General features: G+C 39.2%; 60 protein-coding genes and 5 pseudogenes (1 of these 65 only partly in view). 39 read left to right on the top strand and 26 right to left on the bottom strand.

Annotated elements, in window-relative coordinates:
- Positions 1 to 170: the 5' portion of a sigma-70 family RNA polymerase sigma factor gene (locus M1R56_RS07830; protein WP_000804885.1), read on the bottom strand. It extends 253 nt beyond the left edge of the window; 170 of the gene's 423 nt are visible here — the first part of the coding sequence; the start codon lies at positions 168 to 170; its stop codon lies off the left edge, out of view.
- A 504-nt stretch (positions 171 to 674) separates the two neighbouring features.
- Here M1R56_RS07830 and M1R56_RS07825 point away from each other — a divergent pair.
- Positions 675 to 896, top strand: a pseudogene (locus tag M1R56_RS07825) (helix-turn-helix transcriptional regulator); the annotation flags it as partial.
- A gap of 73 nt (positions 897 to 969) precedes the next feature.
- Here the strand turns inward: M1R56_RS07825 and M1R56_RS07820 are convergent.
- The 5 genes and pseudogenes from M1R56_RS07820 to M1R56_RS10065 all read right to left on the bottom strand — a co-directional run.
- Positions 970 to 3,888, bottom strand: coding sequence for a Tn3 family transposase (locus M1R56_RS07820; RefSeq protein ID WP_001240982.1), 2,919 nt, complete (start codon positions 3,886 to 3,888; stop codon positions 970 to 972).
- Between the two features lie 3 nt (positions 3,889 to 3,891).
- On the bottom strand, positions 3,892 to 4,446 hold the full coding sequence (locus M1R56_RS07815) for a recombinase family protein (RefSeq protein WP_000576156.1): 555 nt from the start codon (positions 4,444 to 4,446) through the stop codon (positions 3,892 to 3,894).
- A 354-nt stretch (positions 4,447 to 4,800) separates the two neighbouring features.
- Positions 4,801 to 5,538, bottom strand: a complete 738-nt coding sequence (erm(B), locus tag M1R56_RS07810; RefSeq protein ID WP_216730757.1) for a 23S rRNA (adenine(2058)-N(6))-methyltransferase Erm(B) — start codon at positions 5,536 to 5,538, stop codon at positions 4,801 to 4,803.
- A gap of 124 nt (positions 5,539 to 5,662) precedes the next feature.
- Complete coding sequence (locus tag M1R56_RS07805; RefSeq protein ID WP_001865637.1) at positions 5,663 to 5,746, bottom strand: 23S rRNA methyltransferase attenuation leader peptide; 84 nt, start codon at positions 5,744 to 5,746, stop codon at positions 5,663 to 5,665.
- A gap of 48 nt (positions 5,747 to 5,794) precedes the next feature.
- Positions 5,795 to 5,878, bottom strand: a pseudogene (locus M1R56_RS10065) (MLS leader peptide); the annotation flags it as partial.
- Positions 5,879 to 6,161: 283 nt separating this feature from the next.
- Between M1R56_RS10065 and M1R56_RS07800 the strand changes: the two are divergent.
- Positions 6,162 to 6,299: pseudogene (locus tag M1R56_RS07800) on the top strand (XRE family transcriptional regulator); the annotation flags it as partial.
- 59 nt (positions 6,300 to 6,358) lie between these two features.
- On the opposite strand, the gene M1R56_RS07795 reads toward M1R56_RS07800, so the two are convergent.
- The 15 genes from M1R56_RS07795 to M1R56_RS07725 form a co-directional block, all read right to left on the bottom strand.
- On the bottom strand, positions 6,359 to 6,526 hold the full coding sequence (locus M1R56_RS07795; protein ID WP_000336323.1) for a cysteine-rich KTR domain-containing protein: 168 nt from the start codon (positions 6,524 to 6,526) through the stop codon (positions 6,359 to 6,361).
- 118 nt (positions 6,527 to 6,644) lie between these two features.
- Positions 6,645 to 8,564, bottom strand: a complete 1,920-nt coding sequence (gene tet(M) / locus M1R56_RS07790; protein ID WP_248035505.1) for a tetracycline resistance ribosomal protection protein Tet(M) — start codon at positions 8,562 to 8,564, stop codon at positions 6,645 to 6,647.
- A gap of 15 nt (positions 8,565 to 8,579) precedes the next feature.
- Complete coding sequence (locus M1R56_RS07785; RefSeq protein ID WP_001791010.1) at positions 8,580 to 8,696, bottom strand: tetracycline resistance determinant leader peptide; 117 nt, start codon at positions 8,694 to 8,696, stop codon at positions 8,580 to 8,582.
- A 244-nt stretch (positions 8,697 to 8,940) separates the two neighbouring features.
- Positions 8,941 to 9,876: a conjugal transfer protein gene (locus tag M1R56_RS07780; RefSeq protein WP_001863540.1), complete on the bottom strand. Its 936-nt coding sequence runs from the start codon at positions 9,874 to 9,876 to the stop codon at positions 8,941 to 8,943.
- Positions 9,873 to 10,874, bottom strand: a complete 1,002-nt coding sequence (locus M1R56_RS07775; protein WP_000769868.1) for a bifunctional lysozyme/C40 family peptidase — start codon at positions 10,872 to 10,874, stop codon at positions 9,873 to 9,875. The genes M1R56_RS07780 and M1R56_RS07775 overlap by 4 nt, the downstream gene beginning before the upstream one ends.
- On the bottom strand, positions 10,871 to 13,048 hold the full coding sequence (locus tag M1R56_RS07770; RefSeq protein WP_248035503.1) for a YtxH domain-containing protein: 2,178 nt from the start codon (positions 13,046 to 13,048) through the stop codon (positions 10,871 to 10,873). The genes M1R56_RS07775 and M1R56_RS07770 overlap by 4 nt, the downstream gene beginning before the upstream one ends.
- A 2-nt stretch (positions 13,049 to 13,050) precedes the next feature.
- Positions 13,051 to 15,498: an ATP-binding protein gene (locus tag M1R56_RS07765; RefSeq protein ID WP_000331160.1), complete on the bottom strand. Its 2,448-nt coding sequence runs from the start codon at positions 15,496 to 15,498 to the stop codon at positions 13,051 to 13,053.
- Complete coding sequence (locus M1R56_RS07760; RefSeq protein ID WP_000723888.1) at positions 15,482 to 15,874, bottom strand: conjugal transfer protein; 393 nt, start codon at positions 15,872 to 15,874, stop codon at positions 15,482 to 15,484. Before M1R56_RS07760 ends, M1R56_RS07765 begins: the two co-directional genes overlap by 17 nt.
- An 88-nt stretch (positions 15,875 to 15,962) precedes the next feature.
- A complete protein-coding gene (locus tag M1R56_RS07755; protein ID WP_000342539.1) occupies positions 15,963 to 16,460 on the bottom strand; it encodes an antirestriction protein ArdA in 498 nt (165 codons plus the stop codon).
- A 116-nt stretch (positions 16,461 to 16,576) separates the two neighbouring features.
- A complete protein-coding gene (locus M1R56_RS07750) occupies positions 16,577 to 16,798 on the bottom strand; it encodes a hypothetical protein (RefSeq protein ID WP_001009056.1) in 222 nt (73 codons plus the stop codon).
- A gap of 42 nt (positions 16,799 to 16,840) precedes the next feature.
- A complete protein-coding gene (gene mobT / locus M1R56_RS07745; protein ID WP_000398284.1) occupies positions 16,841 to 18,046 on the bottom strand; it encodes a MobT family relaxase in 1,206 nt (401 codons plus the stop codon).
- Between the two features lie 22 nt (positions 18,047 to 18,068).
- On the bottom strand, positions 18,069 to 18,221 hold the full coding sequence (locus M1R56_RS07740) for a hypothetical protein (protein ID WP_000879507.1): 153 nt from the start codon (positions 18,219 to 18,221) through the stop codon (positions 18,069 to 18,071).
- Between the two features lie 2 nt (positions 18,222 to 18,223).
- On the bottom strand, positions 18,224 to 19,609 hold the full coding sequence (locus tag M1R56_RS07735; protein ID WP_000813488.1) for an FtsK/SpoIIIE domain-containing protein: 1,386 nt from the start codon (positions 19,607 to 19,609) through the stop codon (positions 18,224 to 18,226).
- 28 nt (positions 19,610 to 19,637) lie between these two features.
- The gene (locus M1R56_RS07730) at positions 19,638 to 20,024 is read right to left on the bottom strand and encodes a YdcP family protein (RefSeq protein ID WP_000985015.1); all 387 of its coding nucleotides are present in this window, start codon (positions 20,022 to 20,024) and stop codon (positions 19,638 to 19,640) included.
- Positions 20,025 to 20,039: 15 nt separating this feature from the next.
- Entirely contained in the window at positions 20,040 to 20,354 is a 315-nt protein-coding gene (locus tag M1R56_RS07725) for a YdcP family protein (RefSeq protein ID WP_000420682.1), read from the bottom strand.
- Between the two features lie 440 nt (positions 20,355 to 20,794).
- Here M1R56_RS07725 and M1R56_RS07720 point away from each other — a divergent pair, with 440 nt between their 5' ends.
- From M1R56_RS07720 to M1R56_RS07660, 13 genes and pseudogenes are all read left to right on the top strand, one after another.
- Positions 20,795 to 21,829: a DNA/RNA non-specific endonuclease gene (locus M1R56_RS07720; RefSeq protein ID WP_248035501.1), complete on the top strand. Its 1,035-nt coding sequence runs from the start codon at positions 20,795 to 20,797 to the stop codon at positions 21,827 to 21,829.
- Between the two features lie 109 nt (positions 21,830 to 21,938).
- Positions 21,939 to 22,175, top strand: coding sequence for a DUF2829 domain-containing protein (locus tag M1R56_RS07715; RefSeq protein WP_000141913.1), 237 nt, complete (start codon positions 21,939 to 21,941; stop codon positions 22,173 to 22,175).
- Positions 22,168 to 22,866, top strand: coding sequence for a 3-oxoacyl-ACP reductase (locus tag M1R56_RS07710; protein WP_248035499.1), 699 nt, complete (start codon positions 22,168 to 22,170; stop codon positions 22,864 to 22,866). The genes M1R56_RS07715 and M1R56_RS07710 overlap by 8 nt, the downstream gene beginning before the upstream one ends.
- A gap of 36 nt (positions 22,867 to 22,902) precedes the next feature.
- Positions 22,903 to 23,261, top strand: a pseudogene (locus tag M1R56_RS07705) (hypothetical protein).
- A 59-nt stretch (positions 23,262 to 23,320) separates the two neighbouring features.
- Positions 23,321 to 23,692, top strand: a complete 372-nt coding sequence (locus tag M1R56_RS07700; RefSeq protein ID WP_248035496.1) for an Imm51 family immunity protein — start codon at positions 23,321 to 23,323, stop codon at positions 23,690 to 23,692.
- Positions 23,693 to 23,742: 50 nt separating this feature from the next.
- A complete protein-coding gene (locus M1R56_RS07695; RefSeq protein WP_248035494.1) occupies positions 23,743 to 24,348 on the top strand; it encodes a DUF6707 family protein in 606 nt (201 codons plus the stop codon).
- Between the two features lie 39 nt (positions 24,349 to 24,387).
- Positions 24,388 to 24,867: an NUDIX hydrolase gene (locus M1R56_RS07690; RefSeq protein WP_248035490.1), complete on the top strand. Its 480-nt coding sequence runs from the start codon at positions 24,388 to 24,390 to the stop codon at positions 24,865 to 24,867.
- Positions 24,868 to 24,874: 7 nt separating this feature from the next.
- Positions 24,875 to 25,603, top strand: a complete 729-nt coding sequence (locus M1R56_RS07685; protein WP_248035489.1) for a GNAT family N-acetyltransferase — start codon at positions 24,875 to 24,877, stop codon at positions 25,601 to 25,603.
- 41 nt (positions 25,604 to 25,644) lie between these two features.
- On the top strand, positions 25,645 to 26,493 hold the full coding sequence (locus M1R56_RS07680; RefSeq protein ID WP_248035487.1) for a putative PEP-binding protein: 849 nt from the start codon (positions 25,645 to 25,647) through the stop codon (positions 26,491 to 26,493).
- On the top strand, positions 26,490 to 26,930 hold the full coding sequence (locus M1R56_RS07675) for an ASCH domain-containing protein (protein WP_248035484.1): 441 nt from the start codon (positions 26,490 to 26,492) through the stop codon (positions 26,928 to 26,930). Before M1R56_RS07680 ends, M1R56_RS07675 begins: the two co-directional genes overlap by 4 nt.
- A 122-nt stretch (positions 26,931 to 27,052) precedes the next feature.
- Entirely contained in the window at positions 27,053 to 29,599 is a 2,547-nt protein-coding gene (locus M1R56_RS07670; protein WP_248035481.1) for a M1 family metallopeptidase, read from the top strand.
- A gap of 114 nt (positions 29,600 to 29,713) precedes the next feature.
- The gene (locus M1R56_RS07665; protein ID WP_000590624.1) at positions 29,714 to 30,385 is read left to right on the top strand and encodes a response regulator transcription factor; all 672 of its coding nucleotides are present in this window, start codon (positions 29,714 to 29,716) and stop codon (positions 30,383 to 30,385) included.
- Positions 30,378 to 31,712: a HAMP domain-containing sensor histidine kinase gene (locus M1R56_RS07660; RefSeq protein ID WP_248035479.1), complete on the top strand. Its 1,335-nt coding sequence runs from the start codon at positions 30,378 to 30,380 to the stop codon at positions 31,710 to 31,712. The genes M1R56_RS07665 and M1R56_RS07660 overlap by 8 nt, the downstream gene beginning before the upstream one ends.
- A 109-nt stretch (positions 31,713 to 31,821) precedes the next feature.
- On the opposite strand, the gene M1R56_RS07655 is transcribed toward M1R56_RS07660, so the two are convergent.
- On the bottom strand, positions 31,822 to 32,097 hold the full coding sequence (locus M1R56_RS07655) for a DUF3270 family protein (RefSeq protein ID WP_001145235.1): 276 nt from the start codon (positions 32,095 to 32,097) through the stop codon (positions 31,822 to 31,824).
- 445 nt (positions 32,098 to 32,542) lie between these two features.
- On the opposite strand from M1R56_RS07655, the pseudogene tnpA reads away from it, so the two are divergent.
- The 12 genes and pseudogenes from tnpA (at position 32,543) to M1R56_RS07595 (ending at position 43,413) form a co-directional block, all read left to right on the top strand.
- A pseudogene (gene tnpA, locus M1R56_RS07650) lies at positions 32,543 to 33,058 on the top strand (IS200/IS605 family transposase).
- A gap of 196 nt (positions 33,059 to 33,254) precedes the next feature.
- Positions 33,255 to 34,310, top strand: a complete 1,056-nt coding sequence (locus tag M1R56_RS07645; protein WP_248035478.1) for an ABC transporter permease — start codon at positions 33,255 to 33,257, stop codon at positions 34,308 to 34,310.
- A 13-nt stretch (positions 34,311 to 34,323) separates the two neighbouring features.
- Positions 34,324 to 35,004: an ABC transporter ATP-binding protein gene (locus tag M1R56_RS07640; RefSeq protein WP_248035475.1), complete on the top strand. Its 681-nt coding sequence runs from the start codon at positions 34,324 to 34,326 to the stop codon at positions 35,002 to 35,004.
- 126 nt (positions 35,005 to 35,130) lie between these two features.
- The gene (locus tag M1R56_RS07635; protein ID WP_248035474.1) at positions 35,131 to 36,060 is read left to right on the top strand and encodes a peptidase U32 family protein; all 930 of its coding nucleotides are present in this window, start codon (positions 35,131 to 35,133) and stop codon (positions 36,058 to 36,060) included.
- Positions 36,061 to 36,165: 105 nt separating this feature from the next.
- Entirely contained in the window at positions 36,166 to 36,849 is a 684-nt protein-coding gene (gene rpiA, locus M1R56_RS07630) for a ribose-5-phosphate isomerase RpiA (protein ID WP_248035472.1), read from the top strand.
- Between the two features lie 12 nt (positions 36,850 to 36,861).
- Positions 36,862 to 38,073: a phosphopentomutase gene (locus M1R56_RS07625; RefSeq protein WP_248035470.1), complete on the top strand. Its 1,212-nt coding sequence runs from the start codon at positions 36,862 to 36,864 to the stop codon at positions 38,071 to 38,073.
- Position 38,074: 1 nt separating this feature from the next.
- On the top strand, positions 38,075 to 38,632 hold the full coding sequence (locus M1R56_RS07620) for a DUF1697 domain-containing protein (protein ID WP_248035468.1): 558 nt from the start codon (positions 38,075 to 38,077) through the stop codon (positions 38,630 to 38,632).
- On the top strand, positions 38,632 to 39,441 hold the full coding sequence (locus M1R56_RS07615) for a purine-nucleoside phosphorylase (RefSeq protein WP_248035466.1): 810 nt from the start codon (positions 38,632 to 38,634) through the stop codon (positions 39,439 to 39,441). The genes M1R56_RS07620 and M1R56_RS07615 overlap by 1 nt, the downstream gene beginning before the upstream one ends.
- Positions 39,442 to 39,445: 4 nt before the next feature.
- Positions 39,446 to 40,681, top strand: coding sequence for a chloride channel protein (locus M1R56_RS07610; protein ID WP_248035464.1), 1,236 nt, complete (start codon positions 39,446 to 39,448; stop codon positions 40,679 to 40,681).
- Complete coding sequence (locus tag M1R56_RS07605; RefSeq protein ID WP_248035462.1) at positions 40,678 to 41,388, top strand: type 1 glutamine amidotransferase; 711 nt, start codon at positions 40,678 to 40,680, stop codon at positions 41,386 to 41,388. The genes M1R56_RS07610 and M1R56_RS07605 overlap by 4 nt, the downstream gene beginning before the upstream one ends.
- Positions 41,389 to 41,740: 352 nt before the next feature.
- Positions 41,741 to 42,451: a purine-nucleoside phosphorylase gene (gene deoD, locus M1R56_RS07600; protein ID WP_045763751.1), complete on the top strand. Its 711-nt coding sequence runs from the start codon at positions 41,741 to 41,743 to the stop codon at positions 42,449 to 42,451.
- A gap of 230 nt (positions 42,452 to 42,681) precedes the next feature.
- Positions 42,682 to 43,413, top strand: coding sequence for an NAD-dependent protein deacylase (locus tag M1R56_RS07595; RefSeq protein WP_248035460.1), 732 nt, complete (start codon positions 42,682 to 42,684; stop codon positions 43,411 to 43,413).
- A gap of 229 nt (positions 43,414 to 43,642) precedes the next feature.
- Here M1R56_RS07595 and M1R56_RS07590 read toward each other — a convergent pair whose 3' ends face one another.
- The 3 genes from M1R56_RS07590 to coaA all read right to left on the bottom strand — a co-directional run bounded on the left by M1R56_RS07590 (position 43,643) and on the right by coaA (position 45,441).
- Positions 43,643 to 44,155: a DNA topology modulation protein gene (locus M1R56_RS07590; RefSeq protein WP_248035458.1), complete on the bottom strand. Its 513-nt coding sequence runs from the start codon at positions 44,153 to 44,155 to the stop codon at positions 43,643 to 43,645.
- A gap of 64 nt (positions 44,156 to 44,219) precedes the next feature.
- On the bottom strand, positions 44,220 to 44,468 hold the full coding sequence (gene rpsT, locus M1R56_RS07585) for a 30S ribosomal protein S20 (RefSeq protein ID WP_029689628.1): 249 nt from the start codon (positions 44,466 to 44,468) through the stop codon (positions 44,220 to 44,222).
- A gap of 52 nt (positions 44,469 to 44,520) precedes the next feature.
- The gene (gene coaA / locus M1R56_RS07580) at positions 44,521 to 45,441 is read right to left on the bottom strand and encodes a type I pantothenate kinase (protein WP_248035456.1); all 921 of its coding nucleotides are present in this window, start codon (positions 45,439 to 45,441) and stop codon (positions 44,521 to 44,523) included.
- Positions 45,442 to 45,564: 123 nt separating this feature from the next.
- On the opposite strand from coaA, the gene M1R56_RS07575 reads away from it, so the two are divergent.
- The 9 genes from M1R56_RS07575 to M1R56_RS07535 all read left to right on the top strand — a co-directional run bounded on the left by M1R56_RS07575 (position 45,565) and on the right by M1R56_RS07535 (position 53,718).
- Positions 45,565 to 45,843, top strand: coding sequence for a 1,4-dihydroxy-2-naphthoate prenyltransferase (locus M1R56_RS07575; protein ID WP_248035454.1), 279 nt, complete (start codon positions 45,565 to 45,567; stop codon positions 45,841 to 45,843).
- A 107-nt stretch (positions 45,844 to 45,950) separates the two neighbouring features.
- Positions 45,951 to 46,541, top strand: coding sequence for a class I SAM-dependent methyltransferase (locus M1R56_RS07570; protein WP_248035453.1), 591 nt, complete (start codon positions 45,951 to 45,953; stop codon positions 46,539 to 46,541).
- Positions 46,538 to 47,821 (top strand): pyrimidine-nucleoside phosphorylase, encoded by a 1,284-nt coding sequence (locus M1R56_RS07565; protein ID WP_248035451.1) that lies wholly within the window; start codon positions 46,538 to 46,540, stop codon positions 47,819 to 47,821. Before M1R56_RS07570 ends, M1R56_RS07565 begins: the two co-directional genes overlap by 4 nt.
- 17 nt (positions 47,822 to 47,838) lie before the next feature.
- Positions 47,839 to 48,501 (top strand): deoxyribose-phosphate aldolase, encoded by a 663-nt coding sequence (gene deoC / locus M1R56_RS07560; RefSeq protein ID WP_248035449.1) that lies wholly within the window; start codon positions 47,839 to 47,841, stop codon positions 48,499 to 48,501.
- The gene (locus M1R56_RS07555; RefSeq protein WP_248035447.1) at positions 48,488 to 48,877 is read left to right on the top strand and encodes a cytidine deaminase; all 390 of its coding nucleotides are present in this window, start codon (positions 48,488 to 48,490) and stop codon (positions 48,875 to 48,877) included. The genes deoC and M1R56_RS07555 overlap by 14 nt, the downstream gene beginning before the upstream one ends.
- 94 nt (positions 48,878 to 48,971) lie before the next feature.
- On the top strand, positions 48,972 to 50,027 hold the full coding sequence (locus M1R56_RS07550; protein ID WP_248035445.1) for a BMP family protein: 1,056 nt from the start codon (positions 48,972 to 48,974) through the stop codon (positions 50,025 to 50,027).
- Between the two features lie 144 nt (positions 50,028 to 50,171).
- Positions 50,172 to 51,701: an ABC transporter ATP-binding protein gene (locus M1R56_RS07545; protein WP_248035442.1), complete on the top strand. Its 1,530-nt coding sequence runs from the start codon at positions 50,172 to 50,174 to the stop codon at positions 51,699 to 51,701.
- Positions 51,701 to 52,759 (top strand): ABC transporter permease, encoded by a 1,059-nt coding sequence (locus M1R56_RS07540; RefSeq protein WP_000038693.1) that lies wholly within the window; start codon positions 51,701 to 51,703, stop codon positions 52,757 to 52,759. Before M1R56_RS07545 ends, M1R56_RS07540 begins: the two co-directional genes overlap by 1 nt.
- A gap of 2 nt (positions 52,760 to 52,761) precedes the next feature.
- Complete coding sequence (locus M1R56_RS07535) at positions 52,762 to 53,718, top strand: ABC transporter permease (RefSeq protein WP_049509105.1); 957 nt, start codon at positions 52,762 to 52,764, stop codon at positions 53,716 to 53,718.
- A gap of 29 nt (positions 53,719 to 53,747) precedes the next feature.
- Here M1R56_RS07535 and plsY read toward each other — a convergent pair whose 3' ends face one another.
- Complete coding sequence (gene plsY / locus M1R56_RS07530) at positions 53,748 to 54,389, bottom strand: glycerol-3-phosphate 1-O-acyltransferase PlsY (RefSeq protein ID WP_248035440.1); 642 nt, start codon at positions 54,387 to 54,389, stop codon at positions 53,748 to 53,750.
- 215 nt (positions 54,390 to 54,604) lie between these two features.
- Between plsY and M1R56_RS07525 the strand changes: the two genes are divergently transcribed.
- Genes M1R56_RS07525 through M1R56_RS07515 form a run of 3 tightly spaced genes read left to right on the top strand, consistent with a single transcriptional unit; the run spans position 54,605 to position 56,738 of the window.
- Complete coding sequence (locus M1R56_RS07525; RefSeq protein WP_248035438.1) at positions 54,605 to 55,246, top strand: amino acid ABC transporter permease; 642 nt, start codon at positions 54,605 to 54,607, stop codon at positions 55,244 to 55,246.
- 10 nt (positions 55,247 to 55,256) lie between these two features.
- A complete protein-coding gene (locus M1R56_RS07520; protein WP_049504388.1) occupies positions 55,257 to 55,886 on the top strand; it encodes an amino acid ABC transporter ATP-binding protein in 630 nt (209 codons plus the stop codon).
- A 9-nt stretch (positions 55,887 to 55,895) separates the two neighbouring features.
- Positions 55,896 to 56,738, top strand: a complete 843-nt coding sequence (locus M1R56_RS07515; RefSeq protein ID WP_248035436.1) for an amino acid ABC transporter substrate-binding protein — start codon at positions 55,896 to 55,898, stop codon at positions 56,736 to 56,738.
- Positions 56,739 to 56,862: the final 124 nt, after the last annotated feature.

Raw genomic sequence — 56,862 nt, 5'->3', positions numbered from 1 at the left:
GTTGTCGCAAACTGGCTAACAAGATAATCGCCAACATCCGAAAAGGACACCTCACGCTTTGCAATCCTTGAAAGATAAAGCATATAATTCTTTCGCTCGTCTTCCATAGCACGTTTACAGATATAGTCAAACTGATTTTCTATTGTGGTCTGAAAAGAAGATGGTTTCATGTTTCTCACCCCCTTTCTGTCTAGGAAAGGAAGTGAGCCTTGCTCGTTTATCTCCTTTCACTCTTAGTCCCAATGTGAAAGGGGGATTTGTTGCATTACTGATAAATAAACTTTGTAAAAAAGTTCTGAATAGCCAAAAAAGCATATAAACAGATTTATTTCTCTGTTTACATGCTTCTGTTATTCTATCTATATGATTTATAAAACCACATTGGTGGACGTACTTATCTATTGCAGATAGACGACTTTTTTTGACAAGAACCCAATGTAAGGAAATTTATTGTATATGATGTACTTCATGGCGACGTTGACCTCCAACAAACCGCCATTTGGAAGTAATATACAATATTTTAACAGCGTAAATAGCACTACCATATAACGGTTTTTTTTATTGGCGTTTAGTAGTGCTTTTTATTAAATATAAACCTATAAACCATATAACACGTTTTTCTATACCTGTTTTTAATTCAGTAGGAACAATAAAATGTATAGAGGTGGTCTACTATGCGTAAAAAAGAAGATAAATATGATTTTAGAGCCTTTGGTTTAGCCATTAAAGAAGCTCGATTGAAACGAGGTTTAACTCGTGAACAAGTGGGAGCATTGATTGAAATTGACCCACGGTACTTAACTAATATTGAAAATAAAGGGCAACACCCCAGCATACAAGTTCTTTATGACCTTGTATCGTTACTTCATGTTTCCGTTGATGAATTTTTCTTACCTGGGGTCCCGAGCGCTTAGTGGGAATTTGTATCGATAAGGGGTACAAATTCCCACTAAACCAATGTTTCAAGGCCTATTTATTTTTTATATTCAATTCTCTTAAGTGTTTAGGAATAGATAACAAGTCAAATTTATACTCTCCAAGAAAAGTGATATGCTCCCAATTAATAGGAGATACATGCTTCATATACTTAGTTACTTCGGGATCTATTTTGACGAGATAATTATAAGCTGCTTGTAAGTAGACGGCGTTCCATATACTTATTGCATTTATTAACACATTAAGCGCACTAGCACTTTGAAGTTGTCGGCGAATATCGCGCTCCATAAATTTTCCGCGTCGCCCAAAAAATAGTTCTCTAGCTAAAGCATTAATCGCTTCTGTCTTATTTAGTCCATGAGTGATCCTTCGCCGTAGCTCACTATCTGTAATATAATCTATCATAAAAATGCTCTTTTCAATGCGACCTAGTTCTCTCAGTGCAAGAGCTACTCTATTCTTACGTGCGTATGAGCCTAGCTTTCCTAATAGTAAAGAACTAGATACTTTTCCTGTTTGAATCGAATAGGCGATTCGTTTAATTTCATCATAGTTTTCTTCAATAATTTTTACATTGATTTTTCCGCTTATATCTTCTGATAAGTTAGGGTAGTAGGAAGGTGATTTGATAGAAAATAATTGTGATTTTTTTATATTTCTGATGCGAGGTTCAAAATCAAAGCCTAGTAATGCGGTCATTCCAAACACCTGATCAGAATACCCATTTGTATCAGTAAAATGTTCCTCAATATCTAGATCTGTTTCATGATAAAGTAGGCCATCAAGGGTATGAGTAGCTTCCCTTGTATTAGTTGAAGCAACCTCGATATGATGAGTCGTATGCCTATCATTTATTGATCGAATCATTGTAGCTCCTTTTTCCATACTTTTGTAATGTGGATTAACATCGGATTTTAGAGCTGAGACGCCCACTGGGACGCGCATTCCGTCTGAAGCAGTGGTTTTTCCTTCACCCCAAAAGTCTGCAACAGGAAGCTTTAACTGATAATTAACCAAAACAGATTGAGCACGAGTCAGAGCTTCTTTATAAAAGCGCCATTGTTTGGCATTGGCTAACTGAGAATAAGAAATTCCAGGAGTTGATTGGGCCATTTTTTCAAGACCAATATTCATCCCTAAACCCAGCAAAGCAGCAAAAATAATTTTTCTTTCTTGTTCACTCGGCGGTTTCCCTGTAGAATCATGACTAAATTCTTGTGAAAAGTTGGTCCAACTGTCCACCTCAATTAAAAGATCACTAAGCCTTATCTTAGGAATTATTGAATAAAGTTTTTTTCTATATATTTCTGCTTCGCTAGGTGTAACTTTTTCCAACTTTTTAAGGTTTGCTCTTGAAATTCTCTTATCAACTGTCGAATAAAATTGAAGCTGTAAATCTAAAATTATTTCCCGATCCTTTAAATAGTCCTCAAACGTGTCTGGAATAGTTTCTGAATCAATACAAGCAGATAAATCAACTAAGTAATCATCAATATTTCGATGGATCATACTTCCTTCAACTGAAATATCTCCTGATCGAATATTGTTCTTTAGCTCGGTGAAAGCTACTAACTCATAGTAAGACCGATCTATTTTCCCCTCTTCTGGCCGAACAAGGCTTTTCCATTTTTTACTCACAAAATCAGTAGAAGTATCTGCCGGTATTTTTCTTTTACCACTATTGTGTAAATCAGTTAGTTGAGTTAGGGCCATGAGGACTGGATTTGCTGCCGGAGTTGCTTTGAACGAAAGGGTCCTCAATAACATTGGCGTGTATCTTCGGAGGTAATTAGCTTTATTTCGAACCATTTCTAAATAGCCATGATTTTTATTACCTGTAATTTTTTTAGCTTCTTCTCCATCTTGTACTAAATCTTCCCAAGGCATGATTCGTTCAATTTCGTCAAAAGGATTACTATCATTATCTTTTGCAAAGTGAAGAGCATCAATTAAAGAAGCATAATGTTCCAATTTTTTAGTAGCCAATTTTCCTTTTTCTTTTAACTGTTCTTGTGAATCACGTGTCCCTTTGCGTTTAATACTTGCTAAAATGCGGTCATTAATCTCAATCAGTTGATCGATCAGATATTGATGATGATTGACTAAAAAAGCAATAAGTAAAGAGTATCTTTTTTCAAGCTCAAAACGGGAGAAGTCATATGCATCATAATTTTCCCCTAGTCTAGCTAGCTGAAGAAACCTGTTCCGATTAATATGGGAGACATTAATTGTCCCGAGTCCCATGGAAGCAATCACTTCCACTTTTTTACAAATACTCATAAAGCTTTCTGGATTTGCCTTACCTGGAATGTCTTTTAGCCAAGCGAGTTTAGTTATTTTCGTCTCTTCATAAATTTGAAACAAACTCTCTAGTTTTTCAATTTGTATATCTGTTAATGAACAGAGTAATATTGAAAATAAGTTGTTTTCTGCTTTATCTCGACAGCGGCTTATAATGTCTTCAAGTGTAGCTATAGATGGAAAAATAATTCTTTTTCGAGTTAAGAAATCAATTGTTTTTTTCATTAGATAGATAGAGTCATCATTTTCTAAAGCTAGTTCAATTAAATATTCTATTAACTGTTTTTGTGTATTAGCACTACCGAATCGATGATAGTTGAATACTTCTAAGATCTCGTTGAAGTGATTTGCACGTGTATTTCTATGATCATATGAATTTAAATCAATTGCATCAAGATGGAGCTGTCGACTCACATAAGAAGTTAGTCTGGTTGATTTAATCGGCCAATTACTTAAAGAACACCCAGGATACCGGGCCAAACAAAGTTGTATCGCAAATCCTAGTTTATTGACCTTTCCACGGTGTTGATTAATAACCTCCAGATCATAATCAGAAAAACTAAAATACGCTTTAAAATCCTCTTCTGATAAGTGGTCTACAGAAAGAAGTTGTTCACGCTGTGAAGTAGTTAAAATTCTTTTCATAGCCATATCTTAAGCATTCCTTTTATTGAGGTAACGGTAAAAGGTTGTTTTGCTTAATTTAGAGGCATCAAGAATTTGACGAATAGAATACTCTTTGCTGTCATACATTTTTAAAGCTAAATCAATTGATAGCTTACCTTTACTTGGACGGCCCCCTTTTTTTCCTCGGACTCTGGCTGCCTTAAGACCAGAGTTAGTTCGTTCAATAATAATATCCCGTTCCAGTTCTGCTAAACTAGCCATAACTCGGAAAAAGAATCTTCCCATAGACGTTGAAGTATCTACGTTATCTTGAATAGATATAAAATTGACACTAAGTTCTTCAAATAATTCAGAAAGTTCAATCAAATGTTTAGTTGATCGTGAAATTCGATCTAACTTGTAAATGACAACAGAATCTCCTTCACGTAGTAGGTTGATCATTTCTTCTAATTGCGGTCGGTCTTTTTTCGCACCAGTTACTTTTTCTTGAAATAATTTATCAATTCCATAATGAGTAAGTGCATCAATTTGTAAACTAAGATTTTGATCATCCGTACTCACTCGAGCATAGCCAAAAATCATAAAAAAACCTCCTTAATTTTATAATTTAAATGTACCATAACTCATTAAGTATAACTATATAGGAACTATGAAAAAGGAACGGATTTTGGTACTTGATTTACTTAAAAAACATTTAGAAAAAGCAGGAAAATGAAAAGGTACCATAAACGGTCGTTTATGGTACCATTCAAATTTATCCTTATTGTACAAAATAACAGCGAAATTTTTAAATCTATTCCTTATCGATACAAATTCCCCGTAGGCGCTAGGGACCTCTTTAGCTCCTTGGAAGCTGTCAGTAGTATACCTAATAATTTATCTACATTCCCTTTAGTAACGTGTAACTTTCCAAATTTACAAAAGCGACTCATAGAATTATTTCCTCCCGTTAAATAATAGATAACTATTAAAAATAGACAATACTTGCTCATAAGTAACGGTACTTAAATTGTTTACTTTGGCGTGTTTCATTGCTTGATGAAACTGATTTTTAGTAAACAGTTGACGATATTCTCGATTGACCCATTTTGAAACAAAGTACGTATATAGCTTCCAATATTTATCTGGAACATCTGTGGTATGGCGGGTAAGTTTTATTAAGACACTGTTTACTTTTGGTTTAGGATGAAAGCATTCCGCTGGCAGCTTAAGCAATTGCTGAATCGAGACTTGAGTGTGCAAGAGCAACCCTAGTGTTCGGTGAATATCCAAGGTACGCTTGTAGAATCCTTCTTCAACAATCAGATAGATGTCAGACGCACGGCTTTCAAAAACCACTTTTTTAATAATTTGTGTGCTTAAATGGTAAGGAATATTCCCAACAATTTTATACCTCTGTTTGTTAGGGAATTGAAACTGTAGAATATCTTGGTGAATTAAAGTGACACGAGTATTCAGTTTTAATTTTTCTGACGATAAGTTGAATAGATGACTGTCTAATTCAATAGACGTTACCTGTTTACTTATTTTAGCCAGTTTCGTCGTTAAATGCCCTTTACCTGTTCCAATTTCGTAAACGGTATCGGTTTCTTTTAAATTCAATTGTTTTATTATTTGGTTGAGTACTTTTTCACTCGTTAAAAAGTTTTGAGAATATTTTATATTTTTTTTCATGTAATCACTCCTGAAGTGATTACATCTATAAACAAATACAGAAGTTAAACGATTTGTTTGTAATTTTAGTTATCTGTTTAAAAAGTCATAAGATTAGTCACTGGTAGGAATTAATCTAACGTATTTATTTATCTGTGTAATCACTGTTTTTAGTCTGTTTCAAAACAGTAGATGTTTTATCTACATTACGCATTTGGAATACCAACATGACGAATCCCTCCTTCTTAATTACAAATTTTTAGCATCTAATTTAACTTCAATTCCTATTATACAAAATTTTAAGATAATGCACAATCAACACACTCTTAAGTTTGCTTCTAAGTCTTATTTCCATAACTTTAGGGTTAACCATACGCAAGACCAATCACTCTCGGACAATACTCATGATTTTAATGATAAAATCCATGTTAAACCCATAGATAAGAAATACACCTGCAATAACCGTTACCTGTTTGTGCCAATTTAAAAATGCACCACTTTTTTATAATTAAAACGGTTGAAAACTGTACCACTAATAACTCACAATAGAGAGATGTCACCGTCAAGTTAAATGTACAAAATAACAGCGAAATTTTTAAATCTATTTCTTATCGATACAAATTCCTCGTAGGCGCTCGGGACCCCTACCTGCTAATAACTTGGTAAAAAGCACCCGACGATTACAGATAGAGAAATACATGGATAGCTTTACAGACAAAGAACTATCCTTAATGGAATCTTTAGCCAGCGGTATCAACGAAGCAAGAAACATCGAAGACTAATTAAAAGAATCCATACATAACGGAAAGAGCCGATAAAATGAGATTGTATTAATCTCATTTTATCGGCTCTGCGTCTTTGCGTCTGGCTCTGTAATCACAGTTACTTTGAACTGCTTTATTTCAATTAAATTTTCTTGTCTGCATTTCGGACAATAGAGGGGGAATTTTTTTAATTCAGTATCTTCCCTTATCTTTAATCGTGTTTTATTTCCACATACAGGACACAATATCCACTTGTAGTTTATAATAACTATCTCCTCCTTTACACTTTAATTCAAATCTTTATTAAAGAATATTTCATCTTATTTAACAAGAAACCATATTTATATAACAACATAAAATACACTAAGTTATTTTATTGAACATATATCGTACTTTATCTATCCGACTATTTGGACGACGGGGCTGGCAAACAGGTTCACCGGTAGTAACATGGTACCCTTTTAACTCTGTTAAACAAACACTACGTCCATTTGTAAAGAAAGTTAAATCACTACGATATTCTTGAATACACCGAGCAGGGATTTCTCCACTAAGAATGACCTCATTATTTTTCAATTGAGTGTCTACGATGTTCGCACAATATTTAGGAGCATCGTTGTATGCTCGTGAAAGATATTCCTTTGGCGCATAAATTTTAAAACTAAGATATGGCTCTAACAATTCTGTTCCAGCTTTTTTTAAGACTTGTTCCAATACAATAGGAGCAAGCATCCGAAAATCTGCTGGGGTACTAACAGGGCTATAGTATAAGCCATACTTAAAACAGATTTTACAGTCCGTCACATTCCAACCATACAATCCTTGTTCACAGCCATAGCGTATCCCCTCCATAACTGCATTTTGAAACGATTGATTTAAGTATCCAAGAGAAACCGAGCTCTCATACTGTACTCCGCTCCCTAATGGAAGCTGTGCTACAGATAGACCAATGGAAGCCCAGAAAGGATTCGGTGGAACTTCGATGTGAATGGTATACTCTGCTTTTTTTAACGGTCTTTCCATATAAATGACTGTAGGCTCTTTTATTTCTATCTCCACATGATACTTTTCTTGCAGCAGAGCACAAGTCACTTCCATTTGTACTTTCCCTAAGAAAGAAAGTATGATTTCATGTGTCGCAGAATCCACATAATATCGCAGAAGCGGGTCACTGTCGGAGATTTCTAAAAGTGCATCAAGTAACATTTCCCTTTGTTGAGGTTTGCTCGGTTCAACAGTCGTTTGCAGCAGAGGGAGGGGATTTTCAATTCTCTCTCTCTGTGGCAATAGCTTTGTATCTCCAAGAACACTATTTAACTTCAAAAACTCATTCTGCAAAATAACAATTTCCCCGGAATAAGCCTTATCGATTTTACATAATTCACCATTTATTGAAGTATACATTTCTGTAATTTTTATTTTTTCCTTTTCCGATATTCTAACCGAATCTCGCAAATGCAGTACGCCACTATAAAGACGTATATATGCAAGACGCTGTCTTTTTTCCGAATACTCAATTTTGAAAACTTTTCCGCAAAGTTCAGACTGACCTCGATGTGTTGATGAATAAAATTTATTCGTAATCACTTCTATAAGGTTATCAATCCCTATATTGTTTTTTGCACTTCCGTGATAAACAGGGAACAGGGAACAATTATGAAATCTTATGCTTTCCTCTTGTTCGAGTTCCAATGCTTCTAATGATTTACCGGACATATATTTCTCTAAAAGGTCATCGTTTCCCTCTATTACCGTATCCCATTGTTCAGATTCGGTAAAGTTCGTCACACACATATTAGGATACAGTTCTACCTTCTGTTTGATTACAATTTCGGCAGAAAGTTTCTCTTTAATATCCTGATAAACCGTTGATAAATCAATTCCATTTTGGTCAATCTTATTGATAAAAAAGATTGTGGGAATCCCCATTTTCCTAAGTGCATGAAATAATATACGAGTTTGTGCTTGTACGCCATCTTTTGCAGAAATCAGTAGAATTGCCCCATCTAAAACTGATAATGAACGATATACTTCTGCTAAGAAATCCATATGTCCTGGCGTGTCTATGATGTTCACCTTCGTATTTTCCCACTGAAAAGAGGTTATTCCTGTCTGAATTGTAATTCCTCTCTGACGTTCTAAAAGCGTATTATCCGTCCTCGTTGTACCTTTGTCCACGCTTCCTAATTCTGTAATCGCTCCACTGTTATATAATAAGCTTTCTGTTAAGGTAGTTTTTCCTGCATCAACATGAGCTAAAACTCCAATATTAATAATTTTCATGTGATTTTCCTCCATTCAAAAACCCAAAAGGGCATAAAAATCCCAGTGATAAATACTTTTATCACTGGGATTTTTATGCATAACCATAGGTATACAAAGCATACAGATATTCTCTGGATACTTTAGAATCACATGATAAAGGTATTCTTAAACTGGGTACAAAAAACTAAGCCCTCCTAAAAAAGGACATCTAATTATTTGTTCCCGCTATCAAATTGACAGTTTATTTAAGAATACCTTGCCGCATATTTATTAACTCCTTTTAAATAGTCACTTAAATTATAGCACGTAAGAGCATATTTGTAAAGGAATCTCCAATTTTTTATCAAAAAGAGTACATGATTACAAAGTATCTGTAATCATGTACCAATATTTGTTATTTTACAATCTTCCAATTACTCCCGTTCTTTTCAAGTACCAAATCAAATTGAGATACCTGCGTTGCTTTGGTCTGCTGGTCGATATACTCCACTGTCAGCGATACCGTGACTTGATTATCCTTACGATTGTGAATAGGATTTACCAGTTCTTGAAAGATGTACTCTTTTCCGATTGGTTTTAATATCCCGTCATTCACATAGTAGGAAAGTTCACTGGCTGTCGCTGTAGGATAGAGCTTGAAGAACGTCGTTAAAAACTCATTGATTTCATTGGTTGTAATGGAATCAACCGTCCCCTCACTTTCAATGGCTTTTGGTTTATAACTTGATTTCTTAGGTATGTTGGTAATGGTCGGATTCTTAACCAGTACCATATTTCCAGAACCATCTACATAGACACTCACTATATAAGCAGAGTGGACGGTCTTTGTATTTTCTCCCTCTGTAATGAGCTGGTCTACACTGTAGGTTACATTAAACTCATTGTCGCCAGTTGGCTCTACCGTCCATATCTGAAATCCTCTTACAGAAGACGATACAGGAATATCTTTGCGTACTGTATCAACATTGAGAGCTTGAAGTTCATCTGTCAGATAGCCTTTTAGACTTTCCATTCGATTATCAATGGACTTATCGGATTGCTCCCATGAATAGTAGACTTTCGCAAAGTTCTCTACAAAATTTTCTACATGATGAGTATCAACGTATTCCTTTTCTATGATAGTTGTTTCGTGAATAGTATGAGTATCTATAGCTGTAAAGTGCTTGAATATCGCAAAGCTGAAACTAAGCCCTAAAAGTACCCACAAGGCAATCACAACCTTTTTATGAGGATTGACCTTATAGTAGACACGAGGTTTCTTTTCCTTTGGTATCTGTTTTTCTTTATTCTGATTTTTTCTAAATTTCATCATTAAATCTTCCTTTCTCATTGTTTGATTCGTCCTGCTCCCACTAAATGCTGTTGCCAGTAGGGGCTTGTTAAGTCGGCATAACCGATTGGGTCGCCTGCATGAAACATACGGTTATTGCCAAGGTATATCCCAACATGAGTAATATAAGAGCCAGCGTTATAGGTAGAATGAAAGAAAACCAAATCGCCAGCTTGTGCTTCCGATAGTGGGATATGCTGGGTCACATCATATTGCTGTTGTGCGGTTCGTGGTAAGTTAATTCCAGCTTTTCCATACGTCCATTGTGTCAGTCCGCTACAATCAAAAGAAGTAGTCGGGGAAGCTCCACCGTAAACGTATCGCCAGCCCTCATATTTCAGTGCTTCGTCCATGATGGCTTGTACCGTATCATCATCAAACTCTGTTGTGACAAGATACTGCGTTACCAGTTGCACATAAAACATATTGCCATAGTTGTATCGCCAGCCCCCATTGATAGGTATGGCTATGGGATTGGGGTAAGACACTTTTTCGCCACCTGAATACTCTTTTGAGAAACTTTGAGCCAGTTCAAAGGTATATTTATTTCCACGATTAGCCACATACCCTAAGAAACCACCACCATAATTGTAGGACTGGATAACCGATTCTAAATCTACACTGAGCCTTTCGCTACTGGCTAATAATTCACTGAAATACTTCACACCTTGCTTAATGGATTCTTCTGTACTCAATGAATTAGGTGGAAGACCGAGGGATTCCGAGGACTGCATAACATCTTCCGCAGTACCGCCCGATTCCACCTGTATAATCGCAAGAAGTATGTTGACATATTCTTCAACGCCATATTCTTTGGCATATTTTTCTACCATAGGCTTATGAGCCAGCACTTCTGCGGAAACATTCACACCTCCATAATGAATATTGGAAATTCCGCTGTCCTGTTCATCTGAAAATAAAATGGCAACAAACAGAAGCAGTGAGAAGACCATCAAGAATAATCCAGAACCACCAATCACTAAAGTTTTCAACTTCATGGTTTCTTACCGACTTTCTTAATGGTGGCGGTTTTGATTGGTGGTCTACTTCTTGTATTTTGTAGTGGTACTCTTTGAACAGTAGACGGACGTTCTTTTGTGATTGGATGTTGTGAAGTTCTATCTGCTGTAGTGGTTGAAGTTGCTGGCTTTTGAACGGTTTTTTCTTGAACGGTATTGCCTTGGTGTTCCACTTTTGGACTTGAAAAATCGGACTTAACTGCTGGACGCTCTTGTTTGGCTTGTTGAGATTCCTTATATGAAGTCTGAATATTAGACTGTTTTGAGGTCTGTTCATCATGATATTGTTCTTGTCTTGTAGTCGGTCTTTCATGAACAGAAGAAGCAGGCTGTTTTTTCTGTTTGACCTGTTCCATTTCAGAGCGACGCTTCGCAATGGTTTTTCGCCTTTGTTCCTGCTGTTCCTTGCGTCCACTGGCTCTGTCCGCTTTGGTTTGAGAAATACTACTGGTTAAATCACGGACATTCTCTTTTACTTTGGATTTTCCTTGATATACTGCATATCTTGCATTGGTCGGCAAATCTTTAACCTGTTCTTTCAAACCACTAGCAGTGTCTACCATTCTGTCTTTGGTATCAGCTACTGTACCGATGGTTTGACCGATACGTTTTCCAAGTGTTGATTTTTCCTTTCCGTCTGGTCGGGAGTGATCTGCTTGTGTCCTTGCAGAACTCCCCGAACCCGACTGTCCTTTTTTACCTGTAACAATGGCAGACCCAGCCCCTAGAGTAGTCATGGAACGTCCAAGTTTCCGCTGTAGACGGTGCATGTGAGCGTGCATAAGCATACGAGGTTTTCTCATCACACGACTTCCCACACTTTGAGAATCGTTACTCTGTAGAGAAAACATACTCATTAAATCGCCCAGCTTGAAGTAGATTCCTGCAAAGGTCACAATCTGTAGAAAAGCAATCAAAAAGAACGGATAACCAGCCGATAAGGTATAGAGCATGGTTGAAATACTAAATGCTGTCGTAATAATCAATGTGATTCCAGCTCGTGTCAAAATGGTATTAAAGAGCTTTGTTATGGCTCGTTTTGACATACCATCAAATGATGGAATCATGCTTAAAATAAAGCTCACAGGCAGAAACATAGCATAGATGATAAAAAGTACCTGCGAGAAAATCATGATTCCTGTTAATAGGAATACAAATATGGAAATCCCAATATTGAAGACAAATAGGAAGAAGACTGTACCTAAACGGTTAATGGTCTTTGTAATGGTTAGATTGGTATTGCTTCTGTCTTCAATTTCTTCCGCAACAATTTTTTCTCTGTCTTCGCCATTGTTGGAATCTGGGCTGGTGGAGAGCAGGCTTTCCACACGGTCAATACCGATACTTTCAATGTCTGAACTGTTGTATTGAAGCAGTAGCCACGGTTGCTGAACCTGTATGGAAAACAGGCTATCTCTGATTAAGTCCACGCTGTCCTTGCCTTGACTATCGGAATGGGGCATGACAATCTTCGTGCCAAGTGATAAACTGGCATTACTGATGTCTGATGAAAAGTCATTGATTTTTTTAATGTAGTCGGGAGCGTAGGCAATAAAGGAAGCCGATAGGATAAACACCAGCACAAAATTCATAATGGCATGAATTGCCTTTGTGGTTTCTCTCTTTATCAGTCCCGTATAGGCAACATAAACCCCAAGAACCAAAATCAAGAGTAAGAGGAATCCGACATAGAAACCCTCTGTTGAAAATCCGTTTGCACTCACACCAGCTAAGGTCTGCATATTCTTACCAATGGAATCTGCTGTAGCGGAAATGAAGTCTAAGGAATAGGCTTCCTGTACTAAGTAACCTGTCGCATTGGAAACATACAAACTGATTGTCCAAATAAAATTGGTAATGGCATATAGTCCATACATGACCTGTTTTCCAATCCCGTCCGACCAGTTCCACGGAAGCCAGCCCCAGCTATTATCCACATAAAAATCCAGTTGATAGTTTTCAAGTGGGTATCGGCTGTATTCATTTGCCACATTGACCGTATCATCTACCAAGCCCGCAGCTTGAACCACCGTTCCCAGCATGGCTAAAAGAAAAATGGCAATCACAAGTGTGAAAGCCACTGTCATTGCCACTTTACCTAGACGTTTCAGCGTCCAGTTTGATTTTATTCTGTTTACTATTGATGGTTTCACATTTACACCTCTTTTCGCACAGGTGGTCTGGTATCAAAGGCATGGAGCAGTTCTTCAAATACAGGGTGGAACTGTATCACACCGACACGACCATATAAATCACTGATAAGGCATTGCCCGTTTTCCAAATCACGCAATCGCTTCTGATTGTTTTCGTCCTCTGGGTCTACACCAAAAAAGGCTAAGGTCTTTTTAATCTCGTTAAGGTCAGTGGAACGAAATGCAAATTTTAAGCCGAGGTTATTTTTCAGTTTTTCATCTAAGAGGTCGTCTGTATTTTGGGTCACGAAATATACCCCAGCGTTCATAGCACGACCAGCCCGAACCAGCTTCATAGATAGTGTTTTTCCTTGTGCTACCTGTAAAAAGCTCCATGCTTCGTCTAAATCTACAATCTTGAAAATGCTTCGGTCTGTATGGATAAAGTCTAAAGCAAAGGTACTAATGACAATCAGCATAGCAACGGATAAAAGCTCCATAGTGGTATATTCCTCAAAGGAAGTTTCCTTGTCGGGAAGTACCAAGTCCGCAACCTGTATAATGTTCAGTTGTTTTTCTAAGCTGATAGACTGCTCCACATAACCATTACTGAATAATAAATGTGCAAAGTCATAGTCTGTAAAACTTTCGATATGGTCGGCTATACTGGTACTTAGTGGCGTATTCTCAACCCGTAATTCCTCAATCACTTTCATCAACCCTCGTACTTCACTATTGGTTACTGCACGAATGGCTTTTCTAAGGATTGGGAAGCGTTCCCCATCACGAGAGGAAATCCCCGTAAGGAATGTCAGAATATCAATAGCCAGTGATTCAGAATCTTTGGGATTTTTCATAATCACATAAGGGTCAAGTAAGCCTTTGTTTTTCTCATCAGAAGTCAGAGTGACGATATTGATTTCATGGGAAATCTCTGGCAAGGTTTCTTTCCATCTGCCACGTTCTGCTTTTGGGTCTACAATCACTGCTTGTGCCCCATAAAGCACCGCATAATAGACGATAAGGTTATTCGCAAAGGATTTACCACCACCCAGCGAACCAACAAAAGCCGACGCTAACGCATTGGTTACTGAACCCTTAACCCCTTGACTGGCAAGAGCAGGTTTCAGATAGACATTGCGTCCAGTATCTAAGCTGTAGCCAACATAAATCCCCTCATTTTCCCCCAGCATTTGAGTAGCACCAAAACCTAAACCAGCGAGGAAATCAGAGGTCACGTATTGAATATAATCATTCATATAACGCTTGCTGGCAGGTAAAAATTCTTCATGTAAGCCGAGCATATCCCCAAATGGTCGTACCAGTTTTACGCTTAAATCGTCATAAAAATCTTTCACTTCATTACAACGACGTTTGAGTTCGTCAAGATCATTTGCTGATACCCTTACCACATAAGACAGCTTGTACATAGATTCCTTGCTTTGGTCTAAATTGGTTTCCAGCTCATTCACACTTTCCAGAGCTTCCGCCACATTGGAGCTGGTTTCATTATCACTTTGCCAAGCGTGGTTATCCAAGTCTTTCAGTTCTTTCTTTTTATTGCGGACAGTAGATAGGGCTTTACGATTCGCTACAATTTCCACATTCATTGACGTATCAATCGGGAATGTAAATTGCTGTTGCTGGTAGTAGAAGATTTCAGAGGACGGGAAGTCCAGTTCTCCGACAATGCTGTTAATGGTAAAGTAAGCTACATAGACGGTTTCATCTTCCTGCTGGATTTTCAAATATCGCTGTTTTTCTTCCACCAAACAGCGAGTAGGCTTAATCAAGTCATAGTATTTAATCAGCGTTTCATTATCCAGCTTTTTCTTTGATAGATGGTACTCATACTCTTCATAGGCAGTGCCTGTCTGTCCGTAAAGGTGTTCAATCAGATAGCCGAAGTCGTCCTTATCTAACCTGCGGATTTTGAAACGACGAGAGATTTTATTTTCTAAGAGCTTTTCCATCTTCTGAAAACGCAGGATTTCATCATTACTCATACTAACAAAATCGCCCATCAGCTTATGGTTCACATCATAGACAAAATCAGACAAAGCATTTTTTGCTTCAACGGTAAGACTTTTCATAGAAAACTCCTGATCGTTGAGAAGCAACTTAAAGCCGATAAAGAAACGGTAGTTCACTTGATTTTCGCCAATCATGGATATTAAAGCGTCTGTCTGTTGGTCGATTTTGTCATAGGCAACCGCTTTGAGCTTGCCAGTGACTTCATTTTTGGAACGCTCTTGTGCAGAACGTATGCTGGATTCTGTACTGATTTGTAAAGCATGAATTTTGCCATCACGATTTTGTGCGATAAGCTGTCTGAAAGAATCATGCACTTGTATTTTCTGTTCTGGACTTAGAAATGAGTAATTGTAAGGAACAAGCTCATAGTAAGCATAACATTCCCCGTCTTTATTCCAGACGAGATTGTTTTCAATGTATTTAATTGGATATGCCATAAAATTCACTCCTAACTGCTGTAATGGCTTCTTGTGGCTGGTTTCTGCCAAGCGTTACTTTTTTTCCTGCATAGGTCAGCTTTGGTCGCAGTGCATAAGCAATGACAGACTTCAAAAATCCATAAGGCTTTTTACCATCAAAAGTTTTTGTAGACATAAACCATGTGAAAGCCACAGGAATCCCAAAGTATTTGAGAAATGCTCCCTCTATCATGGAAAGAGGGGGCAAGTTGCCAAGTATCATCACTGCAAAGAGTGACACGACAAACCATGTCATTTGCGTAAAGGTTATGGGAAACGGAAGTCTAAAATCATTGATAGAATACAGTACCTTTTCCACAGACCAGATACTGGTATAGCTTCGTATTTTCTTCATGTAATCAATCCTTTCATAAAAAATAGGGGTAGCTGATTGAGCCACCCCGTAAAATAGAAAATCTGCCAGTAGTAATGTACCGACAGATTTAATAGACGATTTCAAAAATCCCATGATTGGTTGAGATAAACGTTCCTGAAAGGTCTAAATCCCGACCATAGGCTTGATAATCAATATAGTTTTGAAGACTAGCTGGTACTTCGCCTAAAGCACCCGTTTCTTCAATGTAGTAGCGTGCCACGTCATACATATCATCACAATCGGAATGAATGATAATATCCTCTTGATGTTCGCTTAGTTCTTCAATGCTTGAAAAATGAGTGAGCAGAGCAGATAGCTCCGATTGTAATTCTTCGGGTAATTCCGATACCATTTCCCATAGTCGATTGAGTTCGCCAATGGAAGTGTATTCGTCAACCGTAAAGGGTAACTCGTAGTCATGAATGGCGTATTCCTCATATTCATCATTCAAGCCGATTTTCTCTTTGACTTCCTCAAAGTCAATGGGAAAGGTAAACCACGCACCGACCAATTCGCCCTCATTGTATTTGCCTAAATTCGCAATATAGACTTGCATATCGTCCATATATTCACGTCCTTTCTTTGTAGAGATTCAAAAATCCCTACCGCACTTCGTTTGGTGTACCATTCCTTTGCGGAACATAAGAAAACCACTTATATTCCACAAAAGAACGGTTTTATTTAAGCACCAATAATGCGATTGAATAGCTCTAGTAAAATGTCTTTTACTCCAGCAGCGTTGAAGACTAAGCCAACCGCAATAATCGCAATAATTAAAAAGCCAATCAGTTTGCTAAACTCACGCTTGAAGCCAAGATACAAGCCAATCACAACGATTGCTAAAAGCACCAGTGATTGAGCGTTTGATAGAAACCAGTTATAAAGGTTTTGTCCAAAATTCATAAAAATGTTCTCCTCTCTATATTCAATGAATTTGTATTTGAGTTATTTTTTTGTTGTTATCACGTCCTGTTCTTTTACTGACTGTTGCTTCAAAATCTGCTTGTGTCGGTCTGTCAGTTTCGCATGGTCGAGAATGTCTTTTACAACCTGCGTCTGGTTGATTTCATCAAGTTTAATCGCAACCTTTAAGGTCGGGGCAACTTGATGAGATAGCCAGTTCAGCGTCCTTTGGAAGGAGTAAGGCTCTGGTTTTGTGGTTAGTTTTAATCGTTCACGATTGTTCCCAATAAACCAAGCCCATTCTTCATTCAGTTTCCAATCAGAACGAGGTTTGGAATCGTCTTTATCTACAAAACGGATATACCGATTGATAATTTTAAAGGCGGTATGCTCTGGATTGTCATAGACGAGTAAATCACGGACTGCATAATAGGCACGCTCATTTTTCAATCGAATCTCAAAACGGTTTTTTACTTCTGCGTCTTCAATGGGAATATCATTTTTCTTGTACTGCTCGTAGTCCTTTTCATAGATACAGAAATAAACTTCACTTTGTAATGAACCGATATAGAGGGTGTTTCCCATACATTCCTTTTCCTCTTTGCGTACCAGTTCGCCACTGCGATAGCTTTTAAAACTGCGGAAGACGGAGATACATTCTTCCTGTTGGCACTTTTCAGTGAGTACAGGGATATTCAAAATCCCTGTCTTATCGTTAATGGCAAGGTCAAGGCGTTTCATCACACCGCCAGCCACCAAAACGTCCATAAAGAACTCATACCAGCTTCTTTGTTGTGCCAGAAGATAGCTTTCAAATTGTCTGCACCCACGACCTTTCAATTCCACCAGAACTCCTTTGTCCAGTTCATGGGAGCAAAGGACGAATATGTCGCCTAAAGCATAATGCTCTGAATAAGAATAGAAACCATAGTCCTCATGAAGAAAATAGGACAGTTTCAGTTGTAAGATGTTTTCGACCACCTGCTGTACGTCTGTTGTCGGAAAGCGAATCCTTACATAATCAAACAGCATTTCAAGGGGAGCGTCGGGATTGAAGCGTTCCAGAGCTTCCCAAAGGGACTGCTGTAAATCCTCTGATGGCTTGACTTTTCCTGTTTCAATATCGCTTAGATACTGCCTTGTAATACCAGTCGCAACAGCTAAACGGTTTTGAGATAGTCCATAAGCCAAGCGTTTTTCTTTTAAATGCTGTAACCAAGTTTGTTCATTCAGTAAAAATCCCTCCAATCAAAAAGGCGTATGTCAACTTTTAAAGCCCATTTGACATACGCTGAAATTTTGTAAATCCCTTGTAACCAAAGGATTTTCTAATGTTTTTTTGACTGTTTCCTGTCGATTTGTACCCCCCTGTTAGATACGGGGGGTTAAGTGCTGGCGTGGCTATTGCCACACCAGCCAGCAAGATCAGTCCACACCTGCGACTTCCGCTTCGCACGTCGCCTGCGTGGACTGTCTGCTGTTGGATAACTTTTTAATTTCCTCCAAGAAATCATATCCTTTTGGTACAAGGGGAGTATAAAACTCTGATATGACACTTGTTCCTACATCAACATAGCCACGACCTTTGATTCGCTTTAAGAAGAAATCCTTTTGTACGTCACTGCCAAACATCATGCCATAGCCCATTTCAGACATACGACCTAAAGCCACTCTGAAATTAAACTGATCACGGATTCCGTCGCCTAAATATTTTGCGTCTGGACGTTGACAAGCCAGTATTAGAAAGAAGCCAGCTTGACGACCTAACATGACAATCTGTTTCAGCTTATTCATAACTGCGGTGTTTTCTTTTGTTCCCAGCATTTCCATGAAAGCGACGTATTCATCAAAGATTAAGAAGTGTGCCGGGAGACCTAAGTAAGCATAATTTTTGCCAGTCTTATAGTTCTTCATCTGCTTCATTTCCTCACTACGTTTCATCATTTCTTCATAGAATGTTTCAATGCAAGAAAGCAAGTCTTCTTTTCTATAGTAGACATTTGCCATCACAGAACCTAAGTCCGCAAGGTCAGCATTTTTCGGGTCAAGAATATACAGTTTTGAATCTGTATGAAGCAAGGCTTCAATCAGTGTCAGTATAAAGTAAGTTTTACCGCCACCTGTACCACCAGCAATCAACATATGAGGGAGCTTATCATATTCCCACCATACGTTTTTCATTAAGCGAAGTTTACCATCTTTAGCTTCTACTTCATCAATAGAAATACGACTGGCTATGGTGTCATAGAGCAAAGTATATTCCACATAGGAATCCTTTAACTCTTTATCCGTCAGCTCACAGTACAAGCCACTCTCTAATTTCTTTTCCAAGTGTAAGAGTTGGTCTTGATATTTTCCCAGCGTGATTTCCACCCGTATCTGTATCAAGCCATTTTTAAGTCGATAATACATTTTAGGGAAGTAGGTTATCTTTTCCTTTGTACGACCAGCACTATCTTTAAAGAAACCCTCTGTTTTGACCTGTTCAGATTCATACCACTTGTTTTCAAGTATCATCTTTGCCAGTTTTTGACGGTGGTAAAGTTGTTTAACCGTATCATAGCGAACCCGTTTGAATACAAACGCTACCAGCAAGCAGATAAGAATTGCGACACTGAAACTGATAATTAAATAGGGAATGTCAATCTTATCTGCTTGTGATAGGTTAAAATCCTGCCAGTTGATCTGCTGGATTGTCTTCACATGAAACAGTCCGACAACCAGCAGGAAAACAGGCAGGAGTGACGCTATCGTAAAATGAAAGACTAAATCTTTACCAGATGGGCGAATCCTTTTACCACGCTGTTTCATGCGAAAAAGTCTCCTTTCTACCTAGCGACTATTTGTCTTGTGTCGGTTCTTTCTTTGCTTGTGGTTGAGCTTTGAATGAACTAGAATCCTTTGTCAGCACAATATCGTCTGCCTTGATATACCAGTCAACATCTGCTCCTTGATAGGTGGCAGTAGCAACGGTGTCCGCAATGGGATTGATAAGTTCCACCCGTGCGTTATAATCAAACTCTTTCAAAGGCACGCTGGCAGGAATACTTACTTGAATCATGCGTCCTTGTCCTTTGGATTTTAAGTCATAGGTACGTTCCTTGATTTCATCTGAAACCGACCCGTCTTCATTTTGGATTCTCACTTCACGACGTAGAGCAGAGAATTTCAATTCTCCAAAAGTCGTGTCTTTATCTAATACAATGCCATTTGCTAATCTCATCATTTTTCCTCTCTTTCTTTATTCTTTTATCATGTCGTCAGCATGTAAAAGGTAATTTGTAAAACCACGAGTGCCGATTTTGTAGCCCTCTGCGGTAATACGTGGATTGACTAACTTCACACGTTCCTCAAAGCCGAAATGTTTTTCGCCAGCTTCAGCAGGAAGCACCACCACAATATCATCTGCTCTTTGAACATCAGAATAGAGATTATAGCTTCTTGATAAGACAGTTAGCCGTCCGTTGATTCTTCGCTGAACGACTTTATCCTCGCCAGCAAATTCTAAATTGCCGAATGTTTTTTCCATGTTGGGAATCACAAATTTAAGTTCCATATTTTTACCTATCCTTTCTTTTTTATTGGCTGAATGAATGTTTGATGGTCTTAAAGAGTGGGGAACGACCTTTTGATTCTTGATTTTTTGTTTTCATAAGTTCACTTCCTTTCAAAATCGGGTAAAAAAATAGACACCTCATTTTTTGAAGTGTCTACCTATTAAATATTCAAATTTTATTGGAAGTATCTTTATATCTTCACTTTTCAAGGATAAATCGTCGTATCAAAGCTCATTCATAAGTAGTAAATTAGTAGTAAATTGAGTGGTTTTGACCTTGATAAAGTGTGATAAGTCCAGTTTTTATGCGGATAACTAGATTTTTATGCTATTTTTATATAAAAAAATTTATATAATTGTTTGAAAACACAAACTATAAATGATAAAATGGTATAAAATAACAATATAATAAATATTTTAATAATTTAGGAGAATATAGAATGAAAAGAATAGTTTTGACTTCTGTTGTTTTACTCTCGTTGCTGACATCAGTTGGTTGTTCGAAACATAAGGAAGAGGCAAAAGTAACTGAACCTGTAACGACTGAACAGACCACGCAGGATAATACAAAATTGTACAAGGATGCTGGTTTACTTACTTTTAGAAACGAAAAGCAACTTGAACTTGGAGAACTGGATTCCAAATCTCGTGCAACCTATGCTCATATTCAGTTGAAAGATAGTGATGAGCCTAAAGAAAAGAGAGAAGCTAAATTAACCTTTGATCCAGTTGGTTGGCATAACTATAAATTTTATTATGGTGATGGTACAAAGGAAGCCTGGTTAATGAATCGCGGTCATTTAGTTGGTTATCAATTTAGCGGACTAAATGATGAAGGTCGCAATCTAGTTCCTATGACAGCCTGGTTAAATACAGGGGCCTTTACTGGAACGGATGACAAAAATCAAAGTAGCATGCTCTATTATGAAAATGGACTTGATTCATGGCTTGCAAATCATCCAAACTATTACCTTGACTATAAGGTGACAGCTGTCTATAAGGATAATGAATTGATTCCAAGACAGATTATCTTACAATACGTAGGAATTGATAAGGATGGAAATTTGCTTGAAATTAAATTAGGTAGTAGCAAGGAAAAAATTGATAAGTATTCCGTAACCCATGTCGCCTTGGATAACGTTTCAGCCAATGCTGAAATAAATTATGCAGATGGTACTGCAAAGAATACGGTCAAGTCAGCTGAAGAACGCGCTGCAGAGCTTAAGGCAGCCGAGGAAAAAGCCAAGAAAGAAGCTGAAGAAAAAGAAGCACAAGAAAAAGCTAAAAAAGAAGCAGAAGAGAAGGCTAAAGAAGAACAGAAACAGCAGGAAACTGAAGCACCAGCACCAGCAGAAGAAGAATCACAAAGTAGTAATACAGGTGGCTACTTTAGAGATAGAAAAGGAAGATGGCATCGACCAAATGGAAAGTTTGCCTCTAAAAAGGAAATTAGAGAAGCTGGATTGCAATGGTGATAGTTTTCTCAAGTTTATATAAATCAGAATAATCACAGTCAAAAAGCCGTTGGAAAACGGTTTTTTGTTATAATTAAATTAAGATTCATAGATAACAAAGGAGAAAAACATGACATTTGAAGAAATTTTGCCTGGACTAAAGGCTAAGAAAAAATATGTACGTACTGGCTGGGGTGGGGCTGAAAACTATGTCCAGCTTTTTGATACCATCGAACAAAATGGGGTCGCCCTTGAAGTGACACCCTATTTCCTCATCAATGTATCTGGTGAAGGGGAAGGTTTTTCCATGTGGAGTCCGACACCATGTGATGTCTTAGCGACGGATTGGGTGGAAGTCCATGACTAAACGTGTACTCATTACAGGCGTTAGTTCAGGGATTGGTCTGGCTCAAGCTCGACTCTTTTTAGAGAATGGTTATCAAGTTTTTGGTGTGGATAAGGGTGAAAAGCCTGCCTTACAAGGTGACTTTCACTTTCTACAACGTGATTTAACACTTGACTTAGAACCTATTTTTGATTGGTGCCCTCGAGTCGATATTCTTTGTAATACGGCAGGTGTTTTGGATGCCTACAAGCCCTTACTAGAACAATCCGCCCAAGAAATTCAAGAGATTTTTGAAATCAATTACGTAACTCCAGTAGAGTTGACCCGCTATTATTTGACACACATGCTGGAACATAAACATGGGATTATCATCAATATGTGCTCCATTGCTTCAAATCTAGCAGGCGGTGGTGGTCACGCCTATACCTCTTCTAAACACGCCTTGGCTGGATTTACCAAGCAGTTGGCTCTAGACTATGCTGAAGCTGGTATTCAGGTCTTTGGCATCGCACCAGGTGCAGTTAAGACGGGTATGACGGCAGCTGACTTTGAACCAGGTGGTTTGGCGGACTGGGTAGCTAGTGAAACCCCCATCAAACGCTGGATTGAGCCAAGTGAAATTGCTGAAGTTAGCCTCTTTTTAGCAAGTGGAAAAGCGAGTGCCATGCAGGGACAAATCCTGACTATTGATGGTGGTTGGTCTTTGAAGTAATATAGTTGATACTCAGTTGATATGTAGAGGTATACTATGAAAAGAGATGAGTTTGGATTTGTCTTGCCCAATCTCTACTGTCAGTTTTTATCAGAGTGGGAAGAGATTGCCCCCTATGAAATTGGAGATTCAGGCATCTGTTTGTATGCCAAGAAGGATCTCCAGGAGCGTAATGAGACTTATCTGATTGGGTATCAGAGTATCCGGATGTCGTGGAAGACAGTGATGTCTATCCTGCTGATGCATCGGAGCAAGATCTCCAGCTAGTCTACTATGGAGAGCAGTTGATTGATGTCCTTGCAGTCGCACTTGAGGAAAAACCAGATGCAAGTCTCCAAGACTTAGTCGAAGCTTTGAATTATTATAATCAGCATGATAGTTTTATGCCCTTTTGAACCCTAGTTACAAAGCTAGAATGTTGCAGTTCCATTGATAATAAAAAAGGAGTTAAGAAATGATAGATTACGAAAACATAAATGAAAAAATTGCCCCTTTTAGCCTGCTTGTATATGATGAGGATCCTAAAAATGTTCGAGGCTCGCTCATTTATTACCCTGATGGAGAATACAGACAGGAAGTGTTTGATACTCGAGAAGAGGAGGGATTTGAAGGAAATGGCTACGATTGGGAATCGCTAGCTTTGGTATTTTTGGAGGGAAAAATGCCTGAATTAAGCGATGCTATCGACTTTGATCCTGAAGGAAGTATGTTTTGCGCCTATTCTTCCAAGGTGGACGCTTTGGCTAGATTTGCTCTTGGCTTTAAAGAGTTTTGTGATGATATCAACACTATGAAAGACTTGTTCAGTCGAGCAGAGTTGGATTAGTTGACTAAAATCTCTTTAAATTTTTAAAAAAAGAATAGAAAGGATTTCAAATGAAGCTACCAGAAGTAGTTGAACAAATGGAAAAACATCCAGATCTACATCTCTATTTAGATAAAATTTTAAAAAAGAATAAGAAAACCCAAGCTAGCTATCTCGAGTCGCTGAATCATCTGGCCTATCTACTTTATCTGGATAGTCAAGAGGAAATGTCTAAGAAATTATTGGAGAGTGTCATTCAAGTCCCATTTGAAGGAAATTATAACACTTGGACCTTTGTTGATAGTTCTCTGGTTTTATTGGCCTATATGGAAAGAGAAACAGAAAATAAGCTATCTGCCTATAAAAAACTCCTTTTGTCTCCGTTAAAACAAGGGGAGGAATCCACTCAAAAAATAAGAAGGAGAGTTCATCAGAGATTTTTAAATGGTGATAGCTTGGAGCAAAAGCTTGCAAAAATCGAGCAAGCTTCAAGTCCTGAATCGGAAATGGAACGCCGTTTGCTATACTTGACAGATTTATTGAAAATTCACCTCTTTATTGCTGAGTCAACGTGTGAAGAGACAGATATCCAAGCAAGAATCGAAGAGAATATAGAGATACTAAAGAAGTATATTAAGGAGCATGAGATCTATAGCCTCTTTCCTTTTAAGGGATAAGGTGTTCTAGCAATCTTGGACTTTTAGAAAGAGTGGAAAATGGAAATCAAACATCACTTTGGTGTCTACGGAATCTGTCTTCAAGACGGGAAATTGCTTTGCATTGAGAAAACGAGAGGGCCTTATCAGCATCGTTTTGATTTACCTGGTGGTAGTCAGGAACTCGGTGAGGGTTTGACAGAAACCCTCAAGAGAGAAGTTCTGGAAGAAACAGGATATACACTTAACAGTTACTCAAATCCTAGGATTTATGATGTGCTGGTTCAAGAAGAAGGGCAAGACTTCGCAGTACATCATATCATGGCCTTTTATGATATAGTACTTGATTTAGAAGGCTCTCAAAAATCCCTTCCTCATGAAGTTCTTGATGGAAGTAACGATTCAGCAAAGGCAATTTGGCTTCCTCTTGAGCAAATTACCCAAGAAAATGCCTCACCCTTAGTATTGAAGGTGAAGGCAGAGTTATTAGGATTTCCAGAATTAGAACGGACAAGCTATAGTAATTGGAAGGTGAAGTAGGGGGATAATGGAACTATTTAAAACATGGAAGAAAAATATGGTTTTCTATGGTCTTAAATCTCAAATCGGAACTGTCTACCGAAACAGTGATAGGACAACAAGCTTTTATGATGTTGGGAATTTTCTATACCTAGCAGGAGAGTTGAATTCCAGATTTTGGGAAGATTTTGTTAGGCAATATGGTTTAGATTATAAGATTATTATTTCAGAAAATACCAATTGGCAAGATTTTCTGCATCAGAAAGTGGAGCTAATTTCTTTTACTCGCTATTCTTTTAAGGATAAGGCAAATTTTCAAGTTGAATTTCTAAATGATCTAGTTAGTCATTTAGAGGAAGGTTACAATATTGTGCCTATTGATAATCATATTTATAACTGCTTTTTTGAGGAAGAATGGTCACAAGATTTAAAGGGAGATTTTGAGTCCTATCAGGATTTTTCTTTAAAAGGTGGATTTGGCTTTGTGGTTCTTAAAAATAAAGAACTGATTGCTGGGATTTCCTCAGGGTTAGTTTACCGTGGAGCAGTTGAAGTGGAAGTTGCAACTAGACCAAACGAACAAGGAAATGGCTTTGCTAAAAAGCTTGGTGCTGCAATGATTCTAGAGAGTTTAAATAGAGATATGTTTCCTCTTTGGGATGCTCATAACGAGGCTTCCAAAAAAGTAGCAGAATTTTTAGGATATGAGTTAGTTGAACCTTATGAAGCTTTTGAACTAGATGAAAGCGTCATATAATGATATCTGATATTGTATCTTTTAAGACGAGGTGAATGGACATGCAAAATCAACTGGCTCTTAGTGGCGAAAAAATTCTTGAAAAAATTTACCCACAACTATTTCATCATGTTGGTATGATTCGTGGCGAATACTTGTTGAGAGAGCTCAATCAAAACATCCTGTTACCAAGTTGTCAGCAATTTGTAAAAGATTATTTAGACACTATTTGCCATTTGTACTCAGATGAAGAAGTCTGGTATCGCTTTTCAGAGTTAACAAATGCAGAAGCAAATAGTCTAGACGGGACTAAAGAGTATTTTGACGAACGCCACCCCTTATTTGGATATAGAGGGACTAGGCGTTTATTGGCGTGTTCAGATGAATTTCAGGCTGAGGCACATGTCGTTACAGAAGTTTATCAAACCAATCCCAATCTGTCTGTTATTTTTCCTTTTGTCAATGATGCTGAACAGTTAAAACAAGCTATTAGAGTATTGCGCCAGCATTGTTTTACTGGAAAAGTTGGAATAATGATTGAATTACCGTCAGCGTATTTTGACTTAGACAGGATACTGGAAACGGGTATTTCAAAGATTGTAGTGGGAATGAACGATTTGACTTCATTTATTTTTGCGACTGTAAGAAACAGTCAATGGCATGATATGGAAAGTCCCATTATGTTAGAAATGCTGAGACAGATGCAGGATAAGGCAAGGATGAAAAAGATAGATTTCGCTGTAGCAGGCTATCTGAATCCTTCTTTCATACAAAAAATGAATCAGATGGGGATTGAGTGCATTATCCACTACAGTTCTATTCCAGAGATTTTTAATTTAGAGATTGACCATCCAGATCATCTCAAACGTGTAAAAGAAGAAAGTAAAAAAATACAAAGGAGCAACCCATGACACCGCAAGAAATGTGGAATGCCTACAAGAAAATCAACCTCTCTATCGGAGATGAGATAGATGCCTGGGCCTTTGGAGTGGATCCAGACCTTTTAGCGGAACTGGTCTTTAAAGGCGAAAAAACAGCGACAGCCTCAGCTTACGACCTCTATGCACTAGAGGACGAACCCCTTCCACAAGAAGGGACCTTTGATGTTATTTTAGACAGTAAGGATCAAGCTATCTGCATTATTGAAATTACAAAGGTTTCCGTTCAGCCTTTCCATCAGGTTTCAGCCGACCATGCCTACAAGGAAGGTGAGGGAGACAAATCTTTAGCCTATTGGCGTCAGGTTCATGAAGACTTTTTCAAAGACTGCTTAGGAGAAACAGGTCTGACTTTTACACCTGACAGCAAGGTTGTTTTGGAAGAATTTCGCAAGGTCTACCCTCTCTAGACTACTAGTAAGAAGAAAGTTTTGGAAATCACCGTCCAAAGCTTTTTTCTGACTTAAAATATGATAAAATAGGTATGTTTGAACTAGAGCATATGCTCATAAATTTAGAATAGGAGAATATGATGCAAGCAGTAGAACATTATATCGAAAAATTTGTTCCTGAACATTATGATTTGTTTTTAGACTTGAGTCGTGAGACTAAGACGTTTTCAGGAAAAGTAACTATTACTGGTCAAGCTAAAAGTGACCGTATTTCCCTTCACCAAAAAGACTTGGAAATTGCTTCTGTTGAAGTAGCAGGTCAAGCTCGTCCATTTACAGTTGATAATGAAAACGAAGCTCTTCATATCGAACTTACAGAAGCAGGTTCAGTTGATTTGGTCATCGCTTTTTCAGGTAAGATCACAGATAACATGACAGGGATTTACCCATCTTACTACACAGTTGATGGAGTTAAGAAGGAAGTCTTGTCTACTCAGTTTGAGAGCCACTTTGCCCGTGAAGCCTTCCCATGTGTGGATGAGCCAGAAGCCAAAGCAACCTTTGACCTAGCTCTTCGTTTTGACCAAGCAGCAGGCGAAATTGCCTTGTCAAACATGCCTGAGATTAACGTTGAAAACCGTAAGGAAACTGGCATCTGGAAATTTGAGACAACTCCACGTATGTCCTCATACTTGCTAGCTTTCGTTGCTGGTGATTTGCAAGGGGTAACTGCTAAAACTAAAAATGGTACTTTGGTAGGTGTTTACTCAACCAAGGCCCATCCACTTTCAAATCTTGATTTCTCATTAGACATCGCTGTTCGCTCAATCGAGTTTTACGAAGATTACTACGGAGTCAAGTATCCAATTCCTCAGTCTCTTCACATCGCCCTTCCTGACTTCTCAGCTGGTGCTATGGAAAACTGGGGTCTGGTAACTTACCGTGAAGTTTACTTGGTTGTTGATGAAAACTCAACCTTTGCCAGCCGTCAACAGGTAGCTCTTGTCATTGCTCACGAACTTGCTCACCAATGGTTTGGTAACCTTGTAACTATGAAGTGGTGGGATGACCTCTGGCTCAATGAAAGCTTCGCGAATATGATGGAATACGTCTGTGTGGATGCCATCGAGCCAAGTTGGAATATCTTTGAAGATTTCCAAACAGGTGGAGTACCTCTGGCTCTTGAACGCGATGCGACGGATGGCGTTCAATCTGTTCACGTTGAAGTCAAACACCCAGATGAAATCAATACTCTCTTTGATGGAGCTATCGTCTATGCCAAAGGAAGTCGCCTCATGCACATGCTTCGTCGTTGGTTAGGGGATGCTGATTTTGCCAAAGGTTTGCATGCTTACTTTGAAAAACACCAATACGGAAATACTATTGGTCGTGACCTTTGGAATGCTCTCGGACAAGCATCTGGTCGTGATGTAGCAGCCTTCATGGATTCTTGGTTGGAGCAACCTGGTTATCCAGTCCTTACTGCCACAGTTGAAAATGATGTTTTGAAGATTTCACAAAAACAATTCTTCATCGGTGAACACGAAGATAAAAACCGACTTTGGGTAGTGCCACTTAACAGCAACTGGAAAGGAGTACCAGATACTCTCGAAACTGAAAGTATCGAAATTCCTGGCTATGCAGCACTTCTTGCTGAAAATGAAGGAGCACTTCGTTTCAACACTGAAAATACAGCCCACTACATTACAGACTATCAAGGTCAATTACTTGATGCTGTGCTTGCAGACCTAGTAGAACTTGATAACACAAGTAAACTTCAAATCGTCCAAGAACGTCGTTTGCTTGCTGAAGCAGGGCACATTTCTTATGCAGACTTGCTTCCAGTAGTGGATCAATTAGCACAAGAAGAATCTTATCTCGTTGTTTCAGCAGTTTCACAAGTTATCGGAGCGCTTGATCGCTTTATCGATGAAGGAACAGAGGCAGAAAAAGCCTTTAAAGCCCTTATTGCTAAACTGGCTCGTTACAACTATGACCGTCTTGGCTTTGAAGCTAAAGAGGGTGAATCTGATGAAGATGAATTGGTTCGTCAATTGACAATTTCCATGATGATTCGTTCAAATGACGAGGAAGCCAGTCAAGTTGCTAGCCAAATTTTCGAAGCCCACAAGGATAATCTTTCAGGACTTCCAGCAGCTATTCGTTCACAAGTTCTCATCAATGAAATGAAACACCATGAGACTAAGGAATTGGTCGCAACTTATCTCGATCTTTATACTCATGCCACAGATGCCGCCTTTAAACGCCAATTGGCAGCTGCTCTTGCCTACAGTACAGATGCGGATAATATCCAAACCTTGATTGCTTCTTGGAAGGATAAATTTGTGGTGAAACCTCAAGATTTGTCTGCATGGTATTATCAGTTCTTAGGTCATCAAGCAACCCAGGAAACAGCGTGGTCTTGGGCGCGTGAAAACTGGGCTTGGATTAAGGCTGCTCTTGGTGGAGATATGAGCTTTGATAGCTTTGTTATTCTGCCTGCCCATGTATTTAAGACAGAGCAACGCTTGACAGAATACAAGGCCTTCTTTGAGCCACAACTTTCTGACCTTGCCCTTAGCCGTAACATCGGTATGGGCATCAAGGAAATCGCAGCACGCGTTGAATTGATCAAGCGTGAAAAAGCGGCAGTTGAAGCAGCTGTTGCTCAATATAGCAAAGCTTAAGGATTCTAGTCTAACTAGATTACAAAAACTCAACTTTCTATTGGAAAAACAAGGGAAGTTGAGTTTTTTTTAAGATATTTTTGCTATAATAGGTATAATAAGGAGGAATTTTTGATGATCAAGATTCTATTAGTGGAAGATGACCTAGGCCTGTCAAATTCAGTCTTTGACTTTCTGGATGATTTTGCGGATGTCATGCAGGTTTTTGATGGAGAAGAAGGTCTTTATGAGGCTGAAAGTGGTGTTTATGACTTGATTTTATTGGACTTGATGTTACCTGAAAAAAATGGATTCCAAGTCTTGAAAGAATTGCGTGAAAAAGGTATTTCGACTCCTGTTCTGATCATGACAGCCAAGGAAAGTCTCGATGACAAAGGTCATGGATTTGAGCTTGGGGCAGATGATTATCTAACAAAACCATTCTACCTAGAAGAACTCAAGATGCGTATTCAGGCCCTGCTTAAACGTTCTGGTAAGTTCAACGAAAATACTCTTTCTTATGGTGATTTGACTGTAAATCTATCTACCAATGAGGTTAGAGTTAATGATACTGTTGTTGAACTATTAGGTAAAGAATTTGATCTCTTGGTTTATTTCCTCCAAAATCAAAATGTTATCTTACCCAAAACCCAGATTTTTGACCGTTTATGGGGATTCGATAGTGATACAACTATCTCTGTCGTAGAGGTTTACGTATCAAAAGTTCGTAAGAAATTAAAGGGATCAGTCTTTGCTGAAAACCTCCAAACCTTGCGTAGTGTTGGGTATATTTTAAAACATGTTTAATAAATTTAAAAAGAATTGGTATGCGGAGGATTTCAGTTATTTTATCCGTAACTTTGGAGTATTTACTCTGATTTTCTCTGCTATGACCTTGATTATCTTGCAGGTTATGCACTCCAGTCTCTACACCTCAGTAGATGAGAAGCTTCTGTCTCTCAGTGGCAATCCTCAAGATGTCATCCAGTTGGCTGTCAATCGAGCAACAGATGAAGTCAAAGATCTCAATAGTCAATCCGTTCCTCCATCAACGGATAAAAAACCAACGGTCAGTTCCAATACAGAAGTGATATTGCTAGATTCAAATTTGAATCAATTAGTGACTGGCAACCGCTTTTTAGGTCTTGACAAGATTACTTTTAATAAAAAGGATTTGAATCATATTCGACAACTTCATGTTCAGAATAGTTACGGTCAGGACGAGATTTACCGAGTGATTCTATCTGAAATAAATATCGATTCTGTCTCGACCAATATCAAGTATGCAGCAGTTTTGATGAATACCACTCAGATAGAGCAAATCAGTCAAAATCATGAGCAATTAATCGTGGTAGTCATGGCTAGCTTCTGGATTTTATCCATCCTTGCCAGCCTTTATCTTGCGCGTGTTAGTGTAAAACCCTTGCTTGAGAGCATGCAAAAGCAACAGAGCTTTGTGGAAAATGCCAGTCATGAGTTACGAACTCCATTGGCTGTTCTCCAAAATCGTCTAGAGACTCTTTTCAGAAAACCTGAGGCAACCATTATGGAGTCAAGTGAGAGTATTGCCTCCAGTCTAGAAGAAGTTCGGAACATGCGCTTTTTAACGACTAATCTACTTAATTTAGCTCGTCGTGATGACGGCATTAAACCGGAGTTAGGAGAGGTAGAGCCGGATTTCTTTAACACAACCTTTACCAACTATGAAATGATTGCTTCTGAAAATAATCGTGCTTTTCATTTTGAAAATCGAATTCATCGGACCATCATAACAGATAAGCTGCTTCTTAAGCAACTGATGACTATCTTGTTTGACAATGCTGTCAAGTACACAGAAGAAGAAGGAGATATTCATTTTGTCATTGCTACGACGGAGCGTAATCTCTATTTGTCAGTAGCTGATGATGGAATTGGTATTTCTGCAGCAGATAAAAAGAAAATTTTTGATCGCTTTTATCGGGTTGACAAAGCTCGTACTCGCCAAAAAGGTGGCTTTGGGTTAGGTTTGTCCTTAGCTAAACAGATTGTTGATGCCTTAAAAGGAACCATCAGTGTTAAGGATAACAAACCTCATGGTACGATTTTTGAAGTAAAAATCGCCATTCAAACACCATCCAAGCGTAAAAATAAATAAAAAAAGGCTGTGACTTAGAAAGCGGTAGACCAAGTATCGCTTTTCTAGTCGCAGCTCTTTAGCTATCGTAGAAAAAATAGGTCGGGACAAAAATCCCGACCTTTTGAATCTAATATAATTTCTTCTTAATCATTGAACGTTGAAAGTTTGATGCCGCTAAACTCAAGGCAATTGCTAGGCTAAAAGCCAGAACTGTATTAAACTTGAGGGCTAAAAAGATAAAGCTAAACAAGGCTAAAAAGACGCAAAAACAAGCAATGTTTACAAAGAAAAGAACTTCCTTCAAACTAGCAACGGAAGTGGTTTCTGGAACATAGTCTTGGTATAGCGTTGTTTGAGTTTCCTCTTCTTCAAACTCATACGATTGATATTTTCTTACGGGCATGATTCTCTCCTTAACAGTACTCTTTCATTTTACCATTTTTCAAGAAAAAAATTATTACAGTAAGGTTACAAAAAGAATAAGGTCTGTTTTCAAATGATGAAACAAATTTCTTGACACTCTTACCCAAAGGTGATACGATGGGTGAACAACTCAAAACATCTTGTCTGTTCAAGTTTTTGTAATGAGGAAGCGAAATAAATATAAGTAGCAATTGCTGGTTGTTTCCGTAGATTTAGAACCACTTTGTAGGATGAATGAAAAGATTTGCATGAAAGACAGATTTTTCTGTCTTTTATTATGTGACTATTAGTCCGTCTCGCTCCGTGAGGTGCGAGACAAATAAACCACCCGCTATGCGGGTGCGCGTCGAAGGTTATACCAAAAAAACTCCAAACGCGATACAATAAAGGTGTTCAAGCCAATTGTAAAGCGAAAGGAGAAAACCATGGTACAAAAGTCTCATAGTTTATCACACACAAAGTGGATGTGTAAGTATCACCTTGTGTTCACCCCTAAGTATAGACGAAAAGTCATCTATAATCAATATCGGAGTAGTTTAGGTGAAATATTTCATCGCTTGTGTAGTTATAAAGGAGTTGAAATTATCGAGGGTCACTTAATGCCAGACCATGTACATATGTTAGTAAGTATTCCACCAAGGATAAGTGTTTCGAGTTTCATGGGTTATTTAAAAGGTAAAAGTGCACTCATGATGTTTGACAAACACGCCAACCTCAAGTACAAGTTTGGGAATCGGCATTTCTGGGCAGAAGGTTATTATGTGAGTACAGTAGGGCTTAATGAAGCCACAATTAAGAAATATATTCAAGATTAAAGAAATTATCCAGTGGATGATTTCTTCACGAGTATGAAAATTTGAGAACGAGTAAAGCATGATATAGCACTAGATAAATTAAGTGTAAAAGAATATGAGGATCCCTTTAGGGATAGTGGCAAGTAATACTCACGCCTCTTTAAGAGGCAAGTGACGAGTCAAGAGCAATGAGGCTTGAACAACGTGAAAGCCAGCGTCTTTAGGCGCTGGCTGGTAATTTGGGCTTATAGCCCTGGTGCAAACCACCCGTTAGACGGGTGGTTATGATTTTTGATGCTGAGTGAGCTTTTTCCACTCTTAGAAAAGTAAAAGGAGATTTGCAGTGTATCTTGCAATCAAGGAAATTTTAAAAAATAAACTTCGTTATAGTTTGATTTTAACGACGATCTTTCTTATAGCGTTTATGGTCTTTTTTATGACAAGTTTAGCTCTGGGGCTTGTTAGAAATAATAGAGCAGCCGTGGATAATTGGCAAGCGACAGGAATTGTTTTATCAGATTATGCAAATGATAATCTGACAGCTTCCTTTATTCCAGAAAAGAATTATAAGGATCAGGTTTCCGAAGATGCAGCACCTTTGGGGTATATGTTTGCGGTGACCAATCTCGTCAATGATAGTGAGAAGGAAAACATCTCTATTTTTGCACAGGATTGGAACAGTTTTATCTCTCCTTCCTTGATTGAGGGACATTATCCAGAAAGTGATAATGAAGTTGTCGTGGATCAGTCTTTAGAAAACTATGGAATTAAACTTGGTGATGCCGTTCAACTGAATGGAAGTGAAAATTCTTATACCATCGTTGGACTTACGAAAGGGAATAAATTTTTTACAGAACCTGTAGTATTTACAAATTTGACTAGCTATTGGATCTTACAAGGTACGCTAAATGCAGGTCGCTCGATTTCTGCTTTGGTCTTAAAAAATGATGTTCAGCTATCTGCTGATGGTTTAAGTCAATTAACCATTCAAAACATGATTGCCCATATTCCGGGCTATACACCTCAAGTAAACGTATTTTCAGGCATGATTTTAGCGATGATTATCATATCAGGTCTTATTATTGGTATTTTTATTTATATTATTACCATTCAAAAACTAGGCCTCTATGGAATTATGAGAGCCCAAGGAATTCAGGTTAAAACTATTGTTTGGTCGCTTTTTTGTCAAATTATATTGCTGGCAGGTTTTGGGATCGGTCTAGCATTATTGGCAATTGTAGCTGTCATCCTTGTTTTACCTGCAACCTTCGTTTTCTATTCAAGTTGGTTAGCATATTTAGGATTGAGTTTGGGAATTTGTTTGATGGCATTACTTGGAGGAGTGATTTCTCTCCCTCGTTTGCTCAAAGTTGATCCAATAACAGCTATTGCAGAATGATAAGGAGACCTACATGACACCATTGATAGAAATGAAGCAAGTGACGAAAAGCTATGGAGAAGGAAATATGAAAGTCGTTGCACTACACGAGACGAACTTTCAACTAAATGCAGGTGAATTTGTTGCCATAGTTGGTCCTTCTGGATCTGGTAAAACAACCTTTTTGACCACCTTAGGACAGTTGCAGGAGCCTTCAGGTGGGAAGATTTTAGTAAAGGGAACAGAAACGGGTAATTTGACTGAAAAAGAGAAAACAGATCTTCGGTTTAAGGAATTTGGTTTTATATTACAGGCTTCAAATCTGATCCCTTTTTTAACAGTGAAGGAACAATTAGACTTAATTGATCGACTAGATAAAGACGAATCTTCGAAAAGTGACCGTCAAGAGTTATTTGATTTGCTGGATCTGAACAAAGTTCAAAATCATTATCCTAAGGCCTTATCTGGGGGAGAACGTCAACGAGCAGCAATTGCCAGAGCACTCTATAACAATCCTAGCATCGTTCTTGCTGACGAACCAACAGCCAGTCTTGATACCCAAAGAGCTTATCAAGTAACGGATATGCTGGCATCTATAGCCCATGAGCAGGGAAGAGGAGTGGTAATGATTACTCATGACACCAGACTTCTAGATAAGGTGGACCGTGTCTTTATCATGAATGATGGTCACCTTGTTGAAGAAATACAAGCATAAAAGAATATAAAGTGAACTCTAGTAAAGGTAGTTCACTTTTCTTTTTATAAAAGTGAAGAGTATAACTTTTCTTAAAAAATAGATTGCCCATAGCTGATTTTTCAGAAATGTGGTATAATTTTTCTTATGGAAAAGATTATTATTACAGCAACTGCTGAAAGCATTGAACAAGTAAAAGAATTACTAGAGGCGGGAGTTGACCGCATCTATGTTGGTGAGAAAGATTTTGGACTTCGTTTGCCAAAGACTTTTTCTTATGATGAACTGAGAACCATCGCTGGTCTGGTTCATGATGCAGGTAAGGAATTGATCGTAGCGGTCAATGCCCTTATGCATCAGGATATGATGGATCGTATCAAGCCCTTCCTTGATTTCTTGGAAGATATTAAAACAGACTACATTACTGTTGGGGATGCAGGTGTCTTTTATGTTGTCAATCGCGATGGTTATTCTTTTAAAACCATCTATGACGCCTCAACGATGGTAACTAGCAGCCGTCAGATCAATTTCTGGGGACAAAAGGCTGGCGCTTCTGAGGCAGTATTGGCTCGTGAAATTCCATCAGCTGAACTCTTTAAAATGCCTGAAATTTTGGAAATTCCTGCTGAAATTTTGGTCTATGGAGCAAGTGTTATCCACCACTCTAAGCGTCCACTCTTGCAGAATTACTATAATTTTACTCAGATTGATGATGAAAAAACACGTCAACGCGACCTCTTCTTAGCAGAGCCTAGTGACCCAGAGAGCCATTATTCTATTTTTGAAGACAATCATGGGACTCATATCTTTGCTAACAATGACCTTGATTTGATGACCAAATTGACAGAACTAGTAGAACATGGATTTACCCACTGGAAACTGGAAGGTCTCTACACTCCAGGCCAAAATTTTGTAGAAATTGCAAAACTCTTTATCCAAGCGCGCAATTTGATTCAAGAGAGAAGCTTTACGCATGACCAAGCCTTCTTGTTGGATGAGGAAGTCCGTAAACTCCATCCCAAAAATCGTTTCCTTGACACAGGATTTTATGACTACGCTCCTGACATGGTTAAATAAGAATCAGAAACCCGAAATAAAATGTTCGGGTTTTTCTAGTGCAAGGATGAATTTAAAGCGTATTCATGTTATAATAGAAGTAGCTTTTTGTTTGGAGGTGTTTAAGTGGAAAATCTGAAAAAAATAGCAGGCATCAAGGCTGCTGAGTTCGTAACCGATGGAATGGTTGTAGGACTTGGAACAGGCTCGACTGCCTATTATTTCGTAGAGGAGATTGGTCGTAGAATCAAGGAGGAAGGACTTCAAATTACAGCCGTAACGACTTCTAGTGTAACGACGAATCAGGCACAAGGCTTGAATATACCGCTTAAGTCTATTGATGAGGTGGATGAAGTTGATGTGACTGTTGATGGAGCTGATGAGGTGGATCGTCAGTTTAATGGTATCAAAGGAGGCGGTGGCGCACTTCTAATGGAAAAAGTAGTTGCGACACCAACTAAACAGTATATCTGGGTGGTAGATGAGAGCAAGATGGTTGAGAAACTGGGCGCTTTCAAACTACCTGTCGAAGTTGTCCAATACGGAGCAGAACAGGTTTTCCGTCGTTTTGAAAAAGCTGGTTATAAGCCAAGTTTTCGTGAAAAAGCTGGCCAACGCTTTGTGACGGATATGAAAAATTTCATCATTGACCTTGATTTAGGTGTTATTGAAGATCCGATCGCTTTTGGTCGTCAATTGGATCTTCAGGTTGGTGTTGTTGAGCATGGTTTATTTAATCAAATGGTTGATAAAGTGATCGTTGCAGGACAAGCTGGCGTTCAGGTTTTAACTTCAACAAAAGGGAAATAAAGGAGGCAAATGATGTCAAAATTTAAACGTATTCACTTGGTGGTACTCGATTCTGTAGGAATCGGTGCGGCACCAGATGCTCATAACTTTGTCAATGCAGGGGTTCCAGATGGAGCATCTGACACGCTTGGACACATTTCAAAATCAGTAGGTTTGAATGTACCGAATATGGCTAAGATTGGTCTTGGGAACATTGAACGTGAGACAGCGCTTAAAACCGTTCCCGCAGAAGCAAATCCTAGCGGTTACTACACTAAACTTGAGGAAGTGTCACTAGGTAAAGACACTATGACAGGTCACTGGGAAATCATGGGCCTCAACATCACTGAACCGTTTGATACTTTCTGGAATGGATTCCCAGAAGAAATCCTTACAAAGATTGAAGAATTTTCAGGACGTAAGGTTATTCGTGAAGCCAACAAACCATACTCAGGAACTGCTGTAATCGATGACTTTGGACCACGCCAAATGGAAACTGGCGAGTTGATTATCTATACATCAGCTGACCCAGTTCTTCAAATCGCAGCTCACGAAGAGATTATTCCTTTGGATGAACTCTACCGTATCTGTGAATATGCTCGTTCAATTACCCTTGAGCGTCCAGCTCTTCTCGGACGTATTATTGCTCGTCCTTATGTTGGGGAGCCTGGAAACTTCACACGTACTGCAAACCGTCGTGACTTGGCCGTATCACCATTTGCACCAACTGTGTTGGATAAACTGAATGAAGCGGGTATTGACACATACTCAGTAGGTAAGATTAGCGATATCTTCAACGGTGCTGGTATCAACCACGATATGGGTCACAATAAGTCAAATAGTCATGGTATGGATACCTTGGTCAAAACAATGGGACTACCTGAGTTTGAAAAAGGATTTTCATTTACAAACTTGGTAGACTTTGATGCTTTATATGGACACCGTCGTGATCCACACGGCTATCGTGATTGTTTGCATGAGTTTGATGAACGCTTGCCAGAAATTATGGCAGCAATGAGAGAAGATGATCTACTCATGATTACTGCTGACCATGGTAATGATCCTACTTATGCAGGTACAGACCATACTCGTGAATATATTCCACTTTTGGCCTACAGTCCATCACTAAAAGGAAATGGACACTTACCAATCGGTCATTTTGCAGATATTTCGGCAACAATCGCTGATAACTTTGGCGTAGATAAGGCTATGATCGGTGAAAGCTTCTTAGATAAATTGGTTTAAGATGAATCGCTTTGCATTACTGGTTAGAGGTATCAATGTCGGTGGAAAGAATAAGGTGGTCATGGCCCAGCTTCGTCAAGAATTGACAGGGTTGGGATTAGAAAATGTTGAAACCTACATCAATAGTGGGAATATTTTCTTTGATACTAGTATGCCTAGAACTCAGTTGGTTGAGAGTCTACAGGATTTCTTTAAAGAACATTATCCATTTATCCGATATTTCTCCTTGTTAAGTCAAGAAGACTACGAAGAGGAATGTAGTCATCTACCAAACTGGTGGTCACAAGACCTAGCAAGAAAGGACATCCTCTTCTACACTAAGGACTTGAATGTGGATCAAGCCATCGAGAAAGTGAACAGTTTGGAACTGGTCGATGAAGTGCTTCATTTTGGGAAATTAGGGATCTTCTGGGGTAAATTGTCAGAAGCTAGCTACTCTAAAACAGCTTATCATAAGCACTTGCTAAAGATGCCTTTCTATCGCCAAATTACGATTCGCAATGCAAAAACCTTTGACAAAATCGGTCAATTTTTAAAACATAAAGAAGGAGATACCTAATGACATTTTTAGATAAAATCAATGAAACAGCTGCTTTCTTGAAAGAAAAGGGAGTTGAAGCGCCGGAGTTCGGCTTGATTCTTGGATCAGGACTCGGTGAACTTGCTGAAGAAATCGAAAATTCAGTTGTAGTAGACTACTCTGAAATTCCAAACTGGGGTCAATCCACAGTAGTCGGACATGCTGGTAAATTGGTTTATGGTGATCTTGCTGGACGTAAAGTCTTAGCTCTTCAAGGTCGTTTCCACTTCTACGAAGGAAATCCTCTTGAAGTCGTGACTTTCCCAGTACGTGTGATGAAAGTTCTCGGATGCGAAGGTGTCATTGTAACCAATGCTGCTGGAGGTATCGGGTTCGGTCCTGGTACCTTGATGGCTATTACTGACCACATCAATATGACTGGTCAAAACCCATTGATTGGTGAAAACTTGGATGACTTTGGTCCTCGCTTCCCAGATATGTCTAAGGCTTATACACCAGAATATCGTGCTACTGCCCATGAAGTGGCTAAAAAACTCGGTATCAAGCTTGATGAAGGTGTCTATATTGGTGTAACCGGTCCAACTTATGAAACTCCAGCTGAAATCCGTGCCTATAAGACTCTTGGTGCAGATGCTGTCGGTATGTCAACTGTTCCTGAAGTTATTGTGGCAGCCCACTCAGGCTTGAAAGTTCTAGGAATTTCATGTATCACTAACCATGCTGCAGGATTCCAAGAAGAACTTAACCACGAAGAGGTAGTAGAAGTGACAGAACGTGTCAAAGGCGACTTCAAAGGCTTGCTAAAAGCGATTCTTGCAGAATTGTAATGTTATGAGAGTACGACTCCAAAGTATTCCCTATGGACTGAGAGTGCTTCTAGCCACTTTATCATTAGGAATAGGGACGGGTCTGGTCGGAATTGCCTGTCATTATCTACTAGAAGGGGTGCAAGGGCTGGCCTTTGGCCAAGATAAGTCGGATTTACTCCAGCAATTTCAAGAAGCTGGAGGTCTCCGTAGATTTTTGGTCTTATGTGTGACTGGGTGTTTGGCAGCTGGTTTTTGGTATGTCTTGCAAAAGCGTTATAAGATTCTGTCTATTCGCCAGCAAATTGACTTAGCTGGAGACAGGGAACCAGCGCTCTTAGCCCACCTCCTTCATGCAGGGATGCAGGTTGCGATTGTCGGAGCAGGTGCATCGGTCGGAAAAGAAGGAGCACCACGTGAGGTTGGGGCTCTTCTAGCTGGTCGCTTGGCGAAAGGTTTTTCTCTAGCCCTCAAAGAGCGAAAAGTCTTGATTGTCTGTGGTGCTGGAGCTGGTTTAGCTGCGGTCTATCAAGTTCCCTTTGCCAGTAGCTTGTTCGTCTTTGAGACTTTAGGACTCGCCTACAGTTGGCAGAACCTTCTACTGGTTTTGACCAGCACTTATCTGGCCACCTGGGTCGCTCAGTCCATCATTGGTCAGGAGGCTATTTATCACCTGTCCGCAGTCTCATGGTCGGCTAGCAGTTTCTTTCAGGCTATTGTGATTGCTTTCTTGGTTACTCCCTTGGCTCTGGTCTTTGCTTTCCTAGCCAAGCGGGCTAGTCACAAACGGCGGAAGAATGGGTCGATTCTTTGGGCTCTTCCGCTAGCCTTTCTAGTGCTGGGGGGACTAGCAATCTTTTTCCCTATCTTTATGGGAAATGGCCAGATACTAGCGCAAGCCCTCTTGTCTAGCCAGTCGATTCCTTATCTTCCACTGGCTCTTGCAGTGAAGGGGATTCTGGTTTATTTCCTCTTGCGCAATGGTGCTTATGGGGGAACTTTAACACCATCATTTGCCTTAGGGATTGGATCTGGCTACCTAGTGACCTTGCTTTTGACAGCAGTTGGGATTCATCTAGATCCTGCTCTAGGGATGTTACTAGGAGCGACCGTCTTTTTAGGGACGACCTTAAAAGCTCCTCTGACAGCCATTGCCCTGAGCCTTGGATTTACAGGCCAAACTTGGAGTTTGACAATTCCGCTTGTACTTGCGGCTGGTCTGTCTTACGTGATTCGAAAGAGATGGGAGAAGAAACGATGAAGGTACATTTTGTACTGCATGAAACCTTTGAAGTGCCGGGCGCTTATCTAAAATGGGCGCAGGATCGTGGCCATCAAGTGACCACGACCAAAGTCTATGAGAATGAAGCCTTACCAGAGACAGTGGATGAAATCGACTTCTTAATTGTGATGGGGGGACCTCAATCGCCAGATGAAGATCGGGAAACTTTTCCATACTACGATCCTCAGGCAGAGATTGAGCTGATTCAAAAGGCTATGAAGGCAGATCGTTATATTGTTGGGGTCTGTCTTGGTGCTCAACTCTTGTCTGTTGCTTATGGCGCAGAGTATGAGCATAGTCCAGAGCGTGAGATTGGTGTTTTTCCAATAACGCTAACTGAAGCTGGATTAAAAGACAATCATGTCAAAGTTTTTGGACAAACTTTAAATACTGGTCACTGGCATGGAGATATGCCGGGATTAACAGAGGATGCTATCGTCCTTGCGACCAGTCAAGGCTGTCCACGTCAGATTATTCGCTTTAGTCCTAAACACTATGCCTTCCAAGCTCATTTGGAATTTGATCCAGAAGCAGTAGAGCTCTTAATTGCTGCGGATGGTGAAGAAGTTTTGGAAGAACAAAGCAAAAAATTGACTTATGTTCAAAAGTCTGAAGCTATTCGTAACTATGCTTATCGAGAAATGAATGCAAAACTCTATGCATTTTTGGATTCATTAACAAATTAAAAATAATAGAAAGGTAGAGCGTGTGTTCAAATTTGAACACGAGCAGAAAGCTTTTCTAATTACTCAATTAAAAAAGAAAGGATGGGTTAACTGTATTCGCTGAACTGAATACGGGCGGAGAACTGTGTAAAAAAGATAAACTGTCTAGCATTTACAATGCGTCGCCAGTTTCCTATTTTTACTTTGTTCTCTGTCGCCTGTCTTGTATATCAAAAAAGAAAGGTAGAGCGTGTGTTCAGATTTGAACACGAGCGGAAAGCTCGGAAAATAGATAATCTGACTGTGAAATCAGGATTTCTCGTCAGATTCCTAATTTTCAGTCGCTTTCTGGTCGCTCTTTGTATCATAAACTATGTCTATCCATATTGCTGCTAAGCAGGGTGAAATTGCTGATAAAATTCTTCTTCCTGGAGATCCTCTTCGTGCGAAGTTTATCGCTGAGAATTTTCTTGAAGACGCTGTATGCTTCAATGAAGTCCGTAACATGTTTGGTTACACTGGAACTTACAAGGGCCATCGTGTATCTGTTATGGGAACAGGGATGGGGATGCCCTCTATCTCTATCTATGCGCGTGAATTGATTGTCGATTACGGTGTGAAAAAATTGATCCGTGTCGGAACTGCTGGTTCTTTGAATGAGGATGTTCACGTTCGTGAGTTGGTCTTGGCGCAAGCAGCTGCTACCAACTCAAACATTATCCGCAATGACTGGCCTCAATATGATTTTCCACAAATCGCTAGCTTTGATTTACTAGATAAAGCCTATCATATTGCCAAAGACCTCGGTATGACCACTCACGTCGGAAATGTTTTGTCATCAGATGTCTTTTACTCAAACTACTTTGAAAAAAATATCGAGCTTGGTAAGTGGGGAGTTAAAGCAGTGGAGATGGAAGCAGCAGCCCTTTACTATCTTGCTGCCCAACACCATGTTGATGCTCTTGCTATCATGACTATTTCAGATAGTTTGGTTAATCCAGATGAAGATACAACTGCAGAAGAGCGCCAAAATACTTTCACAGATATGATGAAGGTTGGTCTAGAAACCTTGATTGCAGACTAAAGTTAGATTCCATTCATGTGATTACTCTTGTTCTCAAAATGATAAGCATGTTCATTGCTTCAATCCTATAATAGATGAGAATAAGGACTTTGAAGAACGTCAAATTGTGTCAAAGGACCAAAAGTAGTCAGTTTAACATTTAAATCATAATCAAATAAAGTTGAAAGCCTGGTTGACAGAAGCTAAAGGTTTTCAACTTTTTTAGAACAAAAAACTTAAGGAGGGGTGAAATGGATAAGATTGAACAATTACAGGAACTGATAGATAAAAGTCAAAGAATTGTCTTTTTCGGTGGTGCAGGGGTTTCAACAGAGTCTAATATTCCAGATTTTCGAAGTTCTGATGGTGTTTATAGTCTTAAGTTGGGGCGCCATTTTACTGCCGAGCAACTTGTTTCACGCACCGTGTTTGAACGCTATCCAGAGGATTTTTTTGACTTCTACAAAAAGTATCTGGTCTATCCAGATGCCAAGCCAAATTTAGCACATGATTATCTAGCGTCGTTAGAAAAAACAGGTAAATTAAAAGCAATTGTGACGCAAAATATTGATAGCTTGCATGAAATGGCGGGGTCTCAGAAAGTTTTGAAACTGCATGGTAGTGCAGATCGTAATTACTGTTTGGGCTGTCATCACTTTTATGATTTGGATGATTTTTTGGCACTTGAAGGTCCAGTTCCTCATTGTTTATATTGTGGTAAAGTGGTCAAACCTGACGTAACCCTTTATGAGGAACCTCTGGATATGGATGTTTTTAGTCGAGCAGCCCGAGTCATTCAGCAAGCAGATTTATTGATCATTGGTGGAACTTCCTTAGTCGTTTATCCTGCAGCTAGCCTCATCAATTATTTTTCAGGGTCAAATCTTGTCGTTATCAACAAGTCCAGCACCCCTCAAGATAGCCAAGCTGATTTAGTTATCGAAGGTAAGATCGGAGAAGTATTTTCTAAATTGAGACAATAAAAAACTGAAAGAAGTAGGACTATACTTCCTTCAGTTTTTTGTATCACGAACTCAGAAACTATGAACACGATTCTCTTCATTTCTAGGGGAATATTATTGTTGATTTATAAATTGCTCGAGTTATTTTTAATTGTTGAATAAAAGGAAAAAAGGAAGATTTTCTGGATGAAAATCTTCCTTTTTTAGTCAATCAGTACATGCTGATTTTAATGAAATGCTACTATATTGTTTACTTTTTTAAAGATCGCAAAAAACAATCAATCTCTGCTTGAGAATGGAGAATGCGCATCTTTTCTCCGTAAGTATTGTTTAAGTGTTGGTATCTTTCCTTTGCATTTTTTGTTCGTCCATCCCAGAGAATCCAACGGATAAATTCCCAGTTGAATTGCTCGGGGCATCCTGCTGCCATACTTTCTCTCACTTTTCCTCTGTATTTTAAATAGCGCTTAAAGGCTCTTAGCAAACAATTCCAAGAAGAGAAGTTTAAAAAGATGATCTGGTCAGCTTCCTCCATTCTTTCCTCATAACAACACCAAGAGTAGTTGCCATCAATGACCCAGTTTTCGTTGTTGGCTAGAAAAGTTTTCATTTCGTTCAGCATCCAGTCACGGTCACTATCTTGCCACCCTGGCTGAAATTGGAGAGTATCCATATGAAGTTTGGGGATAGAGTAGTGATTAGCTAGTTTTTCTGCTAGAGTAGATTTTCCTGATCCAGAATATCCAATGATAGCGATTTTCATAATAACCTCCAGAAAATGTGCACAAAAAAAGCTCCGAGGAGCTCATTTTGTATGCAGTTAATGATTAACCAAGTTTAGCAGCAAGACGTGCTTTATCACGGCTAGCTTTGTTTTTGTGGATCAAACCTTTAGTTTCTGCTTTATCGATAGCTGAGCTGGCAGCACGGTAAAGTTCTTCAGATGGGTTTGCTTCAAAAGCTTTGATAGCAGTACGCATAGCTGATTTTTGAGCTGAGTTTTTTTCGTTTTGTTTAACGTTCAATTCAGCGCGTTTGATAGCTGATTTAATGTTTGCCAATGTTCTTACCTCCATTTTTACTAACTATACCATTATATCTGAAAACTTACGTTTTGACAAGGGAAAATTATTTTTTTAAGTAAATTTCATCAATTTCGTGATTTTTAGATTTATGGAGAATGACCTCTGCACGATTTCGTGTCGGTTCAATGTAATTCTGGAGATTGGTTAGGTTGATACTGGTCCAAACCTGGTGGGCAAAATCCTTGACTTCACTAAGGGGAAGTTGAGTGAAACGGTAGTAATAGTTGCCTGGATCATCCTGAGCAAAGCTAAGAAGTTTTAAGAAACGATCCAAATACCAGCTTTCAATGTCTTCGACAGCGGCATCAACATAGATTGAAAAGTCAAAGAAATCAGTAATATAGAGACGGTCATTATGTGGATTTTGGAATACGTTGATTCCCTCAACAATGACAAAATCAGCGGCTTCTACTCGTTGTTTTCGACCAGGGACAATATCATAGATTTCATGGGAATAAACAGGGATATCAACATCCTGCCCATTTTTGAGTTGGTCCAGGAAATTAAGCAAAGCTTCCATGTCGTAACTCTCAGGAAACCCCTTGCGGTTGAGGATATCTTGCTCAATTAAGACACTATTTGAGTATAAAAAACCATCTGTAGTAACTAGTTCAACACTTGCTCCAGGAACGATACGGGACAGCAAAATTTGCAAGAGCCGACTAGTAGTGGATTTACCGACAGCGACACTTCCTGAAACACCAATAATAAAGGGCTGTTTTTTGCTCTCTCTTTGAAGGAAAATGCCTTTTGAGAAGGCAAGGTCTTCTTTGGAACGTTTGTAAATCTGAATCAGATGTGCCAGTGGCAGATAGATATCTGTAACGTCTTGAAGGCTAATCTGGTCATTGAAACTCTTAATAGAATCTAACTCTTCCTCGGTCAAGGGAGGAGTTGTTTTGCGATGCAAGGATTGCCAAGTTTCGCGGTTTATCCTTTCAAAATGTAAAAATTCGTTGGTCATACTATATCCTCGTTTGATATCTTAGTATACCATATTTTAGAAAGAATAACCATCCGACTATTTGAGAAAAAGCGCTTTCTTTGTTAAAATATAAGGGGGAAAACCTATAAAGGAGGTTCTAAGATGAAAGCTAGATTAAGAGAAAAAACGCTGGTTTTGATCAGCCTGTTTGTAGTTGTTTTATGGTTATCACCCAACTGGATTAATTTTTCCTTTTCTATCGGACTTCACTCCTATAACTGGACCACTTTTGTTCTTTTTATTTTATTGCCCCTCGTAGGTCTAGGCTACCTTGTCCTAGCATTCTTTGAAAGAAAGTGGTGGCTCTTCTTTTTTGGTTTAGCTTGTATCTTTGCTTTTCCGATTACCATGGCAGTAGGGAGCTTTTTACTAGGGCCCTAATGCTAATCAGAACTTATATTATTTTTGTGGAAATACAACATGATTTAAGGGCTTGATACCTTTGTAAACGATTTACAAATAACTTATTTTTATGGTAAAATAGAACTATGAGTAAAATGTATTATGCAGAAAATCCAGATGCAGCCCATGATGTTCATGAACTTAGAGTTGAGCTCCTTGGGCAAAAGATGACCTTTTTGACAGATGCTGGAGTCTTTAGTAAAAAAATGATTGATTTCGGAAGTCAGTTGTTGTTAAGATGTCTAGATGTCGAAAAAGATGAAAAAATTCTTGATGTTGGTTGTGGCTACGGTCCAATAGGTTTGTCTTTGGTTAAAGCTTATGGTGCCCAAGCGACCATGGTGGATATCAATAATCGTGCCCTGGATTTAGCCCAGCAAAATGCAGTAAAAAACAAGGTTCAAGCGACTATCTTCCAGTCTAATATTTATGAGCAGGTAGAAGGACAATTTAATCATGTCATTTCGAATCCGCCCATTCGTGCAGGCAAGCAGGTCGTTCATGAAATCATCGAGAAAAGTATTGATTATCTTGTTGATGGTGGAGATTTGACCATTGTCATCCAGAAAAAACAAGGAGCTCCTAGTGCCAAAAGTAAGATGGAAGAAGTTTTTGGCAATTGTGAGGTTGTAAAGAAAGATAAGGGATATTATATCCTTAGAAGTGTGAAAGAATGAGAGCAGTAGATCTAATCCAGAAAAAAAGAGACGGCCAAGAACTAAGCTCCAGTGAGATTCAATGGTTGATTGAAGGTTATGTATCTGGAATCGTCCCTGATTACCAGATGGCAGCTTTTGCTATGGCAGTATATTTTCAGGGAATGACTATAGATGAGATTTCTGACTTGACTATGAACATGGTTAAGACAGGTCAGGAATTTGATTTATCAGCTATTGAGGGTATAAAGGTTGATAAACACTCTACTGGTGGAGTGGGAGATAAGGTTACCTTAATTTTAGCGCCATTAGTAGCTAGTTTCGGTGTTCCAGTTGCTAAGATGAGTGGTAGAGGTCTGGGTCATACTGGTGGGACCATTGATAAGCTAGAATCCATCAAAGGTTTTCAGATTGAACGAAGTCAGGATGAATTTATCAAACAAGTTCAAGAGATTGGGGTCTCAGTCATTGGCCAGTCCAATCAACTGGTTAAGGCTGATAAATTGCTCTATGCCCTTCGTGATGTGACGGCAACGGTTGATACTATTCCCTTGATTGCTAGCTCAGTCATGAGTAAAAAGATTGCAGCTGGAGCTGACGCCATCTTACTGGACGTTACTGTTGGTGAAGGTGCCTTCATGAAAACAGTGGACGAGGCCCGTGAATTGGCTCAAACTATGGTAAATCTTGGTAAAGCTGTAGGTCGCAAGACAGTAGCAGTCATTACGGACATGAGTCAACCATTGGGACGTGCCATTGGAAACCGCTTGGAAATCCTAGAAGCACTAGAAATTCTTCAAGGTAAGGGACGTGAAGATATTAGTCATTTTATCTGCGAGTTAGCCCAGATTATGCTATCTTTAGCAAATGTTGAAAAAACTGTTGAGGAAGTAAGACAACATCTTGAAAATGGTAAGGCACTCCAGAAATTCGAAGAGATGGTTGTAGCTCAGGGTGGAGATTTAGAAGACCTCTATCGTCCAGTAAAAGTTGACCATATAGTTGATATTCCTGCTCAAGAGGATGGTATTATCGCAGAACTTCCAGCCATGGAGTTTGGTCTTTTTGCCATGAGATTGGGTGCTGGTCGTGCAGTGAAAACAGACGCCCTTGACTATGAGACGGGGATTGTTTTTGAGAAGAAAGTTGGAGACTTTGTCAGAAAGGGTGAAATTGTTGCAAAAGTATATACAAATGGCAAAATTTCTCCGGAACTAGTTACAGATTTCCAAAAATATGTTAAAATTAAAATAAGTGATGAAGTGATAAAATCGCGTGAAATTATCGAAATCATCTCCTAATTTAAGGAAAAACCGAAATGAAATTAAATAAATACATTGATCATACGCTTTTAAAGCAAGATGCAACAGTGGAACAAATTAATCGTTTGTTATCTGAAGCCAAAGACTATGATTTTGCCAGTGTTTGTGTTAATCCGTGCTGGGTTGCTCATGCCAAATCTGGTCTAGAAACTACTGATGTCAAGGTTTGTACGGTTGTAGGCTTTCCTCTTGGAGCCACAACATCTGCTGTTAAATCCTTCGAAACTAAAGAAGCTATCCAAAATGGTGCTGATGAGATTGATATGGTTATCAATGTTGGAGCACTCAAGTCAGGCTATGTGGACTTGGTTGAGTCAGATATTCGAGCAGTTGTTGAAGCAAGCGGAGACAAACTGGTTAAGGTTATTATCGAGGCTTGTTTGTTAACTGATGAAGAAAAAGTTCAGGCTTGCCAGCTAGCCCAGAAAGCAGGAGCAGACTTTGTCAAGACGTCAACTGGTTTCTCAACAGGTGGTGCAACCCTACCGGATGTTAAATTAATGCGCCAAACAGTTGGACCTGATATGGGGGTTAAAGCTGCTGGTGGTGCTCGTTCTTATGCAGATGCTGTTGCCTTTGTTGAAGCTGGAGCTACTCGTATCGGAACATCTTCTGGTGTAGCAATCTTAAAAGGAGAGTTAGCAGATGGCGACTACTGAGTTGATTGACTTAGCGATTGAGACTAGTCAAAACGCCTATGTACCCTATTCACACTTTCCAATCGGTGCCGTTTTGGTTGCTAAGGATGGAAGCGTCTATACAGGATGCAATATTGAAAATGCTAGCTACCCCTTGACCAACTGTGGTGAGAGAACAGCTATTTTTAAAGCTGTTTCTGAAGGACAACGGGAGTTTTCAGAATTGATTGTTTATGGTCAAACTGAGAAACCTATTTCTCCATGTGGAGCTTGTCGCCAAGTTATGGTCGAATTTTTTGAACAAGATCTAAAGGTGACCTTAGTTGCCAAAGATAAATCGACGGTCGAGATGACGGTCGGGGAATTACTTCCATACTCATTTACAGACTTGCATTAGTTAGTCTGCGTCACTCCCTGAGTGACAAGGGTCCTTGTGACCAATCAATCCATACTTGCAACTTCGTTGCGCATCTTATTTAGGAGGTTCAGTAATGAACAAGAAACAATGGCTAGGCCTTGGTCTAGTTGCAGTAGCAGCATTTGGACTTGCTGCATGTGGTAATCGCTCTTCTCGTAACGCAGCATCTTCATCTTCTGATTTGAAGACTAAAGCAGCTATCGTTACAGATACTGGTGGTGTTGATGATAAATCATTCAACCAATCAGCTTGGGAAGGTCTTCAAGCTTGGGGTAAAGAGCACAATCTTGCAAAAGATAAAGGCTACACATACTTCCAATCAACAAGTGAAGCTGACTATGCTAACAACTTGAACCAAGCAGCAGGAAGCTACAACTTGATTTATGGTGTTGGTTTTGCCCTTCACAATGCAGTTGAAGAAGCAGCGAAAGAACATGCAGACTTGAACTATGTTTTGATTGATGATGTGATTAAAGATCAAAAGAACGTAGCAAGTGTAACATTTGCTGATAACGAAGCAGCTTACCTTGCAGGTGTAGCAGCAGCTAAAACTACTAAAACAAAACAAGTTGGTTTTGTAGGTGGTATGGAATCTGAAGTTATTTCTCGTTTCGCAGCTGGTTTCAAAGCTGGTGTTGAGTCAGTTGACCCATCTATCAAAGTACAAGTAGACTACGCTGGTTCATTTGGTGATGCCGCTAAAGGTAAAACAATCGCTGCAGCTCAATACGCTGCAGGTGCAGACGTAATCTACCAAGCAGCTGGTGGTACTGGTGCAGGTGTCTTCTCAGAAGCTAAATCTTTGAATGAAAGCAAAAACGAAGACGAAAAAGTTTGGGTTCTTGGTGTAGACCGTGACCAAGCAGAAGAAGGTAAATACACTTCTAAAGATGGTAAAGAATCAAACTTCGTTCTTGCTTCTACTTTGAAACAAGTTGGAACAACAGTTCAAGACCTTTCTAACAAAGCAGAAAAAGGTGAATTCCCTGGTGGTCAAGTTATCGTTTACTCATTGAAAGATAAAGGTGTTGACTTGGCAGTGACAAACCTTACTGAAGAAGCTAAGAAAGCTGTTGAAGAAGCTAAAGCTAAAATCCTTGATGGTAGCATCAAAGTTCCTGAAAAATAAATAAAGGAAGTCATTTCTTAGGAAGCGGCCTTGGGCCGCTTCTTTAAGAATTGGGGCAAATTAATTTTGTCTCAATAGAGCTTGTTAAGATATCATTTTAACAAGTTTTATTGAAATAAAATAAAACTCTGAAAGGAAGAGCACATGGCACACGAAAATGTCATTGAGATGCGTGAGATTACCAAGGTCTTTGGTGAGTTTGTCGCTAACGACAAGATCAACCTAGAACTTCGCAAAGGTGAGATTCATGCACTTTTAGGAGAAAATGGAGCAGGGAAGTCTACGCTTATGAATATGCTAGCGGGGCTACTTGAACCAACTAGTGGTGAAATTGTAGTAAATGGACAGGTTGTTAAACTGGATTCACCATCGAAAGCAGCTAGCTTAGGAATTGGGATGGTTCACCAGCACTTTATGTTGGTTGAGGCCTTCACAGTTGCTGAAAATATCATTTTGGGAAGTGAATTGACCAAAAATGGTGTGCTAGATATTGCTCGTGCAACTCGAGAAATCAATGAGTTGTCTGAACGTTATGGCCTTGCTGTGGATCCTTCTGCCAAAGTTGCAGACATCTCCGTTGGGGCTCAACAACGTGTTGAAATCTTGAAGACACTTTATCGTGGAGCAGATATTCTTATCTTTGACGAACCTACTGCTGTTTTGACACCGTCAGAAATCGATGAGTTGATGGCAATCATGAAGAACTTGGTCAAAGAAGGTAAATCAATTATCTTGATTACCCACAAGTTGGATGAAATTCGTGCGGTTTCTGACCGCGTTACAGTTATCCGTCGTGGTAAATCAATCGAAACAGTTGAGATTGCTGGTGCAACTAATGCTGACTTGGCAGAAATGATGGTAGGGCGTTCAGTTTCCTTCAAAACTGAGAAACAGTCAGCTCAACCAAAAGAAGTTGTACTATCTATCAAAGATTTAGTAGTCAATGAAAACCGTGGGGTTCCAGCAGTTAAAAATCTTTCTCTTGATGTTCGAGCTGGTGAGATTGTTGGGATTGCTGGGATTGATGGAAATGGTCAGTCTGAATTGATCCAGGCTATCACAGGACTTCGTAAGATTGAATCTGGTAGCGTAGAGTTGAAAGGCCAATCTATCGTAGGTTTGCATCCTCGCCAAATCACTGAACTAAGTGTAGGTCACGTTCCTGAAGACCGTCACCGTGATGGTCTGGTTTTGGAAATGATGATTTCTGAAAATATCGCTCTTCAAACCTACTATAAGGAACCTCATAGCAAGAAGGGAATTTTAAATTATACGAATATCATTGAGTATGCAAAAAAATTGATGCAAGAGTTTGATGTTCGCGCTGCTAGCGAGATTGTTCCAGCTTCAGCCCTTTCTGGAGGAAATCAACAAAAAGCAATCATCGCTCGGGAGATTGATCGAAATCCGGATCTCCTCATCGTCAGCCAACCAACTCGTGGTTTGGACGTCGGAGCCATTGAGTACATTCACAAACGCTTGATTCAAGAACGTGATAATGGAAAAGCTGTCCTTGTAGTCAGCTTTGAACTAGATGAGATTCTAAATGTCTCAGATAGAATCGCTGTTATCCATGATGGTAAGATTCAAGGGATTGTAACGCCAGAAACAACCAATAAGCAAGAACTTGGTGTCTTGATGGCTGGTGGTGAATTGGAAAAAGGAGAAGAGTGATGTCTAAAAAATTACAACAAATTTCGGTTCCCTTGATTTCTGTTATCCTTGGAATCTTGCTTGGAGCCATCGTCATGTGGATTTTTGGCTACGATGCTATTTGGGGTTATGAAGAGTTGTTCTACACAGCCTTCGGTAGCGTTCGTGGAATCGGTGAAATTTTCCGTGCCATGGGGCCATTAGTCTTGATTGCTCTTGGATTTGCAGTTGCGAGTCGTGCTGGCTTCTTTAACGTTGGTCTTCCAGGACAAGCACTCGCTGGTTGGGTTATGAGTGGCTGGTTCGCTCTTTCAAATCCAGATTTACCACGTCCATTGTTGATTCTTGCGACAGTTGTCATTGCGCTGGTGGCTGGAGGAATCGTTGGTGCCATTCCTGGTATTTTAAGAGCCTATCTTGGAACATCTGAAGTCATCGTAACCATCATGATGAACTATATTGTTCTCTATACAAGTAATGCCTTTATCCACTCTTTCCCTAAAGATATCATGCAAAGTACTGACTCATCAATTCGAGTAAGTGCAAATGCAACTTATCAAACACCTTGGCTTGCTGAGTTAACTGGAAACTCTCGTATGAATATTGGGATTTTCTTTGCTATCATTGCAGTTGCAGTTATCTGGTTCTTGCTTAAGAAGACAACTCTCGGTTTTGAAATCCGTGCAGTTGGTCTCAATCCAAATGCTTCTGAATACGCAGGTATTTCAGCTAAACGCACCATCATCCTATCAATGATTATCTCAGGTGCTCTTGCAGGTCTAGGTGGAGCTGTAGAAGGACTTGGGACCTTCCAAAACGTTTATGTCCAAGGTTCATCATTGGCGATCGGCTTTAACGGAATGGCGGTAAGTCTACTTGCTGCAAACTCACCGATTGGAATTCTATTTGCAGCCTTCTTGTTTGGAGTACTTCAAGTTGGAGCTCCAGGTATGAATGCTGCTCAAGTGCCATCTGAGCTTGTAAGTATCGTTACAGCCTCAATTATCTTCTTTGTCAGCGTTCACTACATCATCGAACGCTTTGTCAAACCAAGAAAACAACTTAAAGGAGGTAAGTAAGGATGTCGATTACAACAATGCTAACCCTTATGGTTTCTTCAATGTTGATTTACTCAGCACCACTTATTTTCACAAGTATCGGAGGCGTTTTCTCTGAACGTGGTGGAGTTGTTAACGTTGGACTTGAAGGAATCATGGTCATGGGTGCCTTCTCTGGAGTTGTTTTTAACCTTGAATTTGCACAAGATTTGGGAGCATTAACTCCTTGGTTGGCTCTTCTAGTTGGTGGATTAGTCGGAGCTATCTTTTCACTGATTCACGCAGTAGCTACAGTTCATTTTCGTGCTGACCATGTTGTCAGTGGTACCGTACTTAACTTGATGGCGCCAGCCTTGGCAGTCTTCTTGGTGAAGGTGCTTTATAACAAGGGACAAACGGATAACTTAACGCAAACTTTTGGACGTTTTGATTTCCCTCTTTTGGCTAATATCCCAGTTATCGGAGATATCTTCTTCAAGTCAACAAGTTTACTTGGTTACCTAGCAATTGCCTTCTCATTCTTAGCATGGTTTGTCCTCTTTAAAACTCGCTTTGGACTTCGCCTTCGTTCAGTTGGTGAACACCCACAAGCAGCAGATACTTTGGGGATTAATGTCTACAAGATGAGATATCTTGGAGTTGTGATTTCAGGTTTCCTTGGAGGAATCGGTGGAGCTATCTACGCTCAGTCAATTTCCGTTAACTTCTCAGTTACAACCATCGTTGGGCCTGGATTTATCGCACTTGCTGCTATGATCTTCGGTAAATGGAATCCTGTTGGTGCTATGCTTTCAAGTCTCTTCTTCGGACTATCACAAAGTTTAGCAGTAATCGGTTCTCAACTTCCTTTCTTGCAAGGAGTTCCAGCCGTTTACTTGCAAATTGCACCATATCTTTTGACCATTGTCGTACTAGCAGCCTTCTTTGGTAAAGCTGTTGCACCGAAAGCAGATGGTATCAACTATATCAAATCTAAATAAACAAAAAAGCGTCGGTTTGAACTGACGCTTTATTTTTTAGGTTTTTGATGGGTAAGATTTAGTCCCCAAGGAACTAGGTTCTCAGTTTTGTTTTGAATACGATTGATGTTATCCTTATGGCGAATGATAATTAAGCTTGCGAGGGCTAGGATAATCACTACAAATAATAAATCGTAACTTGGCAGTAGGAAACCGATAAGTGGAAAGAGGATCACCCCAAGTACAGCAGCAAGGGCAGCAGTAACACTAGAGAGAGAAATCATACTGCCAAGATAAAGAGTGCCGAAGAAAACAACTGCTAGATAGAGGCAAAATAGAGGAGCAAATCCGAAAATGACTCCAGCACTAGTTGCGACAGCTTTTCCTCCTTTAAAGCCTGCAAATACTGGGAAGGTATGTCCAATCACAGCTAAAAGGCCAAAGACTAGAGGTGAAACTCCTTGGACATGAAAGATAAGTGGAAGCAAGGTTGCGATGGTTCCTTTGAAAAAGTCAATCACGAAGGTTGCCATACCCGCTTTCTTACCTAAAATACGAAAGGTATTGGTCGTTCCAGTATTACCAGAACCATGTTCTCTTAGATTGATCTTAAAGAAGATTTGCCCAATCCACAGTCCTGAAGGGATAGAACCCAATAAATAAGCTAAAATTAATAATACTATTGTCATCATGCTTCTATTATACCATGAAATAGGAGAGAAACGGAAAGGAATCTTTTCTCAAATTGTGACATCTGATTCTTTATGTAAGTAGAAAATTTTTCTCATGAACACTATTGTTCGAAAATCAAGGTTAAAGTTTTAAAAATTCATGAAAGTTTCTGAAATTCTTTGATTTTGTGTTTATTTATGCTATAATGAGAACAATTATTTTTAGGAGGTGGAATATGTCTTACTTATTTGAGATATTACCAAGTTTATTGAGCGGTGCGACAATGACTTTACAAGTTTTTGCACTGGTCTTGCTCTTTTCAATCCCTTTAGGCATTTTGGTTGCCTTTTGCTTACAGGTCCATTGGAAACCCCTCCATTACATGATTGATATCTATATCTGGGTGATGCGCGGGACACCCTTGCTCTTGCAACTAATTTTTATTTATTATGTCCTTCCAAGTATTGGGATTCGTTTAGATCGTGTGCCTGCAGCGATTATTGCCTTCACCCTTAATTATGCAGCCTACTTTGCTGAAATTTTCCGTGGAGGAATTGCAACCATTCCTCAAGGGCAATACGAAGCGGCTAAGGTTTTGAAATTCAATCCTTTCGATACCGTTCGCTATATCATTTTGCCACAGGTGACCAAAATTGTCTTACCAAGTGTATTTAACGAGGTTATGAGTTTGGTTAAGGATACTTCTCTGGTCTATGCGCTCGGTATTTCAGATTTAATCCTAGCTAGTCGTACTGCAGCCAATCGTGATGCTAGCTTGATTCCAATGTTTCTAGCAGGAGCTATTTATCTGCTTATGATTGGTATCGTTACAATCCTAGCTAAGAAACTTGAGAAAAAGTTCAGCTACTATAGATAGGAGGTTATCCATGTTAGAGTTAAGAAATATCAGCAAAAAATTTGGAAAAAAAGAAATTTTATCCAATTTCAGTTTAACAATTCCTGAAAAGCAGATTTTGGCTATCGTTGGTCCATCTGGTGGTGGGAAGACTACCTTGCTCAGAATGTTAGCTGGACTTGAAACCATTGATTCAGGTGAGATTTTTTATAATGGAGAATCGTTGCCTTTGGATGAACTTGAGAAGCGTCACTTGTTAGGATTTGTCTTTCAAGATTTTCAGCTTTTTCCTCACCTATCTGTTATGGAGAACTTGATTTTGTCACCCATCAAGACAATGGGAATGTCTGAAGCAGATGCGAAGAAGAAGGCAGTCGACTTATTAACTCGTCTGGGACTCGAAGCTCATGCAGATGCCTATCCTTATTCCTTATCTGGTGGTCAAAAGCAACGGGTTGCCTTAGCACGTGCAATGATGATAGATCCTGAGGTGATTGGTTATGACGAACCAACTTCGGCTCTTGATCCAGAGTTGCGTCTCGAAGTGGAAAAACTAATCTTACAAAATAGAGAATTAGGTATGACTCAGATTGTCGTGACTCACGACCTCCAGTTTGCAGAGAATATCGCTGACCAGATTCTCAAAGTAGAGCCTAAGTAGGAGGTGTCTATGAATCGAAAGAAAATCAGCCTTGTTTTGGTATTCTTTCTTGCTTTTTTCCTGGTAGGATGCACGCAAAAAGCTAGCAATCCTAAAGTAGATAATTGGGAAAAATACCAACAACAAGGAAGCATTACTATTGGATTTGACAATACCTTTGTTCCTATGGGCTTTGAAGAAAAGAATGGGCAATATGTTGGATTTGATATTGATTTAGCCCAAGCCGTTTCTGAGAAACTGGGGTTCAAGGTACAGTTTCAACCAATTGATTGGGATATGAAGGAAACAGAACTTCAAAACGGCACTATTGATGCTATCTGGAATGGATATTCAGCAACAGATGAACGCCGTGAAAAGGTTGCTTTTACAATTCCTTATATGGAGAATCAGCAGGTTCTAGTCTCAAAAAAATCGCAAAATATCCAGTCAGTTTCGGATATGAAAGATAAGATTTTTGGGGCCCAAGCAGGTTCTTCTGGTTATCTAGATTTTGAAGCTCAACCTGACCTGTTGAAAAATATCGTAAAAGATCAAAAAGCAAACCAGTATCAGAGTTTTAATGAAGCCTTGATTGACTTGCAAAATGATCGGATTGATGCTCTTTTAATTGACCGTGTTTATGCCAATTATTATCTTAAAACGGAAGGGATATTAGACCAGTATGAGATTTTCTCAGCCGGTTTTGAGAGTGAGTCTTTTGCAGTCGGAGTAAGACCAGCGGATAAGACCTTATTAGCCAATTTGAATAAGGCTTTTGTGGAATTGTATCAAGAAGGAAAATTCCAAGAAATCAGCCAGAAATGGTTTGGTGAAGATATAGCAACAAGCCAAGTTAAAGGAAAAGAAAACTGAGACTCGTGTCTTGGTTTCTTTTTTAGGGTGAGAATGAGTGATTTTTTACTAAAACATACTAAGATTAGTAGTGAGGAAATCTCCGACGGGAGAAAGTACTCACTACTTTTTCGTTATGTTAAAG

It is taken from the genome of Streptococcus sp. oral taxon 431 (genome assembly GCF_023115445.1).
Classification (GTDB): Bacteria; Bacillota; Bacilli; order Lactobacillales; family Streptococcaceae; genus Streptococcus.
This window is presented reverse-complemented; position numbering and strand designations above follow the sequence as displayed.

Bases quoted from the DNA above. Each gene is read 5' to 3' on its own strand.
- M1R56_RS07820 (WP_001240982.1), bottom strand. From the start codon at position 3,888: ATGGCTATGAAAAGAATTTTAACTACTTCACAGCGTGAACAACTTCTT.
- M1R56_RS07815 (WP_000576156.1), bottom strand. From the start codon at position 4,446: ATGATTTTTGGCTATGCTCGAGTGAGTACGGATGATCAAAATCTTAGT.
- M1R56_RS07805 (WP_001865637.1), bottom strand. From the start codon at position 5,746: ATGTTGGTATTCCAAATGCGTAATGTAGATAAAACATCTACTGTTTTG.
- M1R56_RS07780 (WP_001863540.1), bottom strand. From the start codon at position 9,876: ATGAGAAAGGAAGATTTAATGATGAAATTTAGAAAAAATCAGAATAAA.
- M1R56_RS07775 (WP_000769868.1), bottom strand. From the start codon at position 10,874: ATGAAGTTGAAAACTTTAGTGATTGGTGGTTCTGGATTATTCTTGATG.
- M1R56_RS07765 (WP_000331160.1), bottom strand. From the start codon at position 15,498: ATGGCATATCCAATTAAATACATTGAAAACAATCTCGTCTGGAATAAA.
- M1R56_RS07760 (WP_000723888.1), bottom strand. From the start codon at position 15,874: ATGAAGAAAATACGAAGCTATACCAGTATCTGGTCTGTGGAAAAGGTA.
- M1R56_RS07755 (WP_000342539.1), bottom strand. From the start codon at position 16,460: ATGGACGATATGCAAGTCTATATTGCGAATTTAGGCAAATACAATGAG.
- M1R56_RS07750 (WP_001009056.1), bottom strand. From the start codon at position 16,798: ATGAATTTTGGACAAAACCTTTATAACTGGTTTCTATCAAACGCTCAA.
- M1R56_RS07735 (WP_000813488.1), bottom strand. From the start codon at position 19,609: ATGAAACAGCGTGGTAAAAGGATTCGCCCATCTGGTAAAGATTTAGTC.
- M1R56_RS07730 (WP_000985015.1), bottom strand. From the start codon at position 20,024: ATGATGAGATTAGCAAATGGCATTGTATTAGATAAAGACACGACTTTT.
- M1R56_RS07725 (WP_000420682.1), bottom strand. From the start codon at position 20,354: ATGGAACTTAAATTTGTGATTCCCAACATGGAAAAAACATTCGGCAAT.
- M1R56_RS07720 (WP_248035501.1), top strand. From the start codon at position 20,795: ATGAAAAGAATAGTTTTGACTTCTGTTGTTTTACTCTCGTTGCTGACA.
- M1R56_RS07715 (WP_000141913.1), top strand. From the start codon at position 21,939: ATGACATTTGAAGAAATTTTGCCTGGACTAAAGGCTAAGAAAAAATAT.
- M1R56_RS07710 (WP_248035499.1), top strand. From the start codon at position 22,168: ATGACTAAACGTGTACTCATTACAGGCGTTAGTTCAGGGATTGGTCTG.
- M1R56_RS07700 (WP_248035496.1), top strand. From the start codon at position 23,321: ATGATAGATTACGAAAACATAAATGAAAAAATTGCCCCTTTTAGCCTG.
- M1R56_RS07695 (WP_248035494.1), top strand. From the start codon at position 23,743: ATGAAGCTACCAGAAGTAGTTGAACAAATGGAAAAACATCCAGATCTA.
- M1R56_RS07690 (WP_248035490.1), top strand. From the start codon at position 24,388: ATGGAAATCAAACATCACTTTGGTGTCTACGGAATCTGTCTTCAAGAC.
- M1R56_RS07685 (WP_248035489.1), top strand. From the start codon at position 24,875: ATGGAACTATTTAAAACATGGAAGAAAAATATGGTTTTCTATGGTCTT.
- M1R56_RS07680 (WP_248035487.1), top strand. From the start codon at position 25,645: ATGCAAAATCAACTGGCTCTTAGTGGCGAAAAAATTCTTGAAAAAATT.
- M1R56_RS07675 (WP_248035484.1), top strand. From the start codon at position 26,490: ATGACACCGCAAGAAATGTGGAATGCCTACAAGAAAATCAACCTCTCT.
- M1R56_RS07670 (WP_248035481.1), top strand. From the start codon at position 27,053: ATGCAAGCAGTAGAACATTATATCGAAAAATTTGTTCCTGAACATTAT.
- M1R56_RS07665 (WP_000590624.1), top strand. From the start codon at position 29,714: ATGATCAAGATTCTATTAGTGGAAGATGACCTAGGCCTGTCAAATTCA.
- M1R56_RS07660 (WP_248035479.1), top strand. From the start codon at position 30,378: ATGTTTAATAAATTTAAAAAGAATTGGTATGCGGAGGATTTCAGTTAT.
- M1R56_RS07655 (WP_001145235.1), bottom strand. From the start codon at position 32,097: ATGCCCGTAAGAAAATATCAATCGTATGAGTTTGAAGAAGAGGAAACT.
- M1R56_RS07640 (WP_248035475.1), top strand. From the start codon at position 34,324: ATGACACCATTGATAGAAATGAAGCAAGTGACGAAAAGCTATGGAGAA.
- M1R56_RS07635 (WP_248035474.1), top strand. From the start codon at position 35,131: ATGGAAAAGATTATTATTACAGCAACTGCTGAAAGCATTGAACAAGTA.
- M1R56_RS07625 (WP_248035470.1), top strand. From the start codon at position 36,862: ATGTCAAAATTTAAACGTATTCACTTGGTGGTACTCGATTCTGTAGGA.
- M1R56_RS07620 (WP_248035468.1), top strand. From the start codon at position 38,075: ATGAATCGCTTTGCATTACTGGTTAGAGGTATCAATGTCGGTGGAAAG.
- M1R56_RS07615 (WP_248035466.1), top strand. From the start codon at position 38,632: ATGACATTTTTAGATAAAATCAATGAAACAGCTGCTTTCTTGAAAGAA.
- M1R56_RS07610 (WP_248035464.1), top strand. From the start codon at position 39,446: ATGAGAGTACGACTCCAAAGTATTCCCTATGGACTGAGAGTGCTTCTA.
- M1R56_RS07605 (WP_248035462.1), top strand. From the start codon at position 40,678: ATGAAGGTACATTTTGTACTGCATGAAACCTTTGAAGTGCCGGGCGCT.
- deoD (WP_045763751.1), top strand. From the start codon at position 41,741: ATGTCTATCCATATTGCTGCTAAGCAGGGTGAAATTGCTGATAAAATT.
- M1R56_RS07595 (WP_248035460.1), top strand. From the start codon at position 42,682: ATGGATAAGATTGAACAATTACAGGAACTGATAGATAAAAGTCAAAGA.
- M1R56_RS07590 (WP_248035458.1), bottom strand. From the start codon at position 44,155: ATGAAAATCGCTATCATTGGATATTCTGGATCAGGAAAATCTACTCTA.
- rpsT (WP_029689628.1), bottom strand. From the start codon at position 44,468: ATGGAGGTAAGAACATTGGCAAACATTAAATCAGCTATCAAACGCGCT.
- coaA (WP_248035456.1), bottom strand. From the start codon at position 45,441: ATGACCAACGAATTTTTACATTTTGAAAGGATAAACCGCGAAACTTGG.
- M1R56_RS07575 (WP_248035454.1), top strand. From the start codon at position 45,565: ATGAAAGCTAGATTAAGAGAAAAAACGCTGGTTTTGATCAGCCTGTTT.
- M1R56_RS07570 (WP_248035453.1), top strand. From the start codon at position 45,951: ATGAGTAAAATGTATTATGCAGAAAATCCAGATGCAGCCCATGATGTT.
- M1R56_RS07565 (WP_248035451.1), top strand. From the start codon at position 46,538: ATGAGAGCAGTAGATCTAATCCAGAAAAAAAGAGACGGCCAAGAACTA.
- deoC (WP_248035449.1), top strand. From the start codon at position 47,839: ATGAAATTAAATAAATACATTGATCATACGCTTTTAAAGCAAGATGCA.
- M1R56_RS07555 (WP_248035447.1), top strand. From the start codon at position 48,488: ATGGCGACTACTGAGTTGATTGACTTAGCGATTGAGACTAGTCAAAAC.
- M1R56_RS07550 (WP_248035445.1), top strand. From the start codon at position 48,972: ATGAACAAGAAACAATGGCTAGGCCTTGGTCTAGTTGCAGTAGCAGCA.
- M1R56_RS07545 (WP_248035442.1), top strand. From the start codon at position 50,172: ATGGCACACGAAAATGTCATTGAGATGCGTGAGATTACCAAGGTCTTT.
- M1R56_RS07540 (WP_000038693.1), top strand. From the start codon at position 51,701: ATGTCTAAAAAATTACAACAAATTTCGGTTCCCTTGATTTCTGTTATC.
- M1R56_RS07535 (WP_049509105.1), top strand. From the start codon at position 52,762: ATGTCGATTACAACAATGCTAACCCTTATGGTTTCTTCAATGTTGATT.
- plsY (WP_248035440.1), bottom strand. From the start codon at position 54,389: ATGATGACAATAGTATTATTAATTTTAGCTTATTTATTGGGTTCTATC.
- M1R56_RS07525 (WP_248035438.1), top strand. From the start codon at position 54,605: ATGTCTTACTTATTTGAGATATTACCAAGTTTATTGAGCGGTGCGACA.
- M1R56_RS07520 (WP_049504388.1), top strand. From the start codon at position 55,257: ATGTTAGAGTTAAGAAATATCAGCAAAAAATTTGGAAAAAAAGAAATT.
- M1R56_RS07515 (WP_248035436.1), top strand. From the start codon at position 55,896: ATGAATCGAAAGAAAATCAGCCTTGTTTTGGTATTCTTTCTTGCTTTT.